Annotated in this window: 46 protein-coding genes, 1 tRNA gene and 2 pseudogenes (1 of these 49 only partly in view); 23 read left to right on the top strand and 26 right to left on the bottom strand. The window is 72.1% G+C overall.

What is annotated here, in order from left to right:
- Nucleotides 1-683 precede the first annotated feature (683 nt).
- The 3 genes from AB0447_RS13335 to AB0447_RS13325 form a co-directional block, all read right to left on the bottom strand.
- The gene (locus tag AB0447_RS13335) at nt 684-2120 is read right to left on the bottom strand and encodes an FG-GAP repeat protein (protein ID WP_366476723.1); all 1437 of its coding nucleotides are present in this window, start codon (nt 2118-2120) and stop codon (nt 684-686) included.
- Nucleotides 2121-2699: 579 nt separating this feature from the next.
- Complete coding sequence (locus tag AB0447_RS13330) at nt 2700-2954, bottom strand: DUF397 domain-containing protein (RefSeq protein ID WP_366476722.1); 255 nt, start codon at nt 2952-2954, stop codon at nt 2700-2702.
- Nucleotides 2951-3799 (bottom strand): helix-turn-helix transcriptional regulator, encoded by an 849-nt coding sequence (locus AB0447_RS13325; protein ID WP_366476721.1) that lies wholly within the window; start codon nt 3797-3799, stop codon nt 2951-2953. The genes AB0447_RS13330 and AB0447_RS13325 overlap by 4 nt, the downstream gene beginning before the upstream one ends.
- A 130-nt stretch (nt 3800-3929) precedes the next feature.
- Between AB0447_RS13325 and AB0447_RS13320 the strand changes: the two genes are divergently transcribed.
- Entirely contained in the window at nt 3930-4358 is a 429-nt protein-coding gene (locus tag AB0447_RS13320) for an ATP-binding protein (RefSeq protein WP_366476720.1), read from the top strand.
- A 3-nt stretch (nt 4359-4361) separates the two neighbouring features.
- On the opposite strand, the gene AB0447_RS13315 is transcribed toward AB0447_RS13320, so the two are convergent.
- The 5 genes from AB0447_RS13315 to AB0447_RS13295 all read right to left on the bottom strand — a co-directional run bounded on the left by AB0447_RS13315 (nt 4362) and on the right by AB0447_RS13295 (nt 8004).
- The gene (locus tag AB0447_RS13315) at nt 4362-4760 is read right to left on the bottom strand and encodes a VOC family protein (protein WP_366476719.1); all 399 of its coding nucleotides are present in this window, start codon (nt 4758-4760) and stop codon (nt 4362-4364) included.
- 87 nt (nt 4761-4847) lie between these two features.
- Nucleotides 4848-5129: a type II toxin-antitoxin system Phd/YefM family antitoxin gene (locus AB0447_RS13310; protein WP_366476718.1), complete on the bottom strand. Its 282-nt coding sequence runs from the start codon at nt 5127-5129 to the stop codon at nt 4848-4850.
- A gap of 24 nt (nt 5130-5153) precedes the next feature.
- Entirely contained in the window at nt 5154-5792 is a 639-nt protein-coding gene (locus AB0447_RS13305) for a hypothetical protein (protein ID WP_366476717.1), read from the bottom strand.
- Nucleotides 5793-5945: 153 nt separating this feature from the next.
- On the bottom strand, nt 5946-6806 hold the full coding sequence (locus tag AB0447_RS13300; RefSeq protein WP_366476716.1) for a TIGR03619 family F420-dependent LLM class oxidoreductase: 861 nt from the start codon (nt 6804-6806) through the stop codon (nt 5946-5948).
- An 85-nt stretch (nt 6807-6891) separates the two neighbouring features.
- A complete protein-coding gene (locus tag AB0447_RS13295; RefSeq protein WP_366476772.1) occupies nt 6892-8004 on the bottom strand; it encodes an ADP-ribosylglycohydrolase family protein in 1113 nt (370 codons plus the stop codon).
- Between the two features lie 307 nt (nt 8005-8311).
- Between AB0447_RS13295 and AB0447_RS13290 the strand changes: the two genes are divergently transcribed.
- Nucleotides 8312-9406, top strand: a complete 1095-nt coding sequence (locus AB0447_RS13290; RefSeq protein ID WP_366476715.1) for a tyrosine-protein phosphatase — start codon at nt 8312-8314, stop codon at nt 9404-9406.
- Here the strand turns inward: AB0447_RS13290 and AB0447_RS13285 are convergent.
- Both AB0447_RS13285 and AB0447_RS13280 read right to left on the bottom strand, forming a co-directional pair.
- Nucleotides 9403-11991: a bifunctional FO biosynthesis protein CofGH gene (locus AB0447_RS13285; RefSeq protein WP_366476714.1), complete on the bottom strand. Its 2589-nt coding sequence runs from the start codon at nt 11989-11991 to the stop codon at nt 9403-9405. The two genes, AB0447_RS13290 and AB0447_RS13285, sit on opposite strands and share 4 nt — an antisense overlap.
- 40 nt (nt 11992-12031) lie before the next feature.
- Nucleotides 12032-12814, bottom strand: coding sequence for an SDR family oxidoreductase (locus AB0447_RS13280; protein ID WP_366476713.1), 783 nt, complete (start codon nt 12812-12814; stop codon nt 12032-12034).
- A gap of 358 nt (nt 12815-13172) precedes the next feature.
- Here AB0447_RS13280 and AB0447_RS13275 point away from each other — a divergent pair, with 358 nt between their 5' ends.
- The 4 genes from AB0447_RS13275 to AB0447_RS13260 all read left to right on the top strand — a co-directional run bounded on the left by AB0447_RS13275 (nt 13173) and on the right by AB0447_RS13260 (nt 18032).
- A complete protein-coding gene (locus tag AB0447_RS13275) occupies nt 13173-14585 on the top strand; it encodes a family 2B encapsulin nanocompartment shell protein (RefSeq protein WP_366476712.1) in 1413 nt (470 codons plus the stop codon).
- A gap of 145 nt (nt 14586-14730) precedes the next feature.
- Nucleotides 14731-16206, top strand: a complete 1476-nt coding sequence (locus AB0447_RS13270; protein ID WP_366476711.1) for a family 2 encapsulin nanocompartment cargo protein terpene cyclase — start codon at nt 14731-14733, stop codon at nt 16204-16206.
- Between the two features lie 2 nt (nt 16207-16208).
- On the top strand, nt 16209-17117 hold the full coding sequence (locus AB0447_RS13265) for a geranyl diphosphate 2-C-methyltransferase (protein WP_366476710.1): 909 nt from the start codon (nt 16209-16211) through the stop codon (nt 17115-17117).
- A gap of 579 nt (nt 17118-17696) precedes the next feature.
- Nucleotides 17697-18032 carry a hypothetical protein gene (locus AB0447_RS13260; protein ID WP_366476709.1) on the top strand — a complete coding sequence of 112 codons (336 nt, stop codon included), beginning with the start codon at nt 17697-17699 and terminating at the stop codon, nt 18030-18032.
- Between the two features lie 168 nt (nt 18033-18200).
- Here AB0447_RS13260 and AB0447_RS13255 read toward each other — a convergent pair whose 3' ends face one another.
- The gene (locus AB0447_RS13255; RefSeq protein WP_366476708.1) at nt 18201-19388 is read right to left on the bottom strand and encodes a PLP-dependent aminotransferase family protein; all 1188 of its coding nucleotides are present in this window, start codon (nt 19386-19388) and stop codon (nt 18201-18203) included.
- A 193-nt stretch (nt 19389-19581) separates the two neighbouring features.
- Here AB0447_RS13255 and AB0447_RS13250 point away from each other — a divergent pair, with 193 nt between their 5' ends.
- On the top strand, nt 19582-20430 hold the full coding sequence (locus tag AB0447_RS13250; protein ID WP_366476707.1) for a hypothetical protein: 849 nt from the start codon (nt 19582-19584) through the stop codon (nt 20428-20430).
- A 115-nt stretch (nt 20431-20545) separates the two neighbouring features.
- On the opposite strand, the gene AB0447_RS13245 is transcribed toward AB0447_RS13250, so the two are convergent.
- The 3 genes from AB0447_RS13245 to AB0447_RS13235 form a co-directional block, all read right to left on the bottom strand.
- Nucleotides 20546-20758, bottom strand: coding sequence for a DUF397 domain-containing protein (locus AB0447_RS13245; RefSeq protein WP_366476706.1), 213 nt, complete (start codon nt 20756-20758; stop codon nt 20546-20548).
- A gap of 226 nt (nt 20759-20984) precedes the next feature.
- Nucleotides 20985-21866 (bottom strand): helix-turn-helix transcriptional regulator, encoded by an 882-nt coding sequence (locus AB0447_RS13240; RefSeq protein WP_366476705.1) that lies wholly within the window; start codon nt 21864-21866, stop codon nt 20985-20987.
- A 265-nt stretch (nt 21867-22131) separates the two neighbouring features.
- The gene (locus tag AB0447_RS13235) at nt 22132-22869 is read right to left on the bottom strand and encodes a GPP34 family phosphoprotein (protein WP_366476704.1); all 738 of its coding nucleotides are present in this window, start codon (nt 22867-22869) and stop codon (nt 22132-22134) included.
- Between the two features lie 160 nt (nt 22870-23029).
- Between AB0447_RS13235 and AB0447_RS13230 the strand changes: the two genes are divergently transcribed.
- Both AB0447_RS13230 and AB0447_RS13225 read left to right on the top strand, forming a co-directional pair.
- The gene (locus tag AB0447_RS13230; RefSeq protein ID WP_366476703.1) at nt 23030-25807 is read left to right on the top strand and encodes a hypothetical protein; all 2778 of its coding nucleotides are present in this window, start codon (nt 23030-23032) and stop codon (nt 25805-25807) included.
- Nucleotides 25808-25992: 185 nt separating this feature from the next.
- Entirely contained in the window at nt 25993-27924 is a 1932-nt protein-coding gene (locus tag AB0447_RS13225; protein ID WP_366476771.1) for an MFS transporter, read from the top strand.
- 40 nt (nt 27925-27964) lie between these two features.
- On the opposite strand, the gene AB0447_RS13220 is transcribed toward AB0447_RS13225, so the two are convergent.
- The 5 genes from AB0447_RS13220 to AB0447_RS13200 form a co-directional block, all read right to left on the bottom strand.
- On the bottom strand, nt 27965-29044 hold the full coding sequence (locus tag AB0447_RS13220) for an NlpC/P60 family protein (RefSeq protein ID WP_366476702.1): 1080 nt from the start codon (nt 29042-29044) through the stop codon (nt 27965-27967).
- 43 nt (nt 29045-29087) lie between these two features.
- Nucleotides 29088-29570 (bottom strand): poly-gamma-glutamate biosynthesis protein PgsC/CapC, encoded by a 483-nt coding sequence (locus AB0447_RS13215; protein WP_366476701.1) that lies wholly within the window; start codon nt 29568-29570, stop codon nt 29088-29090.
- Nucleotides 29567-31186, bottom strand: a complete 1620-nt coding sequence (gene pgsB, locus AB0447_RS13210; RefSeq protein ID WP_366476700.1) for a poly-gamma-glutamate synthase PgsB — start codon at nt 31184-31186, stop codon at nt 29567-29569. The genes AB0447_RS13215 and pgsB overlap by 4 nt, the downstream gene beginning before the upstream one ends.
- A gap of 6 nt (nt 31187-31192) precedes the next feature.
- Nucleotides 31193-33499 (bottom strand): HAMP domain-containing protein, encoded by a 2307-nt coding sequence (locus tag AB0447_RS13205; protein ID WP_366476699.1) that lies wholly within the window; start codon nt 33497-33499, stop codon nt 31193-31195.
- Nucleotides 33500-33608: 109 nt separating this feature from the next.
- Nucleotides 33609-34838, bottom strand: a complete 1230-nt coding sequence (locus AB0447_RS13200; protein ID WP_366476698.1) for a CapA family protein — start codon at nt 34836-34838, stop codon at nt 33609-33611.
- Nucleotides 34839-34943: 105 nt separating this feature from the next.
- On the opposite strand from AB0447_RS13200, the gene AB0447_RS13195 reads away from it, so the two are divergent.
- Complete coding sequence (locus AB0447_RS13195) at nt 34944-35828, top strand: hypothetical protein (RefSeq protein WP_366476697.1); 885 nt, start codon at nt 34944-34946, stop codon at nt 35826-35828.
- Between the two features lie 579 nt (nt 35829-36407).
- Nucleotides 36408-37115, top strand: a complete 708-nt coding sequence (locus AB0447_RS13190; RefSeq protein WP_366476696.1) for a Crp/Fnr family transcriptional regulator — start codon at nt 36408-36410, stop codon at nt 37113-37115.
- A 61-nt stretch (nt 37116-37176) separates the two neighbouring features.
- On the opposite strand, the gene AB0447_RS13185 is transcribed toward AB0447_RS13190, so the two are convergent.
- Nucleotides 37177-37782: a Pycsar system effector family protein gene (locus tag AB0447_RS13185; protein ID WP_366476695.1), complete on the bottom strand. Its 606-nt coding sequence runs from the start codon at nt 37780-37782 to the stop codon at nt 37177-37179.
- A gap of 279 nt (nt 37783-38061) precedes the next feature.
- Here AB0447_RS13185 and AB0447_RS13180 point away from each other — a divergent pair, with 279 nt between their 5' ends.
- Genes AB0447_RS13180 through AB0447_RS13165 form a run of 4 tightly spaced genes read left to right on the top strand, consistent with a single transcriptional unit; the run spans nt 38062 to nt 44299 of the window.
- Nucleotides 38062-38931 carry a hypothetical protein gene (locus tag AB0447_RS13180; protein ID WP_366476770.1) on the top strand — a complete coding sequence of 290 codons (870 nt, stop codon included), beginning with the start codon at nt 38062-38064 and terminating at the stop codon, nt 38929-38931.
- Nucleotides 38928-41252, top strand: coding sequence for a hypothetical protein (locus AB0447_RS13175; RefSeq protein ID WP_366476694.1), 2325 nt, complete (start codon nt 38928-38930; stop codon nt 41250-41252). The genes AB0447_RS13180 and AB0447_RS13175 overlap by 4 nt, the downstream gene beginning before the upstream one ends.
- On the top strand, nt 41245-42801 hold the full coding sequence (locus AB0447_RS13170) for a hypothetical protein (protein ID WP_366476693.1): 1557 nt from the start codon (nt 41245-41247) through the stop codon (nt 42799-42801). The genes AB0447_RS13175 and AB0447_RS13170 overlap by 8 nt, the downstream gene beginning before the upstream one ends.
- Nucleotides 42791-44299 carry a DUF4407 domain-containing protein gene (locus tag AB0447_RS13165; RefSeq protein WP_366476692.1) on the top strand — a complete coding sequence of 503 codons (1509 nt, stop codon included), beginning with the start codon at nt 42791-42793 and terminating at the stop codon, nt 44297-44299. The genes AB0447_RS13170 and AB0447_RS13165 overlap by 11 nt, the downstream gene beginning before the upstream one ends.
- An 861-nt stretch (nt 44300-45160) precedes the next feature.
- Here the strand turns inward: AB0447_RS13165 and AB0447_RS13160 are convergent.
- Nucleotides 45161-45241 (bottom strand): annotated as a pseudogene (locus AB0447_RS13160) (NUDIX hydrolase); the annotation flags it as partial.
- A gap of 87 nt (nt 45242-45328) precedes the next feature.
- Nucleotides 45329-46087, bottom strand: a complete 759-nt coding sequence (locus tag AB0447_RS13155; RefSeq protein ID WP_366476691.1) for a GntR family transcriptional regulator — start codon at nt 46085-46087, stop codon at nt 45329-45331.
- Nucleotides 46088-46420: 333 nt separating this feature from the next.
- Between AB0447_RS13155 and AB0447_RS13150 the strand changes: the two genes are divergently transcribed.
- Complete coding sequence (locus AB0447_RS13150) at nt 46421-46783, top strand: hypothetical protein (RefSeq protein ID WP_366476690.1); 363 nt, start codon at nt 46421-46423, stop codon at nt 46781-46783.
- Entirely contained in the window at nt 46780-47358 is a 579-nt protein-coding gene (locus AB0447_RS13145) for a hypothetical protein (RefSeq protein WP_366476689.1), read from the top strand. The genes AB0447_RS13150 and AB0447_RS13145 overlap by 4 nt, the downstream gene beginning before the upstream one ends.
- 210 nt (nt 47359-47568) lie before the next feature.
- Here AB0447_RS13145 and AB0447_RS13140 read toward each other — a convergent pair.
- Nucleotides 47569-47641, bottom strand: a tRNA-Arg gene (locus tag AB0447_RS13140).
- A 137-nt stretch (nt 47642-47778) separates the two neighbouring features.
- Here AB0447_RS13140 and AB0447_RS13135 point away from each other — a divergent pair.
- Nucleotides 47779-48735: an endonuclease/exonuclease/phosphatase family protein gene (locus AB0447_RS13135; RefSeq protein ID WP_366476688.1), complete on the top strand. Its 957-nt coding sequence runs from the start codon at nt 47779-47781 to the stop codon at nt 48733-48735.
- A gap of 102 nt (nt 48736-48837) precedes the next feature.
- Nucleotides 48838-50952 carry a hypothetical protein gene (locus AB0447_RS13130; RefSeq protein WP_366476687.1) on the top strand — a complete coding sequence of 705 codons (2115 nt, stop codon included), beginning with the start codon at nt 48838-48840 and terminating at the stop codon, nt 50950-50952.
- A gap of 111 nt (nt 50953-51063) precedes the next feature.
- Here AB0447_RS13130 and AB0447_RS13125 read toward each other — a convergent pair whose 3' ends face one another.
- Nucleotides 51064-52134 carry a hypothetical protein gene (locus AB0447_RS13125; RefSeq protein ID WP_366476686.1) on the bottom strand — a complete coding sequence of 357 codons (1071 nt, stop codon included), beginning with the start codon at nt 52132-52134 and terminating at the stop codon, nt 51064-51066.
- A gap of 88 nt (nt 52135-52222) precedes the next feature.
- A complete protein-coding gene (locus AB0447_RS13120; RefSeq protein ID WP_366476685.1) occupies nt 52223-52591 on the bottom strand; it encodes a hypothetical protein in 369 nt (122 codons plus the stop codon).
- Between the two features lie 150 nt (nt 52592-52741).
- Between AB0447_RS13120 and AB0447_RS13115 the strand changes: the two genes are divergently transcribed.
- The 4 genes and pseudogenes from AB0447_RS13115 (at nt 52742) to pucD (ending at nt 57169) form a co-directional block, all read left to right on the top strand.
- Nucleotides 52742-53176 (top strand): hypothetical protein, encoded by a 435-nt coding sequence (locus AB0447_RS13115; protein ID WP_366476684.1) that lies wholly within the window; start codon nt 52742-52744, stop codon nt 53174-53176.
- Nucleotides 53177-53355: 179 nt separating this feature from the next.
- Nucleotides 53356-54135: pseudogene (locus AB0447_RS13110) on the top strand (FAD binding domain-containing protein); the annotation flags it as partial.
- A 125-nt stretch (nt 54136-54260) separates the two neighbouring features.
- On the top strand, nt 54261-54773 hold the full coding sequence (locus AB0447_RS13105; protein WP_366476769.1) for a (2Fe-2S)-binding protein: 513 nt from the start codon (nt 54261-54263) through the stop codon (nt 54771-54773).
- A gap of 2 nt (nt 54774-54775) precedes the next feature.
- On the top strand, nt 54776-57169 hold the full coding sequence (gene pucD / locus AB0447_RS13100) for a xanthine dehydrogenase subunit D (RefSeq protein WP_366476683.1): 2394 nt from the start codon (nt 54776-54778) through the stop codon (nt 57167-57169).
- A 43-nt stretch (nt 57170-57212) separates the two neighbouring features.
- Here the strand turns inward: pucD and AB0447_RS13095 are convergent, their stop codons facing one another.
- A protein-coding gene (locus AB0447_RS13095) for a RidA family protein (protein ID WP_366476682.1) crosses the window boundary here: on the bottom strand, nt 57213-57282 show its 3' portion. 410 nt of this gene lie beyond the right edge of the window; 70 of the gene's 480 nt are visible here — the last part of the coding sequence; the start codon falls outside the window, past its right edge; its stop codon occupies nt 57213-57215.

Below are 57282 nucleotides of genomic sequence, written 5' to 3'. Positions count from 1 at the left end.
CCCACCAGGCCGCGACCCTGCTTACTGCTGGAGCGGCGGCTGGCCGGGGCGGGCTCGGCCAGGCCGGGCTGGTCTATTGGGCGGGGCCACAGGGTGCCGGGGCTTCGCCTGGACGGAATCGAAGGAACAGGCGGGGGGCCTTCCCGGCAGTCCCAGTGTCATTCCGTGTCCGTCCGCCCCGTCAAGGGCGCTCCTTCGTCGCGTCGCTTCGCGATTCCGCTCCGCTCCACCCTTGACAGACCGGCCGGCCCCGGAAAGACAAGGACTGTCGGGAAGCCCCGAAAGAAGGGCAGGGGGACAGGACCCCATACGGCCCCGCCCAGCAGCTTGCCCTGCGGCTGCCGCCCGGCCGGCCGCCCTGACGGGCGGACAGCTCCGATTCCCCGAAACCAGACCCGGGCAGCAAGCCAAGCGACAGGGCGCGCCGGATCGCTACGCGCTTCTCCCGGCCAAGCGTCCCCGGCCCGTCCGTGGCCGAACATAGGCCGCCCACCGGCCATCACGAGTGCAGGCCGTCAGTCGGCAGACGGATCGCCTGTGGCCGGGCATAGGCCGCCCGACATGCCGCGACGGGTGCAGGCGGTCAGGCGTCGGACGGGCCGTCTGTGGTTGGGCACCGCCCCACCGCGGGTGCGGCGGCTCGGTGGCGGGCGGATGACGGGGAGACGGAACTCGGAGCAGGGTCAGCGGCCCAGGGCGTAGCCGAACGGGCTGCCGGCCGGGAGCGAGCTGAAGGTGCCGGCGAAGAGGTTGCGGGCGCCGGTGACCGTCGGGCCGGTGGCCGAGCCGCGCACGAAGCTCACCATGCCGTCCCCGTAGTACGGCCACTCCGTACTCGTGTTGTTCTCGCCGTTGGCGGAGACCGTCAGTTCGGCCAGCTTGTCCTTCGTGTAGTCCACGAGGCCGACCTGGTAGCCGAACTTGTCGTGGATCTCCGAGACACCGGGCATCCCCGCCGTGTCCTGGGTCAGGAGCATGCCGCCGGTGGCCGTCACGATGCCCGTCGCGCTGCCGCGCAGCACGGTGACCGAGCCGGCGTCCTGGATCGTGCCCTGGTCCTCGCCCATGGCTCCGATGGCGAGTTCCGGGTGCCCGTCCCCGGTGACGTCGCCGATCGCGACGGACGAGCCGAACTTGTCGTAGTCCTCCGCGACTCCCGGTACACCCGCGGTCGACTGCGTGATCACCTTCTGGGGCTCGTCGGTGATACCGCCGACACGGCCCTTGTAGATGGCCACCTCGCCGCCGGGCGCTTCGAACTCGTTGGTCGGGCGGCCGATCACGATCTCGGCCTTGCCGTCCTTGTCCAGGTCCCCGACGGCCGCGTCGCTTCCACCCTGGTACGGGCCCCCGGGCCACCAGGTCGCGGACTCGTCCAGCTTGCCCTTCCCGCCGTGGGAGACCCCGAACATCGGCGCACCGCCCAAAGCCGTGTACTGGAACACGACGTCGTCGCGCCCGTCCCCGTCCACGTCACCGGCGGCCAGACCGTGCAAGCCGAACGTGGTGGCGTCCGTCGTGCGCGTCAGCGTCGTGGCCCCGGCCGCCACCGTGAAACGGCGCATGCCGCCTTCGGGCATGGCCCGTTCCGTCGCCACCACATCGGGACGGCCGTTGCCGTCCATGTCGGCTGCCGTGACGGCCAGGCCCAACTGCTTGGTGGTCCCCATCAGACGTGAGGCCTTGCCGAGACCCGTGGGGCTGCCGAAGAGCACCGTCACCGATCCGGGCGCCTGGTCGACGGCGACCGCGCCGACGCGGTCCCTCGGGGCGCCCACGGCCAGGTCCGAGAAACCGTCGCCGTTGAAATCGCCGACGGCCAGGGAGTAGCCGAAGTTGTCGTTGACGTCGGGATCACCCGGGATGCCCGTGCTCGACTGGGTGATCACCTTGCGCTGGGCGGTGACCAGCCCGTCCGGGCCGCCCGGCATGACCGCCACATAGCCGGCGCCCGCCTTGCCGCCGACCGCCGCCCCCGGGGCACTGGTGACGAAGTCGTTGTACCCGTCCCCGTTGAAGTCGCTCTTGCGTACGCCCGAAGCGTCGGCCGCAGCGGCGGGACCCGCCGACACCACCGTTGCCGCGACCGCGAGCACCGCCCATCCCTTGCGTATCCGCACAATCCCACCTGATCTGTTCGACGTCCGCCCACCGGCGGTGCGGACAGACTGTAGGGCACCCCCTCCGTCCGATTGCCGCCACCCCATGCCCGGCCACGGCCTGCGTGAGAAATGGCTGTTGGCGGCTTATGTCCGGCCATAGGCGGTCCAGGGACGCTGAGACGGGAGAAGCGTGCCGCGATCGTTGGCGGCTTATGTCCGGCCACAGGCGGTCCGGGGACGCTGAGACGGGAGAAGCGCGTAGCGATCTGGCGCGCCCTGTCGTTCGGTCCTGCTGCCCGGGTCTGGCTTCGGGGAATCGGAGCTGTCCGCCCGGCAGGGCGGCCGGTCGGGCGGCAGCCGCCGCGGAAGCTGCGGAGCATGGCCGCATGGATATCGCTCCCCCCATGCCATCCCCCCGGGGGCCGCCCGACAGTCTCTGTCTGGGCGGGCCGGTTCGGGCTGTCAAGGGTGGAGCGGAGCGGAATCGCGAAGCGACGCGACGAAGGAGCGCCCTTGACGGCCCGGGCCGGCACGCTCGGACACTGGACTGGCGGGCAGCCTCCGGGCGCTCTTCCGGCCCCGGTCCAGGGAGTGTGCCTATCGGGCCGTCGCCGTGACCCCGCTGATGAAGCTGGTCCAGCTGGTGGGGGACAGGGCCAGCTCGGGTCCCGCCGTCACCTTGGAGTCCCGGACGTGGACGGCGTCCGTGCAGGCCGCCACCTCGACGCAGTCGTCGCCGTCGCTGCCGCTGTATGTCGACTTGCGCCAGGAGAGGGCCACCTCGACGCAGCTGTCGCCGTCGCTGCCGCTGTAACTGCTCTTGAACCACCGCAGATCGGAGTTGCCACTCATAGCGTTCCTCGCAATCGCTTCAACAGGCTCACGGAGTCCGCGGGATTGAGAGCCTGAGAGCGCAGTTTGGCATAACGCTGGTGGAGGATGCTGATCTCCTTGGGGTCGGAGATCAGCTGGCCGGACCGCTGGCCTTCGCTGTACGCGAGCCACGTGTGGTCCGCTGTTTCCAGGAGCTGGATGGGGCCGTCGGTGCCCGCGTGGTCCGGCTGGACCGTGGGGATCAGCTGGAGCTCGACGCTTGGGAGTTCGGCGGCCATCAGGAGGTGGTCGATCTGCTCCAAGGTGATGTCGCGGCTGCCCGTCTGCCGGTCGATCAGGGGCTGATCGAGGATGAAACTGAAGGCCGTGAAGGGCTCCCGGACCAGCAACCGCTGACGTTCGAGACGGGCGCGAACCTTGGCTTCCACCTGCTGGTGGGTTTTGACCGGTGGGACGTTCGCGATGAGGGCCCGGGCGTAGGCCTCTGTCTGCAGCAGTCCCGGGATCACCCGGCACTCGTACGTGTTCAGGGCCACCGAGTCCTCCTCCAGGAGGGCCCACTTGCGGAACCAGGAGGCCAGGCCGCGCTGGCGGGTCGCCTGCCTGGCGGCCAGGCGGATGACGCCGAAGGCGTCGAGTGCCTCCTCGACGCGCTCGATGTACCGGTCGGACGGAAACCGGCGGCCTTGTTCCACCGACCCGACGTACTGCACGGAGTACCGGATCCTCGGGGCGAGTTGCTCCTGTGTCAGGCCCGCCCGCTTGCGGAAGGCCTTTGTCATCTCGCCGAAGTTGCGCAGGCTGTTGTCCGGCTCCGGCTCGGCCCCGTAGTCACCGTCACTGTCGTTCTCGACACTCGTCATGGCGGTCACCTCCCCGGCGGAAATGCTCACGGAAAGTGACTCGGACTGTCCAGTCCCGAGGCTCGTACAGTCGCATCTGTACGAGCGCCCCTGCTGTAGAACTACCTGGTCAACGCGGGAACTTGACGCCATGACACCAGTGGATGAGCTTGCTGCGACCCCCGTACACACGTTCACTCAGCGTTTCAGTGCCACGCGGCGCGGCGCCCGGCTGGCCCGGCATCTGGCGGTCATTCAGCTGGCCGACTGGGGCGTGCCGCTCGGGACCGGTGCGTCCGATGCGGCCGCGCTGGTCGTGGCCGAGCTGGTGGCCAATGCCGTCACCCACGGGCTGGTGCCCGGGCGGGACTTCGAGCTGAGGATCGTCCTGGTGCACGGGCTGATCCGGGTCGAGGTGTCGGATGCGCGCCGGGATCGGCGGCCCGTCGTGCGGGGGCACGAGCGGGGCGCCGAGGCCGGCTACGGCATGCGGATCGTGGAGGCGATCGCCGCCGGGTGGGGGGTGCACGACCGGGTGGTCGGGAAGACGGTGTGGGCCGAGCTGCCGGTCATCCGGTGAGGCTCAGCCCCAGGTGCGGGAGCAGAGTACGAGCCGGTAGCCGTCGGGGTCGGCGACGGTGACTCCGTACTCGTCCCAGTAGGGGTTGTGGGCCGGCACGCGGGTGCCGCCGGCCGCGACCAGGCGCTCGACGAGGGCCTCGTCGGGCGCCTGGCCGAGGTAGACGACGAACAGGTCGTCGACGGTGGGGGTGGGGGCTATGGGGTTCTCGGGGTCCAGGGTCAGCTCGAAGTGCCAGGCGCCGCCCGCGGGGCCGACCATGAGCAGGTCGTGCTCGCCGGGGGTGCGTTCGGTGGTCCGCCACAGCACGTCGAGGCCGAGGCCGTCGACGTAGAAGCGCTCGGCGGCGGCCAGGTCGAGGGAGGGGCGGGCGACGCGGACGTGCGCGTGTGAGTCGATCATGGATTGAGCGTACGACCCCCGGCGCCGGCCAGCCCATGTTCTCCCCGCCTGGGACCCGGCCCCGATTTTCCTCGATGCGGCCGGGCGTCAGGTGTGGTGGTTGCGGAGGAGGGCGTCCATCTCTTCGAGCGAGACGGACTCCTTGCGGGGTTCGGCCTCCGCCGCATCGGCCAAGCCGTTGAGCCATGCGTCCTCGGCGTCCTCGGCGAGGCGACGGAGTCGCCGGTACTCGTCGATGCCGATGACGACGGCTTCCTGCTGCCCCCGTCGCGTGATGATCGTGGGGACGCCGTCCTGGTGTGCGCGTTCGACGACGTCCGCGAGTTGGCTGCGGACATAGGCCATCGCCGCGATCACGGGCTCGCTCATGCAGCCAATGTGCCAGAGCGGCCGCTACGCCGCCTTCGCGCTCGCCAGGATCGTCGCGATCTCCTCGCGTTCGGCCGGGCCGTTCGGCTGGGTGACGCCGAGGAGGAAGGCGGAGCGGGCGTCGGAGAGGGTCATGACGGTGAGGCGGAGGTGGGCGGTGCCGCCGTCGCCGTCGTCGATCTTGAGGGTGACGGTGTGGGCGGGGCGGCCGCTGACCGTCGTGGGGTGGGACTCGTCGATCGTGGAGCGGCCGTCCGGGAAGAAGAACGTCGCGTTGGACCGGGCGGAGCGCTCCGCCCGCTGCTTCAGCTCGGCCTCCGGGATGGTTCCGGCCCGGCCGGCGAGGACCGTGGCGCCGGTCTTGGTGTCCTTGTCCGTCTTGCCGATGGTCGAGGTGAAGGCGTTGATGAGCTTGCCCTGTTCCTCGGGCTGCTTCCAGCCTTCGGGGATGCCGTACGAGATGCCCGCGGCCGCGTCCGTGACCCGGGGGCGGCCGGCCAGCGGGGCGTCGTCCCGGTCGCCCAGCAGCCACCAGCCGGCCGCGGCGAGCAGCGCCAGTACGAGTGCCAGGGCGCAGACGACTGCCGTGCGGCGGGTGCGGCGTTGCGGCTGCATCGACGGCGGCGGACCGAAAGCTGCTGCTGGGGGCGGCGGGGTAGTCATGGGTCGAGTCTCGCGGGCCGGGGCCGCTCCGGCCTGAGTGGAGGTACTCAGGCCGGTACTCAGATGACGTCCTCCCAGGGGGGTTCTCGGAGGGCGCGTTCTCGGACGGTCCAGGACTTGCTCCCGTCCGGCCGCGGCTGGAGGTGGCCGGGGCTACAAGTACTGCGCGAACTCGTCCAGGGCGCGCAGGACTGCCGGTTCCGCGGCCGAAGGCAGCTGGACCACGACCTCCTCGATGCCCAGGTCCGCGTAGTGGGCGAGCTTCCCGGCCGAGGGGTGGACGGCGTACGGGACCACCTGGAGCGCCTTCGGGTCGCGGCCGGCCAGCTCCCAGGAGGCCCGGAGGACCGGGAGGGAGTCGGTCAGGCCGCGGCCGCCGATGGGCAGCCAGCCGTCGGCGTACTCGGCGATGTGGGTGAACAGCTTGGGGCCGGCCGCGCCGCCGATCAGGGTGCGCGGCCCGTGCAGGGGGGCGCCGCCGGCCAGTTCGCGGGCGGGCTGGGCCGGCTTGGGGTGGGCGAAGCTGGCCCGGACCGAGCCGAACTCGCCGATGTAGCCCTCCGGCTGCGGGGCCCACAGGGCCCGCATCAGCGCCATCCGGTCCCGGACCAGTTCGCGGCGGGTGCGCCAGTCGACGCCGTGGTCGGCGGCCTCCTCGACGTTCCAGCCGTACCCGATGCCGAGGGTGAACCGGCCGCCGGACAGGTGGTCGAGGGTGGCGACCTGCTTGGCCAGGTCCACCGGGTCGTGCTGGGCGACCAGGGTGATCCCGGTGCCGAGCCGGAGCCGCTCGGTGACGGCCGCGGCCTGTCCGAGCGCCACGAAGGGGTCCAGGGTGCGGCCGTACTGCTCGGGCAGCTCCCCGCCCATCGGGGCGGGGGAATCCCGGGAGACCGGGATGTGGGTGTGCTCGGGCAGGTACAGGCCGGCGAACCCGCGTTCCTCCAGGCTGCGGGCGATACGGACGGGGGACACGGTCCGGTCCGTCAGGAAGATGGTGGCGGCGATCCTCATGTGCTGGCACCTCCGTCGAGTGGATGCCTCACCGTACGGTCTGGGCATCCAATTGCCGAGAGGGCGCAGAGGCTTGTCCCGGCCGCTATCCCCGCGGGTACCGGGCCAGCCAGCCCGGGGAGGAGACCGCCGGGCCGTGCAGGGTCGGGCCCTGGGTCATCTCCAGGGCGAAGTCGTCGGAGAGCTCCAGGATGGTCGCCCGGCCTTCCAGGTCGGCCAGCCAGGGTGCGGGCAGGGCGGTTTCACCGTGCAGGGCGCCCAGCAGGGCTCCGCAGAGTGCGCCGGTGGCCGTCGAATCGCCGCCGTGGTTGACGGCCAGGCGCAGGCCGTGCCGGACGTCCTCGGCGACCAGCGCGCAGTACACGGCGACGGCGAGGGCGTCCTCCGCGTCCCGGCCGTCGCCCGGCGAGAGGGACTCGACCGCCTTCGGGGAGGGCGGGCCCGCGGTGACCGCCGACACCGCCCGCTGAAGCGCGTCCGCCACCGGCTGCCGGCCGGGCCGTGCCTCCAGCAGCTCCAGGGCCCGCTGCACGGAGGCGTCCAGGGAGTCGCCCCGGGTCAGGCCGTGCACGATCACCGCGTAGGCGCCGGCCGACAGGTAGGCGGTGGGGTGGCCGTGGCTCTGCGCCGCGCATTCCACCGCCAGTTGGAGGACCAGTGCGGGATCCCAGCCGACGAGCAGTCCGAAGGGGGAGGAGCGGACGGTCGCGGCGGCGTCGCGTGCCGTCGGGTTCTTCGGCTTGTCCAGAGTGCCGAGGATCTCGTCGCCGAAGCCGGTCAGGCAGGCGCGGTCGGGGCCGCGCCGGGCGTAGAGCCATTCCTCGTGGGCCAGCCAGCCGTTGTCCTTGCGCCGCTCGTCCGGCCCCCAGTCGTGCTGGGTGGCGGCCCAGCGCAGGTAGGCGCGGTGGATGTCGGTGGGTGGGTGCCAGGCGCCGGTGTCCCGGCGTACGTGCGCCCGTATCAGCCCGTCCACGGTGAACAGGGTGAGCTGGGTGGAGGCGGTGACCGCGCCGCGGCGGCCGTAGGCCGGGGCGGGTTCGGTGAGGCCTTCCAGGCCGTGGGTCTCGCGGATGCCGTCCAGGGAGAGGCCGGCCACGGGTGCGCCGAGGGCGTCGCCGATGGCGGCGCCGAGCAGGGTGCCGCGGACCCGGCTGCGGAAGTCCTGTTGTTCGGACCGGCCCCACAGGCCTGTGGTCACGGCGCTCGTCACGGCCACGGCGCCGTGGCCGTCCGCCCGTTGCGCCGTGCTCTCCGCCACCGCGTCCATGCAGTCTCCCCCACCCTCGCTCTGGCGCGCACTGTAGTGGACAGGTTCGGTCGAAATCGGAAGCTCTCCGTCAAGCAGCCCGTAACCGAGCGCAGAAAGGCCGGAAAGCGAATACTTCCGGCCGCTCTGGCCCTCACCACCAGGCGAGTGGCACGTTTTGCCACTTGTCGTCGGGGTGGCTGGTTCAGGCCACGTCTCGTTCACACCCGGTTTCCCCGCGCCGCCCAGCCTCGGTGTCATGAAGAAGGCAACCCTCGCCGCGACCGCCGTCGCCTCCGCTCTCACCCTCTCCTTGGCCGTGGCCCCGGCCGCCACCGCCGCCACCGCCACCACCGCCCCCGGGCAGGGGCACGGGCACCACCACACCAGGCACGCCGCCATCCCGTTCACCGAGGCCACCGTCACCGCCGGCGCCGACGGTTCGTACACCCTGAAGTGGAAGGCCCACGGCACCGAGCGCGTTGCGATCAAGGCCAATGGCAAGGTCGTGGCCAAGGGCGGCGCCACCGGCCGGGCCGTGGTCACCGGGCTGCCCGCCGCCGACCGCCAGTGGTTCGACTTCACCCCGGACCGCGGGCAGGGCCTGCGCCTCGCCGACCGCCTGATCAAGCTCGACGGCACGGTCAACTTCCGTGACACGGGCGGCTACCGCACCGCCGGCGGCCAGTGGGTCAAGATGGGCGAGGTCTACCGCTCCGACGCCCTCGACAAGCTCACCGCCGACGACCTGGCCAAGCTGCAGCGGCTCGGCGTGAAGACGGTCTTCGACCTGCGCATGGCGGACGAGCGGGCCGAGGACCCGGACCGCGTCCCGGCCGGCGCCCAGTACGTGGTCGCCGACGTGTTCGCCGGCTCCGGCTCCTTCCAGACCCTGCCGAAGACCCCCGACGAGGCCGTCAAGGCCATGGTCGACGCCGAGAAGGCCATGGTCGGCGGCGAGGGCGGCCGGAAGGCCTACACCCGGGTCTTCGAAGGCATCCGCAGCGACGACAGCCGCGCCGTCCTCTTCCACTGCACCGCCGGCAAGGACCGCACCGGCTGGTCCAACGCCGCCCTGCTCACCGCCCTCGGCGTGCCGCAGGAGACGGTCATGGCCGACTACCTGGCCAGCAACGACTACCGCAAGGCCGCCAACGACGCGATACTCGGCCACCTGCCGCCGCAGCAGGCAGCCGTCTACAAGCCGCTGCTCGACGTCCGGCCCGAGTACCTCAACTCCGGATACGACGAGGTCAAGGCCAGGTTCGGCTCCTTCGACCGCTACCTGGAGGACGGCCTCGGCATCGACGCCCGCGAGCTGAAGCGCCTCAAGAAGGACCTCCTCGTCGGCTAGTCGGCCAGGGGCAGGAGCTCCGGGAGGTGGCCGTCCGACGCGGCGGCCGCCTCCTGCCGTTCCGCCGGCACCTCCCCGTACAGGGTGGTCCGGGCCTTCGCCGGACGTCCGGCCGCCTCCGCCACCGCCACCAGGTCGCGAACCGACTTGTACGAGCCGTAACTCGAGCCCGCCATCCGGGAGATGGTCTCCTCCATCAGCGTTCCGCCCAGGTCGTTCGCCCCGGACCGCAGCATCTCGGCCGCGCCCTCCGCGCCCAGCTTCACCCAGCTGGTCTGGATGTTGGTGATGTGCGGGTGCAGGAGCAGCCGGGCCATCGCCGTGACCGCCCGGTTGTCGCGGACCGTCGGACCCGGCCGTGCGATGCCCGCCAGGTACACGGGCGCGTTGGTGTGGATGAAGGGCAGCGTCACGAACTCGGTGAAGCCCCCGGTCTGCTGCTGGATGCGGGCCAGGGTGCGGAAGTGGCCGAGCCAGTGCCGGGGCTGGTCCACGTGCCCGTACATCATCGTGGACGAGGAGCGGATGCCCAGCTCGTGGGCGGTGGTCACGACATCGATCCAGTCGGCGGCCGGCAGCTTGCCCTTGGTGAGCACCCAGCGGACCTCGTCGTCCAGGATCTCCGCCGCCGTCCCCGGGATCGAGTCCAGCCCGGCCTCCTTGGCCGCCGTCAGCCACTCCCGTACCGACATCCCCGTACGGGTCGCGCCGTTCACCACCTCCATCGGCGAGAAGGCGTGCACGTGTATGCCCGGGACCCGCTCCTTCACCGCCCGCGCGATGTCGAAGTACGCCGTCCCCGGCAGGTCCGGGTGGATGCCGCCCTGCATGCACACCTCGACCGCGCCCACCTCCCAGGCCTGCTGCGCCCGGTCGGCGACCTGGTCCAGCGACAGGGTGTAGGCGTCGGCGTCCGTGCGGCGCTGCGCGAAGGCGCAGAACCGGCAGCCGGTGTAGCAGACGTTGGTGAAGTTGATGTTCCGGGTGACGACGTAGGTGACCTCGTCCCCGACCACCGACTTCCGCAGGTCGTCGGCGATCCGGCAGAGCGCGTCCAGGGCCGGCCCGTCGGCGTGCAGCAGGGCCAGCGCCTCGCCGTCGGTGAGCCGGGTCGGGTCGTCGGCGGCCGTCGCCAGGGCCGCCCGTACGTCGGTGTCGATGCGCTCGGGCACCATTCCGGGGGCCGCGGCCTCGCGCAGCGCCTCCCAGTCCCCGTAGACGTGGTCGAAGTCCTCGCGCCGGTCGCCGGTGCGGCCCTCGGTGTCGATGGTGTGGTGCAGGTCGGTGCGCCCGGCGGCGGTGAACGCCTCGTCCGGCTCCTGCCACGGACGGCCCTCGACGGTCGCGGACTCGTCGGCCAGCCCGGTCTCCGGGTCGGCGAGCGCCCGGACGTGCGGCAGCAGCCGCGGGTCCAGCCAGGGCTCGCCGCGCTGCACGAACTCGGGGTAGACGCACAGCCGCTCGCGGAGCGCGAAGCCGGCCGCCGCCGACTGCTCGGCGAGCAGGTCGATCTGGGGCCAGGGGCGCTCGGGGTTGACGTGGTCGGGGGTCAGCGGGGAGACGCCGCCCCAGTCGTCGATCCCGGCTCCGATGAGGCGTACGTACTCCCCGTCGACCAGGTTGGGCGGGGCCTGCAGGCAGGCGGACGGGCCCATGATGTGGCGGGCGACGGCGATGGTGGCGACGAGGTCGTCCAGCTCGGCGTCGGGCATGCCGCGCATCGCCGTGTCCGGCTTGGCGCGGAAGTTCTGGATGATCAGCTCCTGGATGCCGTGGTAGGCACGGGAGATGCGGCGCAGCGCGAACAGGGAGTCGGCGCGCTCCTCGTACGTCTCGCCGATGCCGATCAGCAGGCCGGAGGTGAAGGGGACGGAGGACCGACCGGCGTCCTCCAGGACGCGCAGCCGTACGGCCGGCTCCTTGTCGGGGGAGCCGTGGTGGGGGCCGCCGGGCTCGGACCACAGCCGGGTGGCGGTGGTCTCCAGCATCATGCCCATCGAGGGCGCGACGGGCTTGAGGCGCTGGAAGTCGGCCCAGGACATCACGCCGGGGTTGAGGTGGGGAAGGAGGCCGGTCTCCTCCAGGATGCGGATGGACATCGCGCGGACGTAGGCGAGGGTGTCGTCGTAGCCGTGCGCGTCGAGCCACTCGCGGGCCTCGGGCCAGCGGTCCTCGGGCTTGTCGCCGAGGGTGATGAGCGCTTCCTTGCAGCCCAGCTCGGCGCCGCGGCGGGCGATGTCGAGGACCTCGTCCGGGGACATGTACATCCCGTGGCCGGCCCGGCGGAGCTTGCCGGGGACGGTGACGAAGGTGCAGTAGTGGCACTTGTCGCGGCACAGCCGGGTGAGCGGGATGAACACGCTCTTCGAGTACGTGATCACGCCGGGCCGGCCGGCCGCCGCCAGGCCCGCGTCGCGGACCCGGGCGGCGGAGGCGGCCAGGTCTTCGAGGTCCGCGCCCCGGGCCTGGAGCAGGACCGCGGCCTCGGTCACGTCGAGCGCGACGCCGTCGCGGGCGCGCCGGAGGGCGCGGCGCATCGCGTTCTCGGTCGGGTGGGTGTGGCTCGGGGTGCCCGGAGTGGTCATGGTGCGAGCATACGATCCGCTGTTCGGGGCGCGGACGGGGTCACCGCATCAGCTCACCGGCGTTGACCAGCAAGGACTGGCCGGTTATCGCCCGTGCCCGGTCGGAGGCGAGGAAGGCGGCGGCGTCGGCGACGTCCCCGTCGGTGGCGAGTTCGGGCAGCGCCATGCGCTCGGTGAGCCGCCCCAGCACCTCGTCCTCGCCGACCTGTTCGCTGTGCGCGGTGAAGGTGACGTACGCCTGGACCGGCGGGCCCCACATCCAGCCCGGCAGGACGGTGTTGACGCGGATGCGGTGCGGGCCGAGCTCGCGGGCCATGGAGTACATGGCGGAGGTGAGGGCGCCCTTGGAGGCGGCGTAGGCGGCCTGCTGGACCTGGGAGGGCGCGGCGACCGCCGACTGGGTTCCGATGATGACGACGGAGCCGCCGTTCGCCTTCAGCGCGGGCAGGCAGGCGCGGGTCATCCGGAGGGTGCCGAGCAGGTTCACGTCGATGATCTGCTGCCAGGTGCCGAAGTCGGCGTCCTGAAGGCCGCCGAAGTACGAGTCCCAGGCGGCGACGTGGACGACGGCGTCGATGCCGCCGAACCGCTCGACGGCGAGGGCCGCCAGGGCCTCGCACTGGGCCTCGTCGGTGATGTCGGTGGTGCGGTGGGCGGTGCGGGTGCCGTCGGGGTCGATCTCGGCGGCGGACTTGGCGAGATTCGCCTCGGTCCGTGCGCCGAGGACGGCGTTGCCGCCGTCCCGTACGACGGTGGCGGCGACCTGGTGCCCGAGCCCGGCTCCGACTCCGGAGACGATGACGGTCTTCCCTTGCAGCAGCATGTGCGATCGCCTCCCGGCGTCCGACCGTTGTCTGACGAGGCGTCAGGTTAGGGCTGCGGCGCCGAGGAGGGAAGAGGTCGGGCATCTGCACCGCACGCCGGGCGCATGTTCGACGCGGCCTGAATGTCGCTGGTCAATCAGGCAAACGCCGCGCCGAACAAGATCACCGCATCGAGGTAATACCGGCCCCATCCAAGGGTCGAACGGGCTTACCGCCCGTTACTGTTCCCCGGGATCTGGACGGATTGCCCGGATGGCGCACTGCCCGGGCGTTCGCCCTCTTTTTTCCTCTTTCAACCGGTGACGCGCAGGCACGCCGCTCACCGCCCTTACCAAGGTACGAAGGAGAGCTTGTCCGATGACCGTTGACACCGGCCCGGAGGCGCAGCTGGAACCGCCCCGGCAGTCCAGCCTGGGCACGGCAGCCGCCCGCAACCTTGCCACCACGACCAAGTCCGCCCCGCAGATGCAGGAGATCACCTCCCGCTGGCTGCTGCGGATGCTCCCCTGGGTGGAGACCAAGGGCGGCGCCTACCGGGTGAACCGTCGGCTCACCTACACCGTCGGCGACGGGCGCATCGAGTTCGTCCAGGACGGTGCCGCCGTCCGCGTCATCCCCCGCGAGCTCGGCGAACTGGCCCTGCTGCGCGGTTTCGAAGACGAGGAGGTGCTGGCCGCGATCGCCGCCCGGTGCGTCCAGCGCGAGTTCCGTACCGGCGAGGTGCTGGTCGAGCGCGGTGCCCCCGCCGAGCAGATCCACCTGATCGCCCACGGCCGGATCAGCCAGACCTCCGTCGGCAAGTACGGCGACGAGGTCGCCGTCGCGGTGCTCGCCGACGGCGACCGGTTCGGCGAGAACGCCCTGCTGGACGCCGACGCCCGCTGGGACTACACCGCCACCGCCGACACCTCCGGCACCCTGCTCACCCTGTCCCGCGCGGACTTCGCCGCCGTACAGGCCGCAGCGCCCGCCCTCCAGGCCCACATCGAGCAGTTCAGCTCGCTCCCCCAGCAGCGGCAGAACAAGCACGGCGAGGCCGAGATCGCGATGTCGTCCGGCCACACCGGCGAACCCGAGATCCCCGGCACGTTCGTCGACTACGAGCTCAAGCCGCGCGAGTACGAACTCTCCATCGCGCAGACCGTGCTGCGGGTCCACACGAGGGTCGCCGACCTCTACAACCAGCCGCACAACCAGACCGAGGAACAGCTCAGGCTCACCATCGAGGCACTGCGCGAGCGGCAAGAGCACGAACTCGTCAACAACCGGGAGTTCGGTCTGCTCCACAACGCCGACTTCAAGCAGCGGCTCCAGACCCACTCCGGCCCGCCCACCCCGGACGACCTCGACGAGCTGCTGTGCCGTCGCCGCGGTACCAAGTTCTTCTTCGCCCACCCGAAGGCCATCGCGGCGATCGGGCGCGAGTTCAACGCCCGCGGGCTCTACCCCGACCACGTCGACGTCGGCGGGCAGCAGGTCCCGGCCTGGCGCGGGGTCCCGATCCTGCCCTGCAACAAGATCCCCATCAGCAAGGACAACACCAGCTCGATCCTCGCCATGCGAACCGGCGAGGACAACCAGGGCGTCATCGGGCTGCGCCAGACCGGTCTGCCGGAGGAGTACGAGCCGGGCCTGTCGGTGCGCTTCATGGGCATCAGCGAGCAGGCGATCATCTCGTACCTGATCACCACCTACTACTCCGCCGCGATCCTGGTGCCCGACGCGCTCGGTGTGCTGGAGAACGTACAGATCGCCCGCAGCCGCGACTAGGGGGTCATGTGCCGGGCGGCCCTGATCCGCCGGACACCCCCCAGCGACCTCCCGAAGGCCACAGCCCGGACCCTCCCGGGCCGACCGGGCATGCCCGGGGGCCCGGGGCCCGGGACGGACCGACCCCCTCACCAAGGAGCCATGGATGCCCGAGCCCGGGCTTTCCCCTCTGCAGTCGAGCCTGCCTGGCGCTGCGGCCCGCTTCGGGGCCCACGTCCTCGCCGACGCCGGCGCCCACGCACCCGCCGAGGTCGAAGCCGCCGGCAGCGGCCGGCCCGCCCTGCCTTCCGGGCCTTCCCTGCCCTTCGCGCGCGTCACCGCCCCTGACGCGGGGGCCGTGGCCGTGCCCGGGGCGGTGGACGTGGCCGTGCCCGGACCGGTGGACGTGGCCGTGCCCGTGGATGTGGCCGTTCCGGGGCCGTGGGCGGACGCGGGTGGGCCTGCGCCCGCGCCCGCCGCCGGCCCGGGTGGCGACCTGCTCGCTCAACCCGTCCGGGAGGGCGCCGCCACCGTGCCGGACGTGAAGGCCTTCGTGGAACGGCTCCGGCGCGGCCCGAGCGGCCTGGGGACGGCCGGGCTGCACTTCGCACCGCGCGAGCAGCCGCTCGCGCCGGAGCGGCCTTCGGCGCCGCCGGCGGCGGGGGGCAGGCCCATCCCCGGCCTCTACCACCACCCGATTCCGGAGCCCGACCCCGCCCGCGTGGAGGAGGTCAGCCGCCGGATCAAGCGATGGGCGGTGGACGAGGTCCAGGCGTACCCCCCGGAGTGGGAGGACCAGTTCGACGGCTTCTCCGTGGGCCGCTACATGGTCGCCTGCCACCCGGACGCCCCGACCCTCGACCACCTGATGATCGCCACGCGGCTGATGGTCGCCGAGAACGTGGTCGACGACTGCTACTGCGAGGACCACGGCGGCACGCCCGTCGGCCTCGGCGGCAGGCTCCTGCTGGCGCACACGGCCCTCGACCCGGTCCACACGACGGAGGAGTACCACCCGGCGTGGGCGGAGTCGCTCCTCTCGGACGCCCCGCGGCGCTCCTACCGGTCCGCCATGGCGTACTTCGTCCAGGCGGCGACCGCGTCGCAGGCAGACCGGTTCCGGCACGACATGGCCCGGCTGCACATGGGGTACCTGGCCGAGGCCGCCTGGGCCGAGACGAAATACGTCCCGGAGGTCTCCGAGTACCTGGCGATGCGCCAGTTCAACAACTTCCGCCCCTGCCCCACCATCACCGACACCGTCGGCGGCTACGAACTCCCGGCGGACCTGCACGCCCTGCCCGCCATGCAGCGGGTGATCGCGCTGGCGGGCAACGCCACCACCATCTCCAACGACCTGTACTCGTACACGAAGGAACTCGAAAGCCCCGGCCTGCACCTGAACCTGCCGGTGGTGATCGCCGAACGGGAGGGCCTCTCCGACAAGGAGGCCTACCTGAAGGCGGTCGGGATCCACAACGACCTCATGCACGAGTTCGAGGCCGCGGCCGCCGAACTGGCCGCCTCCTGCCCCGATCCGCGGGTGCTGCGCTTCCTGCGCGGAGTCGCCGCATGGGTCGACGGCAACCACTACTGGCACCAGACCAACACCTACCGCTACAGCCTGCCCGACTTCTGGTAAGGATGGACTTATCCGTGACTAGCACCGAACTCACCACCGCCAACGGCTCTTCCGCCGGCACCTCCCTGTTCATCCCCGCCCCGGTGACGCCCTACCAGGGCGACATCGCCCGCTACTGGAACAACGAGGCCAGGCCCGTCAACCTGCGTCTCGGCGACGTCGACGGCCTTTACCACCACCACTACGGCATCGGCGACGTCGACCACGCCGCCCTCGGGGACGCCGACGACAGCGAATACGAGAAGAAGCTGATCGCCGAGCTCCACCGCCTGGAGTCGGCGCAGACCGAAGTCCTCCTGGACCACCTCGGCCCCATCGGGCGCGAGGACACGCTCGTGGACGCCGGCTGCGGCCGCGGCGGCTCGATGGTCATGGCCCACCAGCGGTTCGGATGCAAGGTCGAGGGCGTCACCCTGTCGGCCAAGCAGGCCGATTTCGCCAACCAGCGCGCCGGTGAACTCGGCATCGAGGACCATGTCCGCGCCCGCGTCTGCAACATGCTCAGCACTCCCTTCGAGACCGGGCAGGCCGCGGCCTCGTGGAACAACGAGTCGAGCATGTACGTCGACCTCCAGGACCTCATGGCCGAGCACTCCCGCGTCCTGGCGGTCGGCGGCCGGTACGTGACCATCACCGGCTGCTGGAACCCCCGTTACGGCCAGCCCTCGAAGTGGGTCTCCCAGATCAACGCGCACTTCGAGTGCAACATCCACTCCCGCCGCGAGTACCTGCGCGCCATGGCCGACAACCGCCTCGTCCCCCAGGCGGTCATCGACCTGACCCCGGCGACCCTCCCGTACTGGAAGCTGCGGGCCACCTCCTCGCTGGTCACCGGCATCGAAGAGGCGTTCATCAACTCCTACGAGGACGGCTCCTTCCAGTACGTCCTGATCGCCGCCGACCGCGTCTGACCCATCCCTGACGGCAGGGCCGGTCCCGTGACGCACGGGCCCGGCCCTTCGTGCGCCTGCTGATCAACCACTTGCCGGCCGGGTCCGGTTGAGCGCGGTGCGGGTGGTGCGCGGCATGGTGCGGCCCGCCATCAACCCCTAAAGAACCGGGGGAAAGAACCCACCAACCCAACCAACCGCGGCTCGTCGCTCACACGGGTGAACTGTCCCAACTGGGCTGGAAATCGGCATGGGTTGCGGGCATGTGCTCGCCGCGACAACCCCAGACATGCGTCGGCCCCCGCCGGGAGTGGCTTCCCGAGCGAGGGCCTGACCAACGAGGAAGAAGCACCTTCCCGATGGCTTTCCAGCACTTTAGCGCGGCCGCGTCCGCGCAGTCCCGCATTCCTGCCGAGACCCCCCGATCCGGTGTCAACCACGTGAACGATGACCAGAAGATGCAGTTCACCGTCGTCGGCAACCACCTCGCGCAACACGCCGAGCTGTCGCTGACTGCGCGTGGGCTGGCCCTCTACATCCAACTCCGCCCCGGGCCCGACCGCGGTGCCGGACCCCGCGCCGGAGGCGGCGGACCAGCCCGTGGACCAGACGCTGTCGATCAAGGACATCCACTGGCTGGCCCCGCACGTGACCCGCTGGCTGGAGCGCGGCGCCCGCCCCTCCGCCATCAGCCACACCCTGACGGCGGGCCTCCCGACGGACCTGCGCCACCCGGCCGCCCTGTTTGCCCACCGCCTCCGCGAGCTCATGCCGCCGCCGGGTCCGGCCACCGCCTTCGGCCCGCCCCCGACGCAACCCCCGGACCTGCCCCGTCCCCACCCCCTCCGGACCTGCGACGGCTGCGAACGCGCCTTCCGCGCCCCCGAGCCGGGCCGGTGCCGGGATTGCGGGGCCGGTGGGAAGCAGGCTGCCTAGCATGAAGGTGATGACTCGGGCCTCAGGGCGCAGACGAGGAGCCAGCACCGCACCATCGCCTGACTGGACGATCTCCACCGGGGGACTGCCCCGGTACTCGCCCGAGAGCTAGGGCGTCCCGCGGCCGGACCGGTACGCGGCCGCGTCCGACAGGTCTGACCGGACGGCTCAGCCTGCGGCGCGGGACAGGCGGCGGAGGCCCTCGGCGATCTCCTGCGGGGTGTGGGTGGTGAAGGACAGGCGCAGGGTGCGGGGGTCCGGGGACGTGCTGAAGAAGGGGGCGCCGGGGACGAAGGCCACGTCGTTCGCGACCGCCGACTTCAGGAAGGCCGTCGCGTCCCAGCCCTCCGGGAGCCGGGCCCACACGAACATGCCGCCCTCGGGCCGGTTCCACACCGACCCCGCCGGGAGGGCCCCCGGAAGGCCCGCGAGGAGCGCGTCGCGGCGGGCGCGGTAGGCGCCGCGGATCCGCGCCACGTGCGCGTCCAGGTCCGCGGCCGCCAGGTAGTGCGCCGCCGCCAGCTGGTCCACCGTCGAGGTGTGCAGGTCGGCCGCCTGCTTGGCCACCACCGCCGCGCGGCGCAGCGCCTGCGGGGCGCGCAGCCAGCCCAGCCGCAGCCCCGGGGCCATGATCTTGGAGAAGCTGCCGAGGAGCGCCGTACGGTCCTCGGCGCCCGGGTGCGCCGCCACCCAGGGCACCTCGGCGCCCTCGTAGCGGAGTTCGCCGTACGGGTCGTCCTCCACCAGCCACAGGCCGAGCCGGGCCGCGATCTCCGCGACCGCCGCCCGCCGGGCCGCCGGGAGGGTGCGGCCCGTGGGGTTCTGGAAGGTGGGCACGGAGTAGAGGAGTTTGGGGTGCTCGCGCAGGACCAGCTCCTCCAGGGCCTCCGGGAGGATGCCGTTCTCGTCGCAGGGGACGGCGACCACCCGGGCGCCCGCCAGCCCGAAGCACTGGAGGGCGGCCAGGTAGGTCGGGTTCTCGACCAGGACGACGTCCCCCGGCTCGACGAGGGTCGCCGTGATCAGGGTGAGGGCCTGCTGCGAGCCGGTGGTGATCAGGAGGTCGTCCGGGCCGGTGGGCAGGCCGCGCCCGGTCACCCGCGCCGCGACGGCCTCGCGGAGCTCCGGCGCGCCCTCGGTGGTCGAGTACTGCAGGGCCCGGCGCGGCGCGGCCGTGAAGGCGGCGTCGTACGCGGCCCGCAGGCCGTCCGCGTCGAACAGCTCGGGCGCGGGCAGGCCGCCGGCGAAGGAGATGACCCCGGGCCGTTCGGTCAGCGCGAGGATCTCCCGTACGGGCGACCCTCCGACCGAGCGCGCGCGGGCGGCGAACGCGGGCGGCGGCTGCTGGACGCTCATACGGTCTCCCTGGCTGAAAACGGATCGGTGGGTGGCGGACACACTAGTGAAGAAATGTGTATCCGCCAATCACTTGTCTGTGACCTGGACTCCCTTGTGGGAAAGCCCCGTTGAGGCCGGACCGCTGCCGCGCAATCTCCCCGCCCGGTCCCGACCCCTCCCCATCTGACGTGGCATCAGCTAAACCGGTGCCATGACGACCGATGAGCAGAACCGACGGGTCGAGGACTATGCCGAACTCGCGGCCGTGGGCCCGTACGGCGTGCATCCCGGCCATGCGCTGATCACCATGGTGGAGCCGCACCCGGGACACGAGTACGCGTACAACCGCTGGTACGAGGACGACCACTACTACGCCGGGGCGATGGCCATGCCCTGGATGTATGCCGGGCGGCGCTGGGTGGCCACCCGCGACCTGCAGGAACTGCGGTACCCGGAGAAGTCGGCGGTCGCGCAGCCCGTCACCGCAGGCTGCTACATCTCGACGTACTGGATCACCGACGGCCGCTACGACGAGCACATGAAGTGGACCGTCGGGATCAACAAGCGGCTCAACCGGGACGCCCGGGTCTACCAGGACCGGACGCACGTCTTCACGTCCTTCCAGGACCACGAGGCCACCGTCTACCGGGACGGCGCCGCCGGTCCCCGCGACTTCCACGCGCTGGACCACCCGTACGAGGGGCTCGTCGTCCAGGTCGTCGACGCGGAGGGGCCGGAGCAGCGGGCGGAGGTGCTGGAGTGGCTGCGCTCGCGGGCCCTGCCGAAGCGGCTGGCGGGCGGACCTGCGGCGATGGTGACGGTGTTCCGGCCGACGCCGCTGCCCGGGGACCGGATGACGTACGTGAAGCAGGTCGAGGGGGTCGACACCCGGCTGACCCTGCTCTGGTTCCTGGAGGAGGACCCGCGCACCTGCTGGGACCGTTTCCGGGGCCTGGACGCGGAGCTCGCGGAGTCCGGTACGGGCGGCCGGGTGGAACTGGTGGCGCCGTTCATCCCGACCGTGCCGGGGACGAACCGCTACGTCGACCGACTGCGGTAGCGGGGGCCCGGAACATGGCCGAGCCCCCTCGGCCGGGACGGCGGACCAGTCGAGAGGGCTCTTTCGGTGACACTGTTGAATTCCAAGAGGACTGCCGGGATGTTCGCCGTGTTGTTCAGGCGAGGCGTCCCAGGCCGCCTTCGGTGACTCCGTTGACGAAGGAGCTCCACGAAGCCGGCGCGAAGGTGACGGACGGACCGTCCTGCACCTTCGAGTCACGGACCGCGATGGCCTCCATGACGGGGGACTTGACCTCGATGCACGCACCGTTGCCGGTGGAGTAGGAGGACTTGGTCCAGTTTTCCGTTGCACCCTGACGAATAGCCATGTTCTCTCCGGTCCAGCGAGTTCTGCCGATGTGGCGCCAACCTTTTCCCGGTTGGCGTGATCGACGCTACTCGCACCGCCCGACGGGTGAAGAGGGCATTCACTCGACCGGGTGGCATATTCCATTCAGGCCTTCTGTGGCCGGGAGGTGACGGTGTACCGTACCGGCCTTCCCCGGATCCCTGCCGCGCCGGTCGCACGCCTGCCGCCGTGCATGTCGGCTCTTGTCAGGCCTTCTCCGCATATTCGGCGATGATGTCGGAAATGAACTCCCGGGTCTGTTCCACATTGTGTGCCTGAGCGCGCAGATGCTCGTACATCACGCTGTACTTCTGCACATCATTGGCCTTCTCCAGGTACAAATCGCTCGTCACGCCCTCGATGTAGACGACCGTCGAGTCGGATGCGTCCGGGAATTCCAGAATGGCGTACTGCCCGTTCACCCCCGGATGCGCGCCCATCGAGAACGGCATCACCTGGACGGTGACGTGCGGCAGTTCCGACTGCTCTATCAAGTGCTCCAGCTGCCGGATCATCAGCTGCTCGTCGCCCACCCGCCGGCGCAGTGCCGCCTCGTCGATGACCGCCCACAGCCGCAGCGGACCGAGGTCCGGATTGTTGTTGGCGGTCTCCGAGAGCCGGTCCTGCCGCCGCATCCGGACCTGGACGCGCTTCTCGATGTCCACCGGCGCGGTCTCCGGCAGCGCGCCGCGGATGATGGCCTGGGCGTACTCCGGGGTCTGCAACAGACCCGGCACGACCTGCGGCTCGTACACGCGCAGGCTGGCCGCGTCGGTCTCCAGGCCGATGTAGACGCTGTACGGAATGTCGCCGAAGGCGTGCCACCAGCCCTGCTGGCGGGAGTCCTTGGCCATCTGCATGAGCGAGTCCACGAGCCTCCGGTCCTCCACCTCGTACACCTCGCACAGGTCGCGGACGTCCCGCTGGCTGATCGAGCGGCGGCCGTTCTCCAGTCGGCTGATCTTGGACTGGGAGACCAGCAGGCGCTCGGCCACCTGTTCGGCCGTCATGCCCTTGTCCTCACGGAGCTTGCGCAACTCCATGCCGAGTCGGCGCCGTCGGACGGTGGGATTGACATTGGACGCCACGGGAACGGCACCTCCGCCTTCTGTCTCTGTGCGTGCTCTGTGAGCGCTACGTGTCTGATGATGAGCAGACTGCCACCGAACGGTGCGTCAGCGCTCGGGAATGTGCAGGAAAACAGATGCGCGGGGTGGCGGGGCCGGCGGACCGGCCTCGCCACCCCGCGCGTTGGCGCCGATGGCTGTGCGGTGGATCTGCTGGTGCGGATCGTGCGGATGCTGCCGGTGTTGCGGGTCGTACGGGTCGTACGGGTCGTGCCGGTCGTGCGGATCAGTGCGCGGCGCCGGCTCGGGCCATCGGAGCACCCCGACGCGGCTGCAGCGGAACGCTGCCGGCCGGTGCGGAGGCCGTTGCCGTTGCGGCACGCTCGCGGCGCGGCTGGGCGGCCACACCGTTCTGGACGTCCATCACGGCATGCGCCACGAGGCCGCCCATGGGGTCGTGCCGGATCAGGTCCCGCAGCCGGGACCTGGAGGAACGACCCTCGTTACCGGGGTACAGGTGCTTGCCGAGACCGACCGCATGGGCCAGCGCGGCGAGCGCCGCGGTCCGCGGGTCCGGTGGTACGCCGGTGCGGATCGCCGTGTCGAGCCGGGCACGGATCTCCCGGCTGATGGCCGTGTCGGTCGCCTGGTAGCGAGTCGTCGGCAGCACCCCGCACATCTGTCCCGCGACGGCATGGACCATGCCGCAACGCTCCAGATGAGCGAGGTAAATCTGGCGGAGCCCCAGCCGGGGTCCACCGATCCAGTGGACGGCCCGTACCGGGCTGCCGCGCCTGCGCAGCAGTTCCAGTGCGGAGTCCAGAGTCGGATCTCCTGTCGGCCGTGGCATCACCACGGCGATACGATCCCCATCAGGGGCTATCCGTCCGGCCAGAGCCAGCTCTACTAGCTGTGCCCCGGCCAGGCCGAGGTCGAGCGACTGCGGCTGCGCCGTGGTTCCCGTGGCCGGGTCCAAGGCGAGCAGCAGAAGCTCCTCCGGAATTGTTCTGCGGCTCCTGCCCATCCATGCCTCCCCGCGTGGATGAGTGACAGGGTGACCCCTCTCACATTCATCTGTCGAGAGTGCCTGTCTTCTTTGTGGGGGAACCGGCAGCTATGTCGTTCTCGTCTAGCACGGGGGCGATGCCCCCTAGACGGGACACTGTTAGACGGTTCGGACAGCGATGGAGGAGGAACTGGTGGCGGGCGAGTCCCCCGACAAGTCGGTAGAGCAGGGTTCGTCGGGAGCGGCGGCGGCCTCTGCGGATCAGGAGCGCGGGCCCAAGGGGTCTGCCGCTTCTGCGTCGCCGGAGCGTGACCCCCGCCTGTCCGTGCTGCGCCCGCGCGAGGCCGGGTCGGAAGACCCGCTGCGGGCGGCGGTGGCGGCGTGGGTGGCCACCGCGGACCCGGCCGACGCCGATTCCGAGAAGCCGTCCTCCGACGGCGGTTCGGCGAAGCCGTCGTCCGACGCCGCCGAGCCGGCCGCTGCAAATGGTGCGAAGCCTGCCGCCGATGCTGCCGAGCCGGCCCCGGCGGCCGCCGACGCGGCGCCTGCCGCTCCCGCTTCCGCTTCCGCTTCCGCGGCCCCGGTCGCAAAGCCTGCGGGCCCGGCCCCGGCTGACGCCGGTTCGGCCGAGCCTGCGGACGACGACGCCGAGCCGGCTGCGGCGGACTCGGAGCGGACCGCGGTGTTCCGCGCGGTACGGACCGACACGCCCGGCAAGGGTTCCGGTTCTGCCGGTGAGGCAGCGGCGGACAAGCCCGGGGAAGATGCGGCCCCGGCTGCTGCCGACGCACCGCCTGCCGGTTCCGCTTCTGCTGCCCCCGCCGCGAAGCCCGCGGCCTCGGCCCCGGCCGAAGCGGGTTCGGCAAAGCCTGCCGACGACGACGCAGAATCGGCTGCCGCCGACTCGGAGCGCACGGCGGTGTTCCGCGCGGTGCGGCCCACGGCGGCTGCGGGTGCTTCCGCTTCTGTGCGGACGGCAGCGGCGGACAAGCCCGCGGGCGATGCGGCCCCGGCTGCTGCCGGTTCGGCGAAGCCGTCGTCCGACGCCGCCGAGTCGGCTGCGGCGGACTCGGAGCGGACCGCGGTGTTCCGCGCGGTGCGGCCCGACGCGCCCGGCAAGGGTTCCGGTTCCGCCGGGACGGCAGCGGCGGACAAGCCCGCGGACGATGCGGACCCGGCCGACTCGGAGCGGACCGCGGTGTTCCGTGCGGTGCGGCCCGATGGGGCCGGCAAGGGTTCCGCTTCCGGTGGAGCGGCCCCGGCTGCGAAGCCGAAGCCGGGTTCCGCTTCGGGCGGTGACTCCGGGAAGCGCGACGGCGTTCTCGGTGGCATGCGCGAAGACTCCGCACCCGCCACCGAAGATTCCGCTTCCGGTCCGGAGGACAGCGAGAAGACCGCCGTCTTCCGCGCCGTCCGCCCCGGAGCAGCGGCCCCCACCGCGCCCTCCTCGCCCTCCACCCCCTCCGACAAGGAGTGGTTCCGGCCCGCCGCGCCCTCCGCGTCCGGCAGCGAGCGCAGCAGCACCTTCGTGCCGCTCCGTACGGATGACGCGCCCCGGGCCAAGCCCGCGCCGACGGCCCCCAAGCCCGCCCCGGCGGCTCCCAAGCCGGCCCCCAGGCCCGCCGTCGACGCGGTCGGCCCCGAGCGGACCACGCAGCAGCCGCTGCCCCCCAGGCCGCCGCTGGACATGCTCGCCGAGCTCACCAACAATCCGCCCCCGCCGCCGAGCGCGATGCGGACCGCCGTCCGGCGGGTCAAGATCTACGCGCCACTGCTCGCGCTGCTCGCCGTCATCCTCGGCATCGTCCAGCTGGTCCGCCCGCTGCCCGATCCGAAGCTGACCATGACCGCCAAGGACACCTTCACCTTCAGCGGCGAGAAGCCGAGCCTGCCCTACCCGAGCGACGGCCAGTCGTACATGGCGGCCGCGGGTCTCGGCACGGTCGGTTCCTCCGGCGAGCAGAAGCCCGTACCGATCGCCAGCGTGACCAAGGCCATGACGGCGTACATCATCCTGCGCGACCACCCCCTCAAGAAGGGGGAAAAGGGTCCGATGATCCCGATCGACAAGCTCGCCGAGTCCGAGGGCAAGAAGGACAAGTCGGACAACGAGTCGACCCTCAACACGGTGAAGGAGGGCGATCAGATCTCGGAGTACGACGCGATCGCGGCCCTCATGATCCCGTCCGCCAACAACATCGCGCGGCTGCTCGCGCGCTGGGACACCGGCGGTGACCAGGAGGCGTTCGTCAAGAAGATGAACGACACCGCCAAGGAACTCGGCATGACCAACACCACGTACACGGACCCCTCGGGTCTGGACTCGACCACGGTCAGCACCGCCGAGGACCAGGTCAAGCTCGGTCTGAAGATCGTCGAGATGGAAGCCCTGGTCGCGATCACCAGGCTGCCCAAGTGGACCGACGCCTCCGGCAAGGAGTGGCGGAACTGGAACGACCTCGTTCCGTTCAACGGCTCGCTCGGCATCAAGACCGGCTCCACCACCAAGGGCGGCGGCAACCTGCTCTTCGCCGCCGAGAAGAAGGTCGGCAAGACCAACCAGCTGATCGTGGGCGCGGTCCTCGGCCAGCACAAGACTCCGATCCTCGGCACCGCGATCGCCGCCAGCAAGGACATGATGCTGGCCACGCAGAAGATGCTGACCGGCGAGCCCGTGGTGAAGAAGGGCCAGGTGGTCGGCTACGTGGACGACGGTCTCGGCGGCCGGACCCCGGTTGCCGCCACCGCCGACGTGGAAGCGGTCGGCTGGCCGTCGGTGACCGTGGCCATCAAGCTGGGCGACGGAGGCGGCAGCCTGCCGCAGTCCGCCAAGGCCGGAACCGAGGTAGGCATGCTGACCGTCGGCGAGGGCGCCAGCCAGGTCAAGGTGCCGGTGGTGCTGAAGAGCGACCTGATCGCTCCCGGCATCGGCAGCAAGCTGACCCGGGTCGGCTGAGAACGGCCGGCCGACCGGCCGACCGGCAAGGACGAAGGTGACGACTCCGGCGCCCCGGGCAACCCCGGGGCGCCGGTACGCGTCTTCGGGGCCAGTGCCCGGGGACGCAGTATGGGGAGTGCGCAGTGACCACCGCTGAGCAGAAGCAGGGGCCGCAGCCGGCGGCCGAGGCCGGCGTCGGCGGCGTGCCCGCAGGGCCGGACATACGGCGGCCGGCAGCCGGCCGCACGCCCGACCCGGCCGGCTCCGGCCCCTCCTCCGCGGCCCCGGCCGCGGCCGGCGGCCCCGCCGGCCCCCGCGGCCCCGGCGACCCCGCGGGCCGTCGGGGGCCGCTCCACACGGCCCGGCGGCACCCCGTGGCCGTCGCCACCGCGGCCGCCGCCGTCCTGCACGTCGTCTGGTTCTTCTTCTTCGCCAACAGCGGCGGGGACCTCGCCGCCCAGGACGCCTGGGCCGAGTTCGTCGGCCGGCATCCGGATTCCGCGTACAACCTCGCCTGGTACGGCGGCATGCACCCGGTCTCCTACAGCGTGGTCTCGCCGTACCTGATGCACGTCCTCGGCGTCCGGACCACCATGATGATCGCCGGCACCCTGTCGGCGGCCCTGCTCGCCCTGATCCTCACCCGCTGCCGGGGCGCCGTCCGCGAGCCGCTGTGGCCCGCCCTCGCCGGGGTCTACGGGCTGTTCTGCAATGCCCTGTCCGGCCGGGTCACCTTCGGACTCGGCGTGCTGTTCGCGCTCGCCGCGGTCGCCGCCGCCTTCTGCTGGCCCCGGAAATGGGCGCGGAAGCGATGGGCGAAAGCCGCCGTCGCCGCGCCGCTGGCCGGGCTCGCCACCGCTTCCAGTCCGGTCGCCGGGCTGTTCCTCGGGGTGGTGGCGGCCGCGCTGTTCCTGAGCGGCCGGCGGCCGGGCGCGTACGCGATCGGGCTCGCGCCGGTGGCCGTGGTCGGGCTCTCGTCCTGGCTGTTCCCGTTCTCCGGCACCCAGCCGATGAAGGTGGGCTCGGCCTGGCTGCCCTTCTTCTTCGCGCTGGTGATCCTCTTCCTCGTACCGAAGCGGTGGAAGACGGTCCGGATCGCCTCCGCGGTGTACGCCCTCGGCGTCTTCCTCACCTGGGTGATCGACTCCCAGGTCGGCTCGAACGTCACCCGTCTGGTGATGCTGTTCGGCGGCGCGGTGCTGCTCGCCGCCCTCCCGTACTCCGTCCGGCGCTCCCGGCACTGGTACGCCGTGCTCCTCGCGTTCGCCGGCCTGATGTCCTGGATCACCGCCAACAGCGTCATGGACATCGTCCGGACCACCCCGGTGGCCGCCTGGAACCGCGAGCTCGCGCCGCTGGTCGACCAGCTGCAGAAGGCCGGCGCCGACCGGGGCCGGGTCGAGGTGGTCCCGGCCAGCAGCCACCGGGAGTCCTCGGCCTTCCCCGCGTACGTGAACCTGGCCCGCGGCTGGAACCGGCAGGCGGACCTGGAACGCAACCCGCTCTTCTACGACGACACGCTGACCGCCGACAGCTACCGGGCCTGGCTGGACCGCTGGGCGGTGCACTACGTGGTGCTGCCGGCCGACAAACCCGACTCGGGCGGCGTGGACGAGGCGGTCCTGGTCCGCGAGGGACTGCCCTACCTCCAGCAGGTGTGGGGCGACGCGAACTGGCAGCTGTTCAAGGTGCACGAGCCGACCCAGCTGGTGGGCGGGCCGGCCCAGGTGGTGCGCGCGGGCGCCGACCGGATGGTGATCGACGTCAAGGAGTCCGGCCGGGTGCTGGTGAAGGTGCCGCACTCGCCGTGGCTGGGCCTGGTGGACGAGGCGGGCAAGGCGGTGGAGCCCCCGCAGGAGACGCCCCTGTCGAAGGCCGGGGGGACGCCAGTGAAGCAGTACGAGAACACGGCCGGGTGCCTGTTCAAGGCGGCGCCGGACCTGGAGGGCGACGTGTGGACGGAGCTGCTGGCCCCGGCCCCCGGCCAGTACCGGCTGGCCGCGAAGTACCAGCTCCCGCGCGGTACGCCCTGCCCGGAGTCGCTGATCTACCAGGCGCTGGGGGCGCCGGAGCGGCCCGGTCTGCCGGAGCGGACCTCCCCGGCAGACAGGCCCGCCCCGCACCGCGGACGCTGAGTCTCGCGGTACGGGGCGGTGGTCGCCGGAGTGTGACGCCTCAGAGGCGCTTGGCGCTGCGCAGGGTCGTCGCGTAGTAGCCGTTGCCGTCCAGGCGCGAGGTGCCGCCCTTGTCGCCGATGGTCGGGCCGTTGGCCTCTTCGCGGCTGGAGATGAAGATCTTGTGGCCCTCGGTGTCGGTGCCGAGGAAGATGCCGGTGTGGTCCAGCCGCTCCCCGGTGCGCCCGTCCAGCTTGAAGAACAGCAGGTCGCCGGGCTGGAGCACGTCGATGGTGGTGGGCCGGTCCGCGGCGCCGACTCCCTTGAGCGGGATGACGTTCACGCCGGCCTTGGAGCGGGCCATGCCGTTGGCGGTGCGCGGCAGGCCGTCGCCGGCGGTGTCCGAGGCCATCAGCGGGAAGCGGGCCCGGTAGCCGAAGACGGTGCGGATGAAGCCGGAGCAGTCCATGGAGCGGTAGCGCGCGGTCTCGGGCTTCTGGGTGACGCCGCTGCGGAACGTGTACGGGATGCCGAGGTAGTCGTAGAAGTCCGACTCCTCCAGGCGGTAGTCGTTGCCGACCGATCCGTTGGGGTTGAGCGGGCCGAAGCTGGCGTCGCCCGCGTAGGGGACGCCCTCCGCGTCCTTCTTCACCGGGGCCTGGTCGCCGTACTGGAAGGCCATCGCGAAGAGGTCGTCCTCCTGGCTGCCGAAGTACTTCTTGAACCAGTCCTTGAACCACTGCTCGCGCTCGGCGCCGTTGCGCCACGGCTCCGGCATCAGCCGCACCCAGTTGTCGGTGACCACCCGGGTCTTGGTGGTGGCCGGCTCGGTGAAGGTGCGGCTGGGTCCGGTGAGGGTGGCGGTGCGGGCGCCGTCGGTGAAGGTGGCGAGGATGGCGCCCTTGCCGTCGCGGAGCACGGAGCGCTCGGGGTTCTTCAGCCGCTCCCACTTCTGGGCGCTCTCGTCGCCCGCCTTCGTGGCACCGCCGACGGGCGTGTCCTTGATGCTCACGATGGCGGGGGCCTTGGCCTGCTCCTCCTTGCGCAGCTCGATGGTGAAGTACGCGCTTCCGGCCAGCAGCGCGATCACGGTGGCCGCGTGCAGGACGGGTCGGGTGCGGCGTTTGGACGAGGCGGTCATCGGTCGCTCCGGGCGAGGTGGGTGGGTCGGCGGGAAGGGGCGGTCACGCGTGCGGCATGACGCCGAGCAGGATGCCGGCGGTCAGCACGACGTACGTCATGAGCGTCGCGGAGCCGGTCGCGAGCAGCGTGGCCCCCTTGGGCTGGCGGACCAGCTGGTAGGCGATCAGGCCGGGCACGATGAAGCCCAGGGTCTGGTTCGCGTACAGCAGCGGGAACTCCATCTGGAGCAGGATCACGACGCCGCCCTGAAGGATCACGCCGATCAGCACGACGGCCGCGAACAGGCGCTTGCCGTAGAGGATCACGAAGCGCTGGACGACGAGCGTGAGGACGTACGTCAGGACGGTGACGCCGACGACGATCGCGGCCCGCTGGAGGTCCTCGATGAGCGTGAGGGCCAGCCAGCCGGGGGTGATCATGCCGCCGGGGGACAGGTTGGTCGTCAGGTAGCAGACGAGGGAGAACAGCAGGCCCAGCGCGATGCCGACGGCGGCGATCTCGGGGGTGAGGACGGCGGGGATCAACGGTGTTCTCCTGGGCTCTGCCACGGCTGGGTCTGCTGCTGGGGCTGCGGGATCTGGCGCTGCTGCGGGGACTGCGGAAGCTGCGGGAGCTGCGGCCGCGGCGGTCCCTGGGGGCGCTGCTGAGGCTGGAAGGCGGGCCACGGCACCGGGGCCGCGTCCTGCGGCTGCCCCTGCGGCTGTCCGTACGTCTGCCCGTACGGCTGCCCCTGCTCCTGCTGGTACGGCTCCTGCTGGTACGGCTCCGGGTGGAAGCCCTGCTGCTGGTACGGGTACTGCGGGGTGCGCTGGTGCGGGACCTGGTCCCATGCCCGGCGGGCTTCCTCGGCGGGGGCCAGGTTCCCGTACGGGTCGAGGGGCCGGACGTAGAGGCCCATCGTCTCGTCGTGCCGGACGTGGTCCGTGGGCGCGCCCGGGGCGGGCCGCGCGTCGCCGTCCTCCTCGAAGGAGGGCAGCTCGGCGAGGTGCTCCAGCAGGATCTCGCCCTGGCCGTGGATGTTGCCGATGGCGACGAGCGAGGACTCGGGGCCGAGGTGGTCGAGCAGCTCGTGCATGAACTCCTCGCCGTCGCGCTCGCCGCCGAGGTCGACCGCGCGGTCACGCCACTCGGCGGGGATCGCGTCGATGGCGCTCTTGGCCGGGTGGCCGATGACGAACACCTTGTCGGGCTGCAGGTCGGGCACGATCTGGCCCATCTGGCCGTTGCGCTCGACCCGGTCGGGGCGGCAGTTGATGACCACGTTCAGCGGGCGGCTGATCGCTCCGAGGTCGAGCAGCTGGTTGATGTTCATCAGCGTCGACTCGGGGTCGTTGGCCGCGAAGACGTTGGCGAACCGGAGCCGCTTGTCGCCCGGGGCGATGTAGCGGTCGACGGAGAGGACGCCGGGGTCCGGCGGGGCGTCGTACATGCCCTGCATGGCGGTCTTGCGGTCGATGCCGAGGAGGTCGGCGACGGTCAGCGCGATCGCCACGTTCTCCTTGAAGGTGAACCAGCTGAAGCCGCGCAGCTCCTCGTCGGTGACCATCTCGGGGTCGGCGTAGATGAGCTGGCAGTTCCGCGCGTCCGCCTCCTCCTGGAGGACGTGGAAGCGGTCCTTCTCGGCGGTGACGCAGATGCCGCCGTGCGGCATCGAGCGGGACAGCGAGCGGCCGATGTCGTCGAGGGTCGGGCCCATCTCGGCGACGTGGTCCTCACGGACGTTGCACAGTACGCCGATCGTGGACTGGATCAGCTTGGCCTGGTTGAGCTCCTGGAGCGGCGGCATGACCGCCATGCACTCCATGACCAGGGCGTCGGGCTGGTAGGCCGCGGCGCGCCGCACGATGCCGATCTGCTCGACGACGTTCGCGATGCCGAACTTGCGGTAGACCGGCTCCTCGGTGGCGTCGGGGTGGATGAAGCGGGCCGCGGTGCCGGTGGTCTTGGCGACCGTGACCAGTCCGCCGCCGCGCAGCGCGCCCGCAACCAGCCGGGTGATGGAACTCTTGCCGCGGATGCCGTTGACGAGCACCCGGGTGGGTATCTCGTCCAGGTTGGCGAAGTGGCGCCGCTGCTCGATGATGCCGGCGACCAGCATCAGCACGCAGCACACCACCAGCACGGTGTAGAGGAAGAGCACGGCGGGTCAGTTCCTTCCGGCCTGGGCGGCCCGTCCGGACCGGTCGGTGGTGCCATTGGCCTCCCGCTTGCGCAGCTCCTGCAGCTGCTGCCGGATCACTTCCAGGCTGCGGGTGACGGCGCCGACCTCGTCGTGGTGGCGCGGGAACAGGACGGTCCGGCGGTCGCCGTCCGCGAGGGCCTCGGCCCGCTGCGCGAGTTCGCGCAGGGCCCGGACCACGATGATGTGGAGCCAGCCGAGGCAGGCCACGGCGGCCGTGAGGCCGAGCAGTCCGGCGAGCACGGTGCGGTTCTGCAGGCTGTACTCGGGGATGGCGAGCCCCTTGGCGGGCTGCCAGCTGACCACGGTCCAGTTGAGCGGCTTGGCGGCTCCGCCGCCCGACATCGGGGCGGCGGCGGCGATGGTGATGCCGTCGCCGCGCAGCAGCACGCTGCTGGGGCGCGGGCCCTTGCCGACCTTCTGGTTGGCGCCGGTCACCAGGGCCCGCAGGTCGTCGTTCTGGAGCGGCTTGAAGGCCAGGTAGCCGTTGTTGCCGCCGATGACGCGCTGCTGGCCGTCGACGACGCGGACCTCGCCCAGACCCGGCCGCTTGAGCAGCGAGTTGAGGAAGTCGATGCGCAGCTCGCCGACGACGGCAGCGCCCTTGAGGCCGGGTGCCGCGGCGTACTCGGTGATGAGCGGTTCGTTGCCGGATTCGGTCAGGACCACCGGTTCGGCGGAGGGGCCCTTGCCGCGCGGGTGGCGCGGCGCGGCGCCGGCCTTGGCGGCGATGGTGCCGTCGGCGCGCAGGACGTACACGGACTGGTAGCGGCCGTGCTGGGTGAGGGTGCGTTCCAGGACGGCCGTCATGTCGGCGGGGGTGGTGCCCTCGCCGAGCAGCGATCCGACGGAGGTGAGGTCGGCGTGGCCCTCGTTGAGTGCGCGGCGGACCCGGTCGGCCATCGTGTCGGTGCGGTCGAGCTGGTCGTGGATGATCGTCTGCGGTACGGCGACGGACTCGCCGGCCCGGTTGAGGAGCAGCACCAGCGGCGCGGACCACAGCAGCAGCAGGGCGCCGCAGAGCGCGAGCAGGGAGCGGGCACCGATCCGGCCCCGGACGCGGCCGGGGTCGTGGGCCGCCTGCTCCTCGGAGGATTCGCCGAGCAGCTGGCGGCGCAGCCGCTCCAGGGCGGTGCCGATGCGGGCGGCCTCGCCGTACTTGGGGCGGGTGACGGGGCGCTTCAGGTCGCCGCGGCTGAGCCGGCGGCTCTCCAGGAAGAGCTGGAGCAGCGGCCGCTGCACGGTGCCGATGAGCAGCGCGATGGCGAGGAAGCCGATGACCAGCAGGGCGCCGGCGGCGACGATGCCGAAGAACCGGTTGTTGGCCGCCCCTTCGTCCTCGGTGACGTTGAGGAGGGAGATGACGGTCAGGCCGAGGGCCGTGGCGTCGGTGCCCTTGCCGGCCTCCGGGCCGGTGAGGGAGGCGTAGCCGACGACGGTCCGCTCACCGTTGTGGGAGGGGCCGAGGAGGCTGCCGCTGACGCCGAGGAACCCGCCGCCACCGGGCTCCTTGGTGGTCAGCGGGTGGGCCTTGGACTTCTTCGCGGCGGTCTTGGCGTACTTCTTGAGCTGGTTGCGGGCCCGCTCGGTGTCTTCCTTGACCTCGTCCGACTGGATCTGCTCGTCGTTGGCGAGGCCGTCGCTGCTGAGGATCTGGCCGCTGGAGTCGGTGACCGCGATGGCCCGGAACTTGCCGAGGCTGATGCCGGGGAACTTCAGGCTGCTGGAGGCGATGAGCAGCTTCTGGGGCTGGCCGGGCCAGGACAGGACGGCGAAGGTGAGGAGGCGGGTCTCGCCGTTCTCCAGCCGGACCATGCGCGGGGCGAGGCCGTCTTCGTCGTTCAGTTTGGTGCGGTCGATGGCGGTCAGCGGGAGGTTCTCGCCGCGCTGGGCCTCCAGCCGGCCCGACTTGATCTCGATGACGGCCGTGCCGCGCCACTTCTGGTACACGTTGCCGAGCTTGTCGAGCACGGTGTCCGCGGAGACCGGTGCGCCCGCGTTGAAGAGGTTGGCGGTGCGGGAGAGGTCGGTGATCGACTCGTCCAGCGATGCGCGCAGAGCGATGGAGCCGTCCTCGGCGAAGTGCTGCTGCGAGGTGCGGACCGCCTCGGGGACGGAGTCCTTGCCCACGCTGCCGAGGTGGAAGGCGGTGAGCGCGGCGAGGGCGAGCAGCAGTGCGGACAGCGCGGCGATGGGAGGCCGGATGCCGCCCAACAGCGACATGTCCGCCCTGCGGCGGACCTTGTGCTGCCGCTTCGTGCGCGACGCGGACAACGGACACTCCTCTACGTGATGTGGCTGGGCGGCTCGAGCCGCTGGGGGCCGGGTGAGCGGATGCGGTGGCGCCGGTTCCCCGCGTCGGCGGGTCCGGGCGTTCGGTCACTCAGTCCGGCAGACCCGCCAGGGGCTTCAGGCCGTCCTTGCCGCCGCCCCGGTTGAGCAGGGTGCCCTGGGTGCGGTCGTAGGCGAGCCGGTAGCGGGCGCGCCGCTGCTCGCTCAGGTCTCGGCCGTCCTTGAGGGCGGTGGCGAGGTCGAGCAGACGGTGGTCCTTGACCTGGCCGGCCTCGAGCGGCTTGACGCCGGTGTCGGTCTGCTCGGCGTCCGGCGGCAGTTCCACGAAGGTGGGCACGTAGCGGGGCTGTACGTCCCAGGTGCCGTTCTTCTCGGCGAACTCGAACCAGCCGATGACGCCCTCTTCGGACAGGCCGCTGGGCACCGCGTGGCGGGCGAGCTGGTTGCCGAGGCCGTAGGCGATCCAGGTGTCGCCGACCTTCTCCATGGGCTGGACGACGTGGGCGTGGTGCCCGATCACCAGGTTGATGCCGGTCTTCTCGGCGATCTTCCTGGCGAGGCTCAGCTGGAGGCCGTTCGGGGCGGGCTGGTGCTCGGTGCCCCAGTGGATGCTGAGGATGACGACCTCGGCGCCGGCGGCGCGGGCGGCCTTCTCGGCGGCGGAGATGGCGTCGAGCGAGGTCTTGTTGACCAGCCAGGGCTTGTCCGCGGGGACCTGGCGGCCGTTGAAGCCGCCGGCGAAGGAGAGCTGCGCGACCTTGACGCCCTTGACGTCCAGGATCAGCGGCTTGGTGCCCTCCTGCTGGTTGCGCGCGGACCCGGTGTGCTTGAGGCCGGCCTTGTCGAGGGCGGCCAGGGTGCTCCCCACACCGCCCTCGCCGTGGTCGAGCGCGTGGTTGGACGCGGTCGAGCAGGTGTCGTAGCCGATGTCCTTGAGCGTGGTGGTGATCTGCGGGGGCGCGAGGAAGTCGGGGAAGGTCTGGAACGGGCCCTCGGGCTTGCCCAGTACCGGCTCCATGTGGCAGATCGCCAGGTCCGCCTTGCTGATGACCGGCTTCACCCCGGCCATGATCGCGCCGAAGTCCATGCCCTTCTTGCCCGCCGCCTTGGCGTCCTGCTCCGCCTGCGTGGTCAGTTCGGGGTGGATCAGGACGTCCCCGGCCGCGGCCACGGTGAAGGATCGCCCGCTGCCGCCTCCCGCCTTGGCGCCGTCCGCGGAGTCGCCCGAGTCTCCCAGGAGTCCACAGCCGGTGAGGGCGGTGGCCAGGAGGACGGTGAGCGCCGCTGTGCGGAGCGTGACGGTGGAGGCGGAGTTCTTCACTCGGTCTATTTTTATATGACCATGACTCCATCCCCCGCAAAACGAATAACGATTGCAATAACTTTCGGTGCCCTCGCCGTCATTGGCTTGATTGTGGTGTACGTCATGCTCTTTGGGGGGCAACCTTCCGACGAGAAGCGTGTCGACCCCGCGTCACAGCAGCCGGCCGGGGTCGACCTGGAAAAGCGGATTACCGAGTTCACCCTGGGATTCGGCGAAAGGGGCGGGTACCGGATACCCACCAAGCAGGAGCGGCTGACGATCACTCAGGGCGTCGCGCTGCTGCTGGACGGCCGGCCCGAGGAGGCGCGCGAGCGACTGGCCGAGGTCGATTTCGTCGTGCATTCGTTCACGGACACGGTGAGCGGGCGCCGCTTCGCCGAGGTGGCGGACGGGGCCGCCCGGGGGGACGGCGCGAACCGCGGCTGGGGTCGGGTGTACCTGGACCTCGGAGCCAAGCCGAGCTGGATCGTACAGGTCCCGCACCCGATCGCCGACCAGGAGACCGAGCGGCTCGGGGCCCGGGTGCTGCGCGGGGCACCCGGCGGAGTGATGGTGCTGGCCGGCGCCCACCGTACGGCGGGCCGGGGGGACGCCGCCGACGTGGCGCACCGTACGGACTCGGTCTTCCACAGCGTGATCGGGGAACTCATGGAGCGCCGCCTGCCGGGGGTCCAGCTGCACGGGTTCGCAAACGAGTCCTTCCCCGAGTTCGACGCGGTGATCTCGACGGGGGCGGGGGACCGCGCGGTCTCCGACGCCAAGCTGCTGTCCAAGGGGCTGTCCGGGGAGGGGCTGGAGGTCTGCCGCGCGTACGCCCGCAAATGCAAGCTCGCGGGTACGTCGAACGAGCAGGGGCAGGTGGCGGCCGAGGAAAGGCTGCGCTTCCTGCACATCGAGCTCAGCCGGCGCGTACGGACCGACGACGGCCGCCTCGACGACGTCACCGAGGCGATATCCGTCCTCACTCAGCGTTGGTCCGCTTCCTGACCGGGTGCATTCTGGGGAGAGGTGTGCATACGATCCGAATAGTCCGATTGAGTGCTTCCCCGAGGGAGTGACGGCGGGATGACTAAAGAGCAGAAGCGGCAGGACCTTGCGGCGCCCCCGAAAGCCCAGGATCCGATTCGTCCCCCACGGGTGCAGGGGCACGGCCACGGCTTCGAAGGTCCGGTGCGGAGCAAGGTCAAGGGCGGAGTGCATACGAAAGCGGCCCTGAAGCGGTCCGGCTCACCCCAGGGCGACCGCATCGGAGAGCGGAGCAAGGGGCTGAGCTAGTCCCGGCGCGTGCCCAGAGCCCTTCCGGCCCAGTGGGCGGAAGGGCTTTTTCCGCGCCCGTCCGGCTTTAACGGCTTTGCAGCTGCATACCGGGCAACCGTTACAAAACCTACGCACTGCGCACACATCGTCTCCGTACGCCCGTCGCGAGACGAGGCTGCGCCGGCCTGCTCTCCGCCCGGCCGCGGCCGTACCCTGTCGCTGTCCGGGAGTCGACCCGATGCCCGGCCGATGCCCGTGCCCGTGCCGATGCCGGGCCCGGTGACCGATGCGACTGCCGAGGGGGCCAGCGTGCCGCTCCAGCCAGGCCCCGAGCCGATCCCGGAGTGGCCGGCGCGCAGTCTGCTGGCCCTGCTGTCGCCGCCGGCCCGCCGGGAGCTGCTGGCCACCGGCACCGAGGTGCGGTTCGGGGCGGGTGCCGTGCTGCTCACCGAGGGCGCCCGGGACCGGCACGCCCTCCTGCTGCTGACCGGCCTGGCCAAGGTCACGGCCACCGTGGAGAACGGGCAGGCCTCGCTGCTGGCGGTGCGCGTCGGCGGGGACACGGTCGGCGAAATGGCTGCCCTGGACGGGGCGCCGCGCTCGGCGACGGTGACCGCGTGCGGCCCGCTGACGGCGCGGGTGATGCAGCCGGCCGCGCTGAACGACCTGATGGTGCGCCGGCCCGAGGTGGCCATGGCGCTGACCCGGATGGTCGCGGACCGGCTGCGCTGGGCGAACCGGCGGCGGCTGGAGTTCCGCGGCTACCCGGTCAAGGTGCGGATGGCCCGGCTGCTGGTGGAACTCGCCGAGCGGTACGGGCGGCAGGGGTCCGACGGGGTGGTGGTCGGCTGCCGGCTCACCCAGCCCGAGATCGCCGCGCTGACCGGGGCCGCCGAGACCACCATCCACAAGGGGTTGCGCGAGCTGCGGGAGGAGGGCCTGCTGGAGACCGGCTACCGCACCACGACCATCCGGGACCTGGCGAGGCTCCGCAAACTCGCCGACCTCGCGGGCTGAGGGGTACGGCGTACCGACCCGGCGTACGGGCCCGGCGTACGGGCCCGGCGTACGAGGAGGCTCAGCCGGCGAACCAGGGCCGCAGCAGCACGCACAGCCCCGCACTGGCCCCCATCACCGCCGTGCACACCACCGACGCGGCCAGCCAGCGGTACTTGGCGACCGCGACCCCGGCCAGGAACCGTACCGCCGAGGACAGTTCGCGACGGGCCGCCTCCCCGTCCGGGCGCCGCTCCTCGGCGCTCCGGCCGCCCGCCGGCAGGATGTCCGGACCCGCCGACAGCCGGCGGAAGCTGTACGGGTTGGCCTCGGCCGGCTCCCACACCCGCGGCCGCAGCGCCAGTGCCAGACTGGCCGCCCCGCCCAGCAGCCCGGCGGCGAACAGCACCAGCAGCGCCCCGGCGAGCAGCCCGGACACCCCGCCGCGCTGCCAGCCGTCCACGGCCCGGCCGCTCCAGGCCCCGGCGGTGGTGACGAGCGCGGCCTGGACCGCGGCCAGGATGCCCGCCTTGGAGTCCGCGTGCTGGTGCGTGCTCTGCAGCGACCCGAGCATGAACTCGGCCGTTTTGAACCGGTCGGGTCCGGCCGCGGCAGCGGCCGTTGCTCCGGTCGTTGCTCCGGTCGTTGCTCCGGTCGCTGCTTCGGTCGGGTCGGGCCGGTCAGGCATGGGGCCACCTCCTGGGGGAACGGATCCGCGTACTCCCCAGTGGGCGCCGACCCGGCCGCCGAGACCAGTCACTTGTACGGGATCCCGGCATCCCGTACTTCCACGTGGTGTGGCCGGGAAGCGCCCGGTACCACTGGCCGTGAGCCGCCGTAGCACGGGCGGAAAACCGGGACAGACCCGGAACGATTCTGTGCGGCAGTTGTAACAGCCATACGGGTTGGGGGAGTTGTGGCGTGCGGCATCCTTTCTCTCCCGAGACCACGTGGAGGAGTGTGCGTGATGACAGTGAGCGGCACCGGGGCCGGCGGCGGCACCGCAGGAGTGTTCGGGCGCAGGCTTCTGCTGGCCGTCGACGCGAAGGGTTACGGCCGGGCCGGAGCGCTCCTCCAGGGCCAGTACCAGGAGGCCATCCCGCGGCTGCTCGGCGAGGCCGCCGAGGCCGCCGGACTGGACCGGGCCCGGTGGGCACGGCAGTTCGCCGGCGACTCGGAGTTCGCGGTGCTGCCCGAAGGGGCCTCGGAGCCCGCACTGGTGGACACCTTCATGCGGGCGCTCGAAGCCGGACTGCGGGCCTTCAACAGCACCCGGCTGCGGGAGGCCTGGCTGGAGCTGCGGGCCGCCGTGCACTTCGGGTCGGTGACTCCCGGCGCCAACGGGTTCGTCGGGAAGGCGCCGGTCGAGATCGGCCGGATCCTCGACAGCGTCCCGCTGCGCACCGCGCTGGCGGCGGCCGAGGACGCCTGTCTGGCCGTCGCCGTCTCGTCCACCGTGTTCAACGACGTGGTCCGCGAGGCCTACACGACGATCCGGGTCAAGGAGTTCCGGGAGGTGCGGATCGAGGCCAAGGAGCACTCCGGCCGGGCCTGGATCTGGGTGCCCGGGTACGACGTACACCTCCTGGACCTGGACGGTGCGGCGCGGACCGGCGAGCTTCCGGCTCCCCGTCCCCTCGCGGGGCGGGAGCCGGGGGAGGGGGAGGAGCCGGGCCCCGGATGGGGGGAGGGGCCCGGCTCCGCCGGCCGGGCGGCGGACCAGCCCGCACCGTCGGCGCCGGCGCAGCCCGGACCGCCCGCGGGTGACTCGGTCGTCCAGCACTTCCACGGCACCGTCGACGCCGGCGCCGGCAGTGTGTTCGGGATCTCCAAGTGAGCGGCCCGGGCGAGGAGGACCAGGACCGGGAGCTGGACGCCCGGGGGCCGGTGCGGACCGCGGGCGCGGAACCCCCGGGCGAGCCACCTGAGCCCCAGGACCCCCAAAAGCTCCAGCCGTTACGCGAAGACCAGCGCCCGGACGCGCGGTTACGCGAAGACCAGCGCCCGGACGCGCGCCCGGACCCGCGCCCACCGCGGCCGCGCCGGGAACAGCCCGCGGGCGAACGGTCGGCCCCCGACGGCGAGTTCGCGACCGTACTGAACTACGTCAGCCAGTCCTTCCACGGCCCGCTGAACGCGCCCCAGGCCCACTTCGGCATCGCCACCGACACCGGGTCCGCCCCCGGCGGCCGCCGCCGGGCCACCGGCCGGATCGACGCCGGCGAGATCGACACCCTGATCGGTTCCTACGTCCCGCCGGACCCCTTCGAGCGGGCCGTCGCGGCGCTGGCCGAGGACACCGTGGTGGTGCTGGTGGGGCCGCCCGGGACCGGCAAGCGGTCCGGGGCCGTCGCCCTGCTGAAGGAGGTCGCCGACAGCGCCACCTATGTGGTGCTGTCCCCCGACAACAGCCTGGAGCAGCTGGCCGAGCGCACCTTCGAGAAGGGCATCGGGTACGTGCTGCTGGACCGGACGAGCGAGGGCCCGGCGGCCGCCCAGACCGCGGACTTCGACTGGCGGCGGGTCCGCGACCAGGTCCGGGGCCACGGCGCCCACCTGGTGGTCACCACCGTGCACGACCCGGAGGGCGGCCCGCCCGAGGCGGTCCGCCACATCGGCTGGAGCGGCCCGGACCTGGCCGCCGTCCTGCGGCTGCGGCTGCGTACCGGCGGCCACGAGGAGGAAGAGGTGGCGGCGGCGGCCGCCCTGATGCCCGCCGAATGCACCGTCGCCGAAGTCGCGGCGGCCGCCGGCCGGATCCTCGCCGGCGCCGAACCGGCCCTGGTGTGGCGCGAGTACGGCAGCGACGCCGCCCGCCCGGTGCGCGACTGGTTCACCGGAACCGACCGGTCCCTCCAGGAGATCGCCGAGATCACCACCCTGGCCTTCGTGACCGGCGCCGGGCGCCGGACCTTCGAATCGCTGCAGGAACTGCTGGAACCCCGGCTGGTGTCCGCCTTCCCGCCCGAACCGCCGCCGCCCGCCGCGCCCGGCGCCGCCCCGGGCACCGCCCCCGGCGAGGCCACATCGCCGCCGCCACCGGCCGCAGAACCTCCCCTCCCCGCGCACCGGTTCGCCGACCGGCGCCGCTCCCTCCGCCGCAATGCGCTCGTCGCCACCGAGGAGCAGGTCCAGGAGCAGGGCTCGCCCACCCGCACGGTCGTGGTGTTCCCCAGCCCCCAGTACCGCCTGTGGGTGCTGCAGGAACTGTGGGCCAACCACTCGACGGCCTACTGGGACGGCGTACGGGAATGGCTCGGCCAGGTGGTCGCCGCCGGCCCCGGCCAGGGGCTCCAGATGTCCGTGGCCTCGGGTCTCGCCCTGCTCGCCCACCCCGCGTTCGACGAGGTCGCCGACTGCTACCTGCTGCCCTGGGCGCGCGGCGAGGCCGGACCGGCGGGCCGGTCCATGGCCGTGCAGGTGCTGTCGTGGATGGCGCTGGACACCGGCCTGGGCGCCGCGGCGCTCACCCTGGTCCGCAGCTGGGCGCAGTCCGGGGACCGCGAGCTGCGGACCACGGCGCTGCTGGCCTTCAGCGGCCTGCTCGGAATGACCTTCCCCACCGATGCGGTCAAGTGGCTGTGGCACCTGATCAGCCAGTGGCAGGGTGCGCCGCTGTCCACCGAGCCGATGCTCGCGCTGGCGCAGCTGTTCGCGCTGCTGACCGAGTACGAGGAGGACGTACGGGTCGTCCTGGACGCCCTGGTGTACCGGCTGCGGAAGCAGGCCCGGACCCATGTCGCCACCCACCTCAAGGTGGTGACCTTCGGGACCGTGGGCCTGGTGCTGGCCGCGGTGGACCAGCGGACCCGGGCGCCGGCGGTGGCGGTGCTGGCCGGCCGCGGTTCGCCGGCGCTGAGGAGTGTGGCCGAGCTGTGGACGGGCGTGCTGTGCCACCGCCCGTTCCGCAGCGCGGCACTGGCCTCGTTGTACACGGCGCTGTGCGCGCTGCCTGCCGTGTGCGAGGACCCGCGGGCCGCTGCCGGGCGGCTGGGGCGGGAGATGGGGGCGCTCCTGCCCCCGGATGAGCGGTCACGCCTGGACCTCGTCCTCCGAAGGGTCGCGGGCCGCCCCCGCCCCCAGGTCGCCGAGATCGTCGACGGGTTCCTGGCGGCCGTACAGCGGAGCGAGAACGAAGGACTGAGGCGCCATGGCTGACAGATACCCCCTGGTCGAGCAGCGCGAGTTCGGCCCGCCGGGGCAACGGGGAAACTGGCTGCACAAGCGGGCCAGCCGGGAGCCGGCCGACCTGCCGCGGCTCCGCGCGCACCAGGTGCTGGTCTACCGCGTGGGCGAGGAGTACGTCGAGGACCACGGGCTGCGCCGGCCGGACGACGAGGTCGTCGTCGGGGCGAGCTCGGTGAGCGTGGTCGACCGCCGGGTGGCCGTACCGCTGGTGGTGGAGACGCCCGTACCGTCCGCGGAGACCGGCGCGTTCACCCTGCGGGTGACCTTCCACTGCACCGTGACCGACGCCTGTGCCGTCGTACGCGACGGGGTGGACGACGCGGAGCCGCTGGTCCTCGGCTACCTGCGGGAGATCCCCGGGCTGGCCGAGGAGGGCAAGGACCTGCCGGTCAACCAGTCGCCGGAGATGCGCGACCGGGTGTGGAGCCGGCTGCGCGCGTACGCGGAGCTGGTGCCACAGCCCGTGTCGGGCCTGCGGATCCGGCCCGTCACCGTGGACGTCCTCACGCCCGAGGAGTTCGCGGCGCACCGGCGCGCGGTGGAGGAGGCCGAACGCGCCCGCGAGCAGAACCGGTTCGAGGCGACGCTCGCCGAGGAGCGGGCCCGGGCGGAGCACGAACGGCAGCTGCTGGAGCGCGACCTGCTCCGGGAGCAGCGGCTCACCGAGGAGCGGTACCGCCAGGAACAGGCGCTGGCCGAGGAACGGCACCGCCAGGAGATGGAGGAGCTCCGGTCCGAGTACCAGCACCGGACCGAGGAGGAAGAGCTGGAGCACCGGCTGAAGGGGGAGCGGAAGACCAACGCGCACGGCCGCGAGGAGACCGACGAGGACCTCAGGGCGTTCGGCTACGACCCGCTCGCCGCCCACTACCACGCCTTCCGGCGCGGCGAGATCTCCGCGGACACCCTCGCCCAGCGGCTGCACGAGGCCGCGACGGCCGAGGCCGCCCGCCGGTCGGTGAAGTCCGAGCGGAAATGGCAGCAGCTGGAGCGGGAGGAGGAGCAGACGCGGGAGGCCCTCCGGGTCCGGCTGGAACGGGAGGACCGGCTCAAGGAGCTGTCCCGGCAGGACAGCCGGGAGGAGGCGGCGGCCAAACGCCAGGAGGAGACGCGCCGCTGGGAGCAGCAGCGGGAGGACGAGCGGCAGCGCCGGCTGGAGGAGCGCGAGGACGCGCTGCTTCAGCGGCAGGAGCAGCGCGAGTGGCGGGAGAAGATGCTCACCGCGAAGTACGACCTGACGAAGCGGGTGATCGACCGCGGCCACGGGGACGACGCGCACCTGGACGTCACCAGCCTGATCAACGATGTCGGCGAGTCCCACCTGGCGGCCGCGCAGGCGGCGTACGCGCTGGCCGAGGTGCCGGGCGAGGAGCACCGGGTGGAGCGCGCCGACACCGGCTCCGGCGCCGGGCGGGACGCGGGCGTGGACCGGGGCCCGACGGTGGACGTGACGGTCACCGAGGACGGCGACGGGGACCGCGACCTCGGCGAGTGGGGGAGGGAGGAAGGTGGCCGCTGACGCACCGATCCGCCCGGCGGACGACATGGACTTGGCGGACCGCACGGACCGCACGGACCGCACGGACCGGCCGGACCGGCCGGACAGCACGGACCGGCCGGCCGGCCTCGACTGGATGCCCGCGCCGGAGAGGGATCCCGTGGCGGCTCCGGGGGCGGTACCGGGGGTGGTTCCGGGGGCGCGCCGCGCCCGCCCGCGCCGTGCGTCCGGCCGGCGGGGCACGGGTGGCCGTCGACCCGGCCCGGCGGTCCTGCTCCGCAGCCTGATCGGGGTCCGCGAGGACGTCCTCGGCTGGGTCCCGGAGGAGCGCACCCGCTACACCTGGTACGGGGCCATCGTCCTGAACACGGCGCTGCTCGGCGGGGCCTCCATGGCCCTGGCGATCGCCACGATCAGGGACGAGCTGCCGCTCGCGGTGGCCTTGGTGGTGGCGGTGATCTGGTTCTGGGTGGTGCTGGCCGTGGACAGCTGGCTGGTGTCCAGCACCCACGGAGTCCCGGCGAAGGGCCGGCTCCGCTCCCTCCTGCCGCGCCTGTTCCTCTCGGTCCTGCTGGGCCTGGCCATCGCCGAGCCGCTGCTGTTCCAGATCTTCGACAAGGAGATACAGCAGGAGATCGCGGTCGGCCACCAGCGGGAGGTGGAGTCCTACCGGGGCAGCCTGATGGCCTGCAACCCGGTCGACGGCACGGCGACGGCCGGCCGGCCGGAGTGCGCCGGGTTCCAGCTGAACGTACCCGGCTCGCCGGGCGCACTGCGCGAGCAGATCACCCGCAACGCCGCGGAGGTCAAGGAGCGCCAGGCCCAGGTCACGGCGATGAACAAGACCCTCGCCGACAAGATGGCCACCGAGCAGCGCGAATGCGACTACCGGACGAAGTACGTCTGGAAGAACGGCGGCCGGGACGTCACCGAGACCTGCAAGCGGGCGCGCAAAGACGCCACGGCCTACAGCGAGTCGAGCCAGGCGGACAAGCACCAGAGCGACCTCACGGCACTGATCCAGAAGGGCCGCGACCTGACCGCCCAGGAGGCCACGGCCGGTGAGACGTACCGCCCCGCCCTGGTCAAGGCCATCGACGACCGCACCCGCAGCCACGCCCGGTCGCTGGACGACGACGGCCTGCTGACCCGAGCCCACGCCCTGGGCGCGGTCGCCTGGTCGGACTGGTACGCGGGCTTCGTGGCCGTCCTGCTGCACATCCTGCTGCTGACGGTGGACGCGATGCCGGTCCTGGCCAAGCTGATGAGCGGCCCCACCAGCTATGACCGGGCCCTCACCGCCCGCCTGGAGGCGGGCCGCCGCCGGCACGCGGAGGAACTCCAGGTCCGCCACGCCTGCGAGGCCTCCGACCACGAGGCCCGCCGCCACCGCTCGGAACGGGAGGCCGCGAACCGCATGGACTCGGTGGAACACGCCTACCGCCTGGAACAGTCGGAACGCGCCCGGGCCTTCCACACCGAACTCAACGCCCGCGCGGCCCGCCTGCGCAACCCGTGAAAAAAGACCCCCAGCCGTGACCGGCTGGGGGTCTTCCCACTGGTGCCCCCGGCAGGATTCGAACCTGCGACACCGCTTTAGGAGTTCGATCTATCCACCACAGCGCGCGCCCCACCGGCGCGCACTCGGCTCGTCGACAACCGCCGAACACTGCTGCCGTGCAGGCCGTTGATGTCAGCACTGGATGTCACCGGAACAACTGCGGCATGGGACAGACCTCCAACGGATCGCCCGGCCGATCGGCCCAGTGCCACCACACATGCCGCCGGCCACACTTCCACAGCGCCCGACACACCCGCTGGCCATCGTCCTCCCGCCCACAGAGCACGAATCCACCAAACTTCAAGGGCTGGCTGCACTCGGGGCAGGCGGAAGCGTCGCTGGTCATGCGGCGCACCTTAACGGAGGCGCTACCGCAGCTCTGTACTATTTGCAGTCGACCCCTTCGTCCCGAAGCAACCAGATCTCCTGGGCGGCCTGCGACTTGGCGCAGGGCAGTCGTCTGGGGCCCAGGTGGAGCGCCCTGCTGGACGAACGACCTGAGCCCCAGACGGCTGGTCTGCTATGGCTTGCCTGGGTCGACGGCAGGCGGGATGACAGCTCCCCACCCACACCACGAACCGACCGGCAGCTGCAGGATTGGCCCTGGTCATCCCGGAGCCTGAGCGCCCCCGCCGGAGGCATCAGTCTTGGCAGGTAGCCGACCGAACAGCCGGGCCCATCCCCTCAAGCGCTTAGCCATTGGCGCACGGCCGGCGGTCCGGGCTGGAGCGGGGCGTAGACAGGAGCGCAGGCCCGGGGCGGCGGGCGCACGACGCCGCTTTGGGCGGCGGAAGCGCCCTTGATGAAGTAGGGAAACTTTCACCGCACCGTGAAGAGCTGGCGCCCGTCATGGCTCCGGACGTGTGGCCCGTCCCCGTCCAGGGCGTCCAGCAGTCGGATCGGTTTTGCGCGCCAGCCAGCAGCCGGCCGTCGTCACGAACGACCGCGCCGGCTAACCGATACGGAGTGCTTCACGCGCACCGCGGACTACGCATCGAAGTCGTACTCAAGGACGTAGGAGGCGGAGTCCAGGGTCATCTCGTTCACCTCGACTGCGCGCCCGCCTTCTGCGAACGCGGTCCGGACGATCTGGATGACAGGCGTGCCCATGGAGAGTGCGAGCCGTTCGGCCTCGTCGGTCGACGGCATGCGGGATCGGATCTCCTCGCGGAAGTGGACGGGCTTGTGGCCAAGTTCCGCAAGGCGGGCGTACGTACCTCCGGGCCCCGTGTCGGCCTGGGTGATCGCGGAGGCTGCGACGATGTCCGACGGCAGGTAGGACGTGGCGAAGAGCACAGGCTTCCCGTCGAGTACGAAGCGCCGGCCGCGTGCCCAAACGCGTGATCCTGCGGCCAGGTTGAGGACGTCGGCGACCCGGTCGCTCGCCTCTTCCTCGCGTACGTCGATCTGGTCGACGACGAGGTCCCGATCTCCGGTGTCGGAAGACCAGACGGACCGGCCGGATCCCCACTGCTCCCGGGCCAGCCGCTGGATGCCTCGTCGCCGCAGGGGCTTGAAGTCGCGAACGAAGACGCCGGCCCCCTTCCGGGCCTCTGCGATGCCTTCGTTCTGCAGTACTCCGAGTGCCTGGCGTGCGGTCATCCGGGCGACCTCGTAGGCGGCCATGATGTCGTTCTCGCCGGGCAGGCGGTCGCCTGGGCCGTACTCACCCGCCTGGATGGCCGTCCGCAGCGCGTCGGCAATGCGCTGGTACTTCGGCTGGCGGCTGCTGCCCTGGCTGGTCATTGAACGATCACTCCTTCTCCTCTCTAGACACCCTAGGGCCAGGGGTGGGCCGCTGCACGCACCAGCGTTGAGACCCATCTCGCGGACATCTCTAGAGAGGTGTTGACGCGCCCGCCGGAATCCGCTGTAGTGGTGACATCTCTAGAGAGGTCGCCTCGGGGCGGTCTCGCGAACGAGGAGTGATCTGTCATGCGTCGGATTCCCGTCGACACTGCGGCCGCGATGGTGGTGCTGGCCCAGCCTCCGCAGCCGAAGGCAACTCGTGGTAGTTGGGGCCTTGTCGCGCCCCACCCCGGTCGCACCACCCGCTGACAGTGGTAAGGAGCACCCGGCATGAGTACGTCATTTGACCTGGACGTGGGCACCGCCCTCGTCTCGAAAGCGCTCGTCGACTACGGCCGGAAGCCGGATTCGACGACGGTCTCCCGGCTGACGGACGACCTCCTCACCTACGGCGAGAGCCTCCTCGCACACGTCGTCGGTCTTGAGGCCGCAGCCACGGCGCTGAAGGACTGGCACAGCATCACCCAGCAGGGCCCCAGCGACAACGCCCTCGGCAACTGGGACTACCTTCGCGCGCTCGCACGTACCGTCAGGCGGTTCCACAACGCCATGGGTGTCTGCCACACCTCCTACGGAGCCCCCTACATCGGCCGCCCCGGCTTCTCCCCGATCGCCCCGGCGACGGATCCATGACGGCCGGCGAGTTCTGCGTCTACTGCGACGAGCCGGTGGCCGCGACGGCCGAGAACCGGATGGTGAGCCACTCCGCTTCGGGCGCCCGGCCGGACTTCTACGCGCACCCTGGCTGCTCGCCCTCGTCACGCCCCGACACGGAAACCGTGTCGCCAGCAGATATCGGGGAGGCGGTCCCGTTGACCAAGGTGTGGCACGAGGACCTCGTGGCAGCCGTCGACGTCGTACTCGCGGCGGTGGAACCCCCGCCAGAGGAGGAGGCCGCCCAGCAGTTGAGCTGCCTGGACTACTACGGCGGCGTTGTCTACTTCTACGTCGTGGGGTCGTTCGACGAGCGGGGCCGCCGCACCGAAGCCGCCGAGAATGCCCTCGCGAACTGGAAGGCAGCCACCGCTCTGAACCCCGCCGACGCGGCCACCGGGCCGTGGGGGAAAACAGTCTCTCTGGCACGGGTGATCCGTGACCTCCTGGCCGCAGCCGAGGTGCATCGCGCCCGCCTGCGGCGCTGGGAGGAAGAGGAGCGGCAGGGACTGCGCCCGCCGTTTCCGCCCCCGCCGGGCGGCTGGGGTTCATGAGGGTCCAGGCCGTCTGCGGGATGCATCGGCCGGCGTTCGTGAATCCGCCGGCGCCGTGCACCCCGCAGCCCCGATTTCGGTCGGATCTGAGTGACGGCGCAGCGTGTTTTCGGGATGTGGCATCCATGTGGCATCCGGCAGCAGAAGGGCCCTCCAGCCTGGCGCGGCTGGAGGGCCCCATACCGCCTATGCGCTGCGGTTTCCTAGTTGTGCCCCCGGCAGGATTCGAACCTGCGACACCCGCTTTAGGAGAGCGGTGCTCTATCCCCTGAGCTACGAAGGCGAAGCTGGACCAGATGGACCGCTGACAGCCTAGCGGATCCCCGGGGGCGGGTCTGCGGGGATTACTGCGACGGCCGTGGCGGCCGCGGCGCGAAAGGCGGGCAGAACCGATGTCCCGTTGCCGGCGTCCCCCAGGTCATGACCATGTACCTGACCACCCGTGAGGGCCGGGCGCGGGGCATCGGCGCTGTCGGGGTGGTGGTTGCGCTGGTGCTCCTGCTCAACGACCTGGTTCCCAATCGGGTCGGCAATCTCGGCAGCTTCGTGCAGACCTTCCTGCCGTGGAGCGGGGTGATCGTCCTCCTGCTGGTCGGTGCCGTCCTCGTCGGGGCGCGGCGGTCCAAGGGTGCCCTGGCCGCCGTCCTCGTGCCGGCCGTGGTCTGGACGTCGCTGTTCGGGCCCGCGTTCTTCGACCGGGCCGAGGCGGCCCGGGCCGGCGACCTCACCGTGGTCACGCACAACGTCGACGACGCCAACCCGGATCCCGAAGGGACCGCCCGGCGGCTGGTCGGGAGCGGGGCCGAGATCATCGCCCTGGAGGAGCTCGTGCAGCCCGCGACCCGGACGTACGAGAGGGTCCTGGCCGCCACCCACCCCCACCACGCGGTGCACGGCACGGTCGGGCTGTGGAGCCGGTACCCGATCCGGGACACCCGCCCGGTGCCGATCATGCCGTGGACCCGGGCCCTGCGCAGTACCGTCGACACCCCCCAGGGGCCGCTCACCGTGTACGTCGCCCACCTCGCCTCCGTCCGGATCCGGCCCGCCACCGGCTTCGCCACCGCCCGCCGCAATGCCGCCGCCGCCCGCCTGGCCGCCGAGCTGGAGGACGCCCCGCCCGGCCGGACCCTCCTCGTCGGCGACTTCAACGGCACCACCGACGACCGGGCCCTCGCCCCCGTCTTCTCCCGGTTCCGCTCCGCCCAGCAGGAGGCCGGAGCGGGTCTCGGGTTCAGTTGGCCGGCCGCACTCCCCTTCGCGCGGATCGACCACATCCTCGTACGGGGCGTGGAACCGGTCTCCGCCTGGACCCTTCCCGCCACCGCCAGTGACCACTTGCCGGTGGCCGCCTCGCTCCGGCTCCGCACCCCCTAGGGCAACCCGAGGATCTGACAATAGGTCAATCGGCACGTCATACCGGTCGGATGTGTCCGGAACCGATCCATCCGGCCGGGCCCGCCTGGAACACTCCGCCGGGTGGACAACCACATCTCCGACGGCACCTACTACGGCCCCGTCGTCCAGGCCGCGACCGTCGTCGTGCAGGACGCTTCCGTCATGGCCCTCCGCGTGCCCTCCATGCTGCCCCACGTCCCCGACGTCTTCGTCGACCGCGACGCGCTCCGCGCCGATCTCGACCGACTCGCCGCGGGCCTGGCCGGCCGGATCTCCCCGCAGGTGGTGCTCCTGGCAGGCGCGCCCGGGGCCGGCAAGAGCGACCTGTGCGTGTACTGGGGCCGCACGGCCGCGCAGCGGCGGTTCCCCGGCGGGGTCTTCTACGCCGACCTCGGCGCGGCGGCCGACCCCTCCGACGCGGCCGCCGTGCTGGAGGCGTTCATCGGTGAGCTCCGCGCCCCGCGCGACCACGACCGCCCGCCCGCCGGCCTCGACGTGAGCGCCCTGGCGTCCCGCTTCCGCAGTCTGACCGCCGACCGCCCCTGCCTGGTGGTCCTCGACGGGGTGGTCCGTCCCGGCCAGGTCCCGGCGCTGCTCCCCGGGCACCCGGAGAGCATGGTGGTCCTCACGAGCCGCAGTCCGCTGAACCTGCTGAGCCGCGGCGGCCGGGTGGTGCCGGTCCGGCTCACCGTCGACGGGCTGGACGAGTCGGCCTGCGCCGAGCTGTTCCGCGCGGTGGCGGGGATGGAGGTGGCCGGGCGCGAGGACTTCCGGCTGGTGGTCCGGGCCTCGGCCGGCCTGCCGGGCCTGGTGCGCCTGGCCGCGGCGCAGGCGGCCGACCCGATGCTCGACGGCTTCGCGGGGCTGGTCCGCAGGCTCGCCCCGCGCGGCTCGGTGCTGGAGGCTCTGGACGTGCCCGACGACGAGTACTACGCGCAGACCGCCCGCGCGCTCCTCGGCGATTCGTACGCCGTACTGGGCGAACGCGGCCGGCGCACGTTCCGGCTGCTCGGGGTGCATCCGACGGCCGAGTTCACCGCCGCCCTGGTGGACCGGCTGGCCGGCGGCCCGGGGGTCCGGGCGGAGCTGCACGAGGCCGGGCTGCTGGAGCAGGCGGGCGAGCGGCGGTACCGGATGAACCGGGTGCTGCACGCGTACGCGGCGGAGCTCGGCCGGGCCGAGGAGGCGGAGGCCGTGCCGCTGATCGCCGACTGGTACCTGCGCCGGGCGTCGGCCGCCGAAGCCCTGGTCTCCGGGCGCTGGCGGTACGGGGACCGGTACGCGGAACCGGACACGGGCGGGCAGGTGTTCGCGGACGCGGAGGAGGCGCTGGACGCGCTTCAGGCCGAACGGCACACCCTGGTCGGGGTGGCCGAACTGTGCCGGGTGCACGACCCGGCCGCACTCTGCCTGCTCGCCGAGGCCCTGCACGGCTTCTTCTTCCGGCGCGGCCACCATTCGCTGTGGGTGCGGGTGAACCGGCTCGCGGTGGACGCGGCCGCCCACACCCCCGGCCTCGGCGGGCTGCCGCTGGCCCGGATGCACTTCGAACTCGGCTTCGCCCTGCTCGACCGGGGCTCGGCGGAGGATCTGGCGGAGGCCCGCGAGCAGTACGACGCGGCCCGCGAGACGGCCCGCCGGATCGGGCACGCACGAACCGAGTCCTCGGCGCTGGAGGGGCTCGGCCAGATCGCCGAGCGGGACGGCGACCCGGCGGCGGCCACCGAGTTCTACGCGGCCGCCCTGGCCGCCCTGGGCGACCTCGAACACCCGCGGGGCCGGGCCCTGTTGGCGTACCACCAGGGCCGGGCGGCGAGCGCGGCCGGAGACCACGAGCGGGCCGCCCGGCAACTCGCCGAGGCACTGCGCGGGTTCGAGGCGCTGGCGAAGCGCGACCCGCACAACGAGGCGAAGATCCGCGTCCGGTACGCCGCGGCACGGCTGGCGGCCGGACACCCGGAGGAGGGGGCGGAGCCCCTGCGGCGGGCGCTGGAGTACTTCGAGGCGACCGGCCGGCCCGGCGTGGACCGGGCGGACGCCCTGCTGGTCCGGGGCCGGCTGCGGGCCGCGCTGGGCGAACCGGAGGCGGCCCGGGCCGACTGGCAGGCGGCCCTCGCCCAGTACGAGACCGTACGCAGCATCCGGGCGGAGGAGGCGCGCCGGCTGCTCGCCGGAACCCCGGAACAGGGCGCCTGACGGCGTCGATCGGGGTGACCTGGGCGATCGGGGGCGATCGGGCTCGATGAGGGGCGACCGGTGTCAGGCGCGGGCAGGGGGGCAGGCGGGGTCAGACGAAGGCAGGCGGGGTCAGGCGGGCCGGAGGGTGAGCCGGTGCACCCGGCCGCCGGCCTCCAGGGTGCACCTGCCCTCCGCTCCGGCGAGCAGGGCCGACGCGGCGAGCCCGGGCTCCGCGCCGGAGGCCGTGAAGACGCCGCCCCCGCGCAGGTGCAGCCGGCCCGCCGCGACCACCAGCTCGCAGCCGGGGTGGCGGGCGAACAGCTCGGCCGGGGTGGAGCCGCGGGCCAGCAGGATCTCGGCGGAGTCGCGCCAGCGGGGCTCGGGCTCGGCCTCGTCGGCCAGCAGGTGGGGTTCGGCGCCGAGGTGGGCCGTGACCCGGCCCTGGACCTCGGCCGGGTAGCGGCGCAGGACCACCCGCGCGCCGGCCACGACCGCATCGACGTACAGGGCCCGGCCCACCGGGCTGCGGGGCGCGGCCGGCGGTTCCGGCAGCGGTACCGGCCGGGGCGGGCAGCCGGACTCCGGCGGCGGCAGCCGCAGTTGCCGGTAGCAGAGCTCGCGGAACACGGCGAGGGCCCGGCCGGGGCGGGAGCTGACCCGGCCGGCTGCGTCCGGGAGGCGGATGGCGTCGGCCAGTTGCCGGGCCAGCGGCGTGGTCGGGGAGACCCGGGGGAGCTGTTCGCCCAGCCAGGCCATGGGGGAGCCGGGCGCGACGGTGCGCTCGTCGAAGGCGGCGAGCAGGCCCGGCAGCCCCTGCGCGGCCGCGTAGAGGGAGAGGGAGCCGTGGTCGCCGATGAAGGCGTCGGCGGCGCAGATCGCGGCCTTCCAGGTGGGCTCGGCGGGCGAGGGCAGGAGGAGCCCGGCGCGCCGGCAGGCGGCCAGCCAGGTGCGGATCTGCCAGCCGCCGTGGGCGTACCAGGCGTTGGGGTGGACGGCCGCGACGACCCGGTATTCGCCGTACGGCAATTCCGCCACGGCCCGGCCCATCAGCTCGAAGGAGGCGCCGAGCAGGGAACGCTCGCTCCACGTCGAGGTCACCAGGAGGAGTTTCTGGTTGGGGCGGATTCCGAGGGCCGCGCGGTATTCCGTACGGAAGGGGCGCGAGGCGGCCAGTTCGTCGAGGACGGGGTCGCCCGTCACCTGTGCGTACGGGAGGGCTTCCGGGCAGTCCCGGCGCAGCCGGACCCGCTGTTCCTCGTGCGAGAGGAGGATCGCGGACGGGATGACCTCACCGTCGTGCAGCAGCCATTCGGCGGACAGCCCGAATGCCCCTGCCCCGACCCCTGCCCCGGATTCCGGATTCCGGATTCTTGCTGAGTTTCTTATTGTAGCCAGCGCCGTGCGGGGCGCTCACGAGCGGTGCGGAAATCTTTTCCAATTCCCCGCCGCGGCTGGTACTCACCGCCAGGTCGAACCGTTCCCGCAGTGCCGCCTCCCACGGAATGAAGAAAAGGTCGTGTTCGGCGATGAATTCGGCAATGCCCTTGTCGAAGGCGGAGGAGCCGGTGCAGGTGAACACCACGCGCACCCGCGGGTCGTCCCCGAACGCGGTGAGCAGATCGAGCAGCCGGGTCGCCGAGGTCACGTTGTGGATCACGCCCAGGACGGTGCGTTCGGCGGGTACGGTCAGCCAGCGCCGGTCCGGCAGTCCCCGCTCCGCCCGCATCCGGTGCCCGTGCCTTTCCTGTCCGCGCCCGCATTTCCCGATCCGCCCCCGGCCGCCTCAGCCTACGGCTACCGTGACCGCATGGAACCGGAGCTGACTGCACTGGCGATGTCGGCCGCGACCGCAATGGTGTCGGCGATGGTCGGCGAGGCGTGGACGCAGGCCAGCGAACGGATCACCGGCTTCTTCGGCCGCCGCGGCCGGGACCCGGAGGCCGTCTCGGCCGAACTGGAAGAATCGCGAGCCGAGTTGGTGGCCGCCGAGGCGGAGCAGGACACCGCGCTCGCCGAGGACATCGAGAGCGAGTGGCGGCTCCGGCTGAGCCGCGCATTGCGCGCCGACCCGGCGGCCGCCGAGGAACTGCGCGCCCTGCTGGCCGAGATCGCCCCCGAGGCGCCCGCGGCAGGGTCGGTGACCGTCAACAACACCATCAGCGGCGGCACCTACAACAGCCCGGTCTTCCAGGGCCAGAACATCGACTACCGGACCTCCAACTGGACGCCGCCGGGTTCCTAGGGGCGCACGGGCCGGCCGACCGGTCACCACATCCGCAGCGCCGCCGCGAGCGCGGGGCGTATCGGGGGAATTCCACCGAGATCGGTTTCGCGCGCCCGGTCCCGGTTCATGGGATCGGTGTCCGCCGAACCACCCCGGCGACGGCTGTGCTCGGCCCACCCCCACGAAATGAGAGCCAGATGGACTTCCTTCGCCCCGCCAGCTGGGAGGAGGCGCTCGCCGCGAAGGCCGAGTACCCCACGGCCGTGCCGATCGCGGGTGGCACCGACGTGATGGTCGAGATCAACTTCGATCACCGGCGTCCGGACTACCTGATGGACCTCGGCCGGATCGGGCTGCTGCACGAGTGGGAGACCGGCACGGAGGTCGTACGGCTCGGCGCCTCCGTCCCGTACACGCGGATCATGGACCACCTGCGGGTGGAACTGCCGGGTCTCGCGCTCGCCTCGCACACGGTCGCGTCCCCGCAGATCCGCAACCGCGGCGGGGTCGGCGGGAACCTGGGCACCGCCTCCCCGGCCGGAGACGCCCACCCGGCCCTGCTCGCCGCCGGCGCGGAGGTCGAGGCCGAGTCGGTCCGCGGCTCGCGCCTCATCCCGATCGACGCCTTCTACACCGGGGTGAAGCGGAACGCGCTGGCGCCCGACGAGCTGATCAAGGCGATCCACATCCGCAAGGCCGACGGCCCGCAGCAGTTCTCCAAGGTCGGCACCCGCAACGCGATGGTCATCGCGGTCTGCGCCTTCGGCCTCGCCCTGCACCCCGAGACCCGCACCGTCCGCACCGGCATCGGTTCGGCCGCCCCCACCCCGATCCGGGCCCGGGTCGCCGAGGAGTTCCTGACCGCCGCGCTCGAAGAGGGCGGGTTCTGGGAGTCCGGCAAGGTCATCACCCCGTCGGTGGCCAAGCAGTTCGCCGACCTGGCTGCCGCCGCCTGCAATCCGATCGACGACGTCCGCGGCACCGCGAAGTACCGCCGCCATGCCCTCGGCGTCCTGGCCCGCCGCCAGCTGCTCTGGACGTGGGAGGAGTACCGCGCCGGCCGCGGCCCCACCGGCACCACCATGGAAGGAGCGGCGTGACCATGCGCGTCCACCTCACCGTGAACGGCCGCCCGCAGCAGGCCGACGACGTCTGGGAGGGCGAATCCCTTCTCTACGTGCTCCGCGAACGGCTCGGCCTGCCCGGCTCCAAGAACGCCTGCGAGCAGGGCGAATGCGGCTCCTGCACGGTCCGTCTCGACGGGGTGCCGGTCTGTTCCTGCCTGGTCGCGGCCGGCCAGGCGGAAGGCCGCGAGGTGGTGACCGTCGAGGGCCTGGCCGACGGGGCCGGCGGCACCGTGTCCCCGGTCCAGCAGGCCTTCATCGACACGGGCGCCGTGCAGTGCGGTTTCTGCACCCCGGGTCTGCTCGTCCAGACCGACGCCCTGCTGGAGGGCAACCCGTCCCCGTCCGACCAGGACATCCGTGAGGCCCTGTCCGGCAACCTCTGCCGCTGCACGGGCTACGAGAAGATCCTCGACGCGGTCCGCCTGGCGGCCGCCCGCCAAGGCCAGGGCCGCCAGGGCCGCCAGGGCCGCCAGGAAGAGGCTGTCTGATCATGGCCGACACCCGCACCGCGCCCTCCGGTACCCCGACGAACGTCACCCAGAAGCACACCAAGGGCGGCATCGGCGAGTCCACGCTGCGCCCCGACGGCACCCTCAAGGTCACCGGCGAGTTCGCCTACTCCTCCGACCTCTGGCACGAGGACATGCTGTGGGGCCAGACCCTGCGCGCCCCGCACGCCCACGCGAACATCACCCGCCTCGACGTGTCCGAGGCCCTCGCAGTGCCGGGCGTGTACGCGGTGCTCACCTACGAGGACCTGCCCGCCCGGCGCAGGTACGGCCTGGAGTTCGCCGACCAGCCGGTGCTCTGCGACGGCCGGGTCCGGTTCCACGGCGAGCCGGTCGCCCTGGTGGCCGCCGACCACCCGGAGACCGCCCGCCGGGCCGCCGCGAAGATCCTCGTCGAGTACGAGGTGCTGCCGCCGGTCACCGACGAGGCGAGCGCCACAGCCCCCGGCGCGCCGGTCCTCCACCCCGACCGGGACGACCACCACGCCCCGCACACCCCGCACCCCAACATCGTCCACCGGCAGCCGGTCCGGCGCGGCGACGTCGCCGCGGCCCGCGCCCGCGCCGACGTGATCGTCCGCGAGGAGTACGAGGTCGGCATGCAGGACCAGGCCTTCCTCGGCCCGGAGTCCGGTCTCGCCGTGCCCGCCGAGGACGGCGGCATCGACCTCTACGTCTCCACCCAGTGGCTGCACGTGGACCAGAAGCAGGTCGCACCGGTCCTCGGCCTGCCCGTCGACAAGGTCCGGCTCACCCTCTCCGGGGTCGGCGGCGCCTTCGGCGGCCGCGAAGACCTGTCCATGCAGGCCCACGCCTGCCTGCTCGCGCAGCGCACCGGCAAGCCCGTGAAGATCGTCTACAACCGGTACGAGTCCTTCTTCGGGCACGTCCACCGGCACCCCGCCAAGCTGACCTACGAGCACGGCGCCACCTCCGACGGCAAGCTCACCCACGTCACCGCCCGGATCGTGCTCGACGGCGGCGCGTACGCCTCCTCCACCCCGGCGGTGGTCGGCAACGCGGCCTCCCTCGGCCTCGGCCCGTACGACGTGGAGCACGTGGACATCGAGGCGGTCGGCCTCTACACCAACAACCCGCCGTGCGGTGCGATGCGCGGCTTCGGCGCCGTGCAGGCCTGCTTCGCGTACGAGTCCCAGATGGACCGGGTGGCCGCCGAACTCGGCATGGACCCGGTCGAGTTCCGGCAGCTCAACGCCATGGAGCAGGGCACCCGCATGCCCACCGGCCAGCTGGTCGACTCCCCGGCCCCGGTCGCCGAGCTGCTGCGCCGGGTCAAGGCCCGTCCGCTGCCGCCGGAGCGCCAGTGGGACTCGGCCGGCGAGGGCGCGGACGTGCGGGCGCTGCCCGGGGGCCTGTCCAACACCACCCACGGCGAGGGGGTGGTGCGCGGGGTCGGCTACGCCGTCGGCATCAAGAACGTCGGCTTCTCCGAGGGTTACGACGACTACTCCACCGCCCGGGTGCGGCTGGCCGTGGCGGGCGGCGAGGCGGTGGCCACCGTGCACACCGCGATGGCGGAGGTCGGCCAGGGCGGGGTGACCGTGCACGCGCAGATCGCCCGGACCGAACTCGGGGTCACCCAGGTCACCATCGAGCCCGCGAACACCCGGGCCGGCAACGCCGGCTCCACCTCCGCGTCCCGGCAGACGTATGTGACGGGCGGCGCCGTGAAGCACACCTGCGAGGCCGTCCGCGAGGCGGTGTTCCGGCTGGGCCGGCGCAAGTACGGCTCGTACCACCCGGCCTGGGCGCACGCCGAACTCCGGCTGGAGGACGGCAAGGTGGTCACCGACGGCGGGGAGGTGCTGGCGGGCCTGGCGGAGCTGCTCGACGGGGAGGAGCCGATCGACCTGGAACTGGAGTGGCGGCACCGCCCCACCCAACCCTTCGACCGGCAGACCGGGCAGGGCGACGGACACGTCCAGTACTCCTTCGCCGCCCACCGCGCGGTGGTGGAGGTGGACACTGAGCTGGGCCTGGTGAAGGTGATCGAGCTGGCCGTGGCCCAGGACGTCGGCAAGGCCCTCAACCCGCTGTCGGCGGCCGGCCAGATCCAGGGCGGTACCACCCAGGGCCTCGGCCTGGCCGTGATGGAGGAGATCGTCGTCGACCCGGCGACGGCGAAGGTCCGCAACCCCTCCTTCACCGACTACCTGATCCCGACCATCCTCGACACCCCGGCCATCCCGGTGGACATGCTGGAACTGGCCGACGAGCATGCCCCGTACGGGCTGCGCGGCATCGGCGAGGCCCCGACCCTGTCGCCGACCCCGGCGGTGGTCTCCGCGATCCGGGCGGCCACCGGGCGGGCGCTGCGCCGGGTCCCGGTCCGCCCGGAACACATCACCGGCTGAAGCCGCCGGCATCCTGCAGGCGGGGCGCCCGCCGGTGCACGCCTCAGGCGCCCATCGGAGTGTGGAGCTCCACCGTGAGTTCCACCTCCACCGGCGCGTCCAGCGGCAGGACG

Source organism: Streptomyces sp. NPDC051211, from assembly GCF_040689505.1.
Lineage (GTDB): Bacteria > Actinomycetota > Actinomycetes > Streptomycetales > Streptomycetaceae > Streptomyces.
This window is presented reverse-complemented; position numbering and strand designations above follow the sequence as displayed.

What these genes read in the sequence shown, in the direction of transcription:
- AB0447_RS13330 (WP_366476722.1), bottom strand. Translation starts at nt 2,954, where the DNA reads ATGAGTGGCAACTCCGATCTGCGGTGGTTCAAGAGCAGTTACAGCGGC.
- AB0447_RS13325 (WP_366476721.1), bottom strand. Translation starts at nt 3,799, where the DNA reads ATGACGAGTGTCGAGAACGACAGTGACGGTGACTACGGGGCCGAGCCG.
- AB0447_RS13320 (WP_366476720.1), top strand. Translation starts at nt 3,930, where the DNA reads ATGACACCAGTGGATGAGCTTGCTGCGACCCCCGTACACACGTTCACT.
- AB0447_RS13315 (WP_366476719.1), bottom strand. Translation starts at nt 4,760, where the DNA reads ATGATCGACTCACACGCGCACGTCCGCGTCGCCCGCCCCTCCCTCGAC.
- AB0447_RS13310 (WP_366476718.1), bottom strand. Translation starts at nt 5,129, where the DNA reads ATGAGCGAGCCCGTGATCGCGGCGATGGCCTATGTCCGCAGCCAACTC.
- AB0447_RS13305 (WP_366476717.1), bottom strand. Translation starts at nt 5,792, where the DNA reads ATGACTACCCCGCCGCCCCCAGCAGCAGCTTTCGGTCCGCCGCCGTCG.
- AB0447_RS13300 (WP_366476716.1), bottom strand. Translation starts at nt 6,806, where the DNA reads ATGAGGATCGCCGCCACCATCTTCCTGACGGACCGGACCGTGTCCCCC.
- AB0447_RS13290 (WP_366476715.1), top strand. Translation starts at nt 8,312, where the DNA reads ATGAAGAAGGCAACCCTCGCCGCGACCGCCGTCGCCTCCGCTCTCACC.
- AB0447_RS13285 (WP_366476714.1), bottom strand. Translation starts at nt 11,991, where the DNA reads ATGACCACTCCGGGCACCCCGAGCCACACCCACCCGACCGAGAACGCG.
- AB0447_RS13280 (WP_366476713.1), bottom strand. Translation starts at nt 12,814, where the DNA reads ATGCTGCTGCAAGGGAAGACCGTCATCGTCTCCGGAGTCGGAGCCGGG.
- AB0447_RS13275 (WP_366476712.1), top strand. Translation starts at nt 13,173, where the DNA reads ATGACCGTTGACACCGGCCCGGAGGCGCAGCTGGAACCGCCCCGGCAG.
- AB0447_RS13270 (WP_366476711.1), top strand. Translation starts at nt 14,731, where the DNA reads ATGCCCGAGCCCGGGCTTTCCCCTCTGCAGTCGAGCCTGCCTGGCGCT.
- AB0447_RS13265 (WP_366476710.1), top strand. Translation starts at nt 16,209, where the DNA reads ATGGACTTATCCGTGACTAGCACCGAACTCACCACCGCCAACGGCTCT.
- AB0447_RS13255 (WP_366476708.1), bottom strand. Translation starts at nt 19,388, where the DNA reads ATGAGCGTCCAGCAGCCGCCGCCCGCGTTCGCCGCCCGCGCGCGCTCG.
- AB0447_RS13250 (WP_366476707.1), top strand. Translation starts at nt 19,582, where the DNA reads ATGACGACCGATGAGCAGAACCGACGGGTCGAGGACTATGCCGAACTC.
- AB0447_RS13245 (WP_366476706.1), bottom strand. Translation starts at nt 20,758, where the DNA reads ATGGCTATTCGTCAGGGTGCAACGGAAAACTGGACCAAGTCCTCCTAC.
- AB0447_RS13235 (WP_366476704.1), bottom strand. Translation starts at nt 22,869, where the DNA reads ATGGGCAGGAGCCGCAGAACAATTCCGGAGGAGCTTCTGCTGCTCGCC.
- AB0447_RS13230 (WP_366476703.1), top strand. Translation starts at nt 23,030, where the DNA reads ATGGAGGAGGAACTGGTGGCGGGCGAGTCCCCCGACAAGTCGGTAGAG.
- AB0447_RS13220 (WP_366476702.1), bottom strand. Translation starts at nt 29,044, where the DNA reads ATGACCGCCTCGTCCAAACGCCGCACCCGACCCGTCCTGCACGCGGCC.
- AB0447_RS13195 (WP_366476697.1), top strand. Translation starts at nt 34,944, where the DNA reads ATGCTCTTTGGGGGGCAACCTTCCGACGAGAAGCGTGTCGACCCCGCG.
- AB0447_RS13185 (WP_366476695.1), bottom strand. Translation starts at nt 37,782, where the DNA reads ATGCCTGACCGGCCCGACCCGACCGAAGCAGCGACCGGAGCAACGACC.
- AB0447_RS13180 (WP_366476770.1), top strand. Translation starts at nt 38,062, where the DNA reads ATGACAGTGAGCGGCACCGGGGCCGGCGGCGGCACCGCAGGAGTGTTC.
- AB0447_RS13170 (WP_366476693.1), top strand. Translation starts at nt 41,245, where the DNA reads ATGGCTGACAGATACCCCCTGGTCGAGCAGCGCGAGTTCGGCCCGCCG.
- AB0447_RS13155 (WP_366476691.1), bottom strand. Translation starts at nt 46,087, where the DNA reads ATGACCAGCCAGGGCAGCAGCCGCCAGCCGAAGTACCAGCGCATTGCC.
- AB0447_RS13150 (WP_366476690.1), top strand. Translation starts at nt 46,421, where the DNA reads ATGAGTACGTCATTTGACCTGGACGTGGGCACCGCCCTCGTCTCGAAA.
- AB0447_RS13145 (WP_366476689.1), top strand. Translation starts at nt 46,780, where the DNA reads ATGACGGCCGGCGAGTTCTGCGTCTACTGCGACGAGCCGGTGGCCGCG.
- AB0447_RS13135 (WP_366476688.1), top strand. Translation starts at nt 47,779, where the DNA reads ATGACCATGTACCTGACCACCCGTGAGGGCCGGGCGCGGGGCATCGGC.
- AB0447_RS13115 (WP_366476684.1), top strand. Translation starts at nt 52,742, where the DNA reads ATGGAACCGGAGCTGACTGCACTGGCGATGTCGGCCGCGACCGCAATG.
- AB0447_RS13105 (WP_366476769.1), top strand. Translation starts at nt 54,261, where the DNA reads ATGCGCGTCCACCTCACCGTGAACGGCCGCCCGCAGCAGGCCGACGAC.
- pucD (WP_366476683.1), top strand. Translation starts at nt 54,776, where the DNA reads ATGGCCGACACCCGCACCGCGCCCTCCGGTACCCCGACGAACGTCACC.